Below are 57,671 nucleotides of genomic sequence, written 5' to 3' on the forward strand. Positions count from 1 at the left end.
AGGTTACTTTACTAAGTATGGCGATGGGGGAATTGATATAGCTCCCTTAGGGAATCTAGTTAAATCAGAAGTTAGAGAGGTAGCTAGAGAATTAGGGATCTCGGAAGAAATTATTACTAAGGCACCATCAGCTGGTTTATGGGCCGGACAGACTGATGAAGAGGAGCTAGGTATTACTTACGAAGAGATAGATCGCTACATACTAACTGGTGAAGCTAGGGCAGAAGTTAAAGAGACGGTAGATAAGGTAGCTGCTCAAAATGAACATAAGTTGCAGTTGCCCCCAATTCCTGAATTGTAATTTAGTTATAAGTTGTGTGCTATGAGCTATGAGCCAATTCAAAATCTCTAGCACCTATTTGGAAGCGGTAATTGAGATTGATAATTTTGAATTAGATGTAGCTCACAGCACATAGCTAGTAACTGACGACTAATAACTAAGGAGGATTGAGCTAGTGGTTGAACAGGAGATATTAACTTTTACTCATCCTAAAGGTTTACACGCTAGAGTAGCAGCTACGATTGTCCAGGAGGCTAACCGACTGAAGAATAAATACGGGGATAAGTTATTTATAGGAGCTAAAGAAGATGACCTCTTACCTGCTACCAGTCTGATTTCAGTTACTTCCTCTAATATTGCCTACCAGGATGATATTATAGCCGTTAGTAAGGGGGAGAATGCGCCAGATTCTCTGCAGGAGTTTATTTCTTTTTTAGAAGGAGAATTCAATTTAGAGGATAGTCAGACTAAAGCAGAAGTTGATGAATTGTTACAACAGACTACGACTGCTATGGATAAAGTTTTTACCAGTATAGCTAATGGAGTTATTATTGTGGATCAGAAGGGGATTATTACCAGTTTCAATCCAGCGGCAGAGCGGATTACAGGACTAGAGGCTAATCGAGTAATCGGGGAACAAGTAACTTCTGTTATCCCTAACTCGCGGTTAAAAAAAGTGCTAGCAAATGGTAGTTCTGAACTTGGCCAGCGACAGATGATTAACCAGGCTACAATAATTACTAATCGGACTCCTATCCTGTCTGCTGGTCAAGTAGTAGGGGCAATAGCAGTCTTTCAGGATATATCTACTTTAGAGAGGTTATCTGGTGAGTTAAAAGAGGTTAAAGCTTTACAGGAACGACTGCATTTGATTTTAGAATCAGTTCAGGATGGTATCTGTGTAGTTGATGAAGCAGGAGAGATAGATTATGTAAATTCTACTTATGGTCAGATGTTAGATATTGATCCTTCAGAAGTAATTGGGAGGTCAATAGAAGAGATTAGTGGGAATCAGACCTATCAGGAGGTTTTAGAGACTGGAGTAAGTAAGACAGGAGTAGTAACTAATAAGAGTGAAGAGTTAGTTATTATTTCTAATATCTACCCCATTGAAGTAGAAGGTCAGGTAGAAGGAGCAGTTGTGGTTTCGAAAAAGAAGACAGAAGTGGAAAAGTTGGCCCAGAGATTAAAGGAGTTATCTGCTAAAGCAGAGTATTTAGAACAGGAATTAAAACGAGAGAAAAAATTAGATCAACCTTTCCAAAGAATTATAGGCAAGAGTAGTGAATTGAGAGAAGCACTAGTTAAAGCATCTAAAGCAGCTGAGACTAGTTCTACAGTTTTAATCAGAGGAGAAAGTGGAACAGGTAAAGAGTTAGTAGCTGAGGCTATTCATTACTCTAGCAGTCGGCAAAATGGACCTTTCATCCGGATTAATTGTGCTGCTATTCCAGCTAATTTAATTGAGAGTGAATTATTTGGCTACGAACAGGGTGCTTTTACTGGAGCACAGCAGAGAAAGATCGGTAAATTTGAGTTGGCTGATAGTGGAACTATCTTTTTAGATGAAATCGGTGAATTGCCAATAGAATTACAGGTTAAACTATTAAGAGTACTCCAGCAAAGGTCTTTTGTTAGAGTAGGTGGCACAGAAAGGATCGAAGTTGATATTAGAGTCATCACTGCTACTAACCGCGATTTAGAGGAGATGATTAGCGAAGGATCTTTCAGAGAAGACTTATACTATAGATTGAATGTGATTCCAATTATTTTACCTCCTCTAAGAGAGCGCAAAGAGGATATTCCTTTGCTAGTTAATTACTTTGTGGATCAGTTAGCTACTAAATTGGACAAGCCAGTTGACAGTATTTCTCAAGAGGCTTTAGAGGTATTAGCTGATTATTCCTGGCCTGGTAATGTGCGAGAGTTACAGAATATAATTGAAAGAGCTATTAATTTTATTGATAATCAACGGATATCTTTAGCTAATCTACCTAATTATATTACAGATAAATATAGTAGTAATCAATCATTAGTTAATTTAACTGCTGAGGAAGAAGTAGCTTCTTTAGAAGAGTATGAACAGGAGATTATTAAGTTAGCTTTAGATAAATACGGTAGTTTCAATGCTGCTGGGAAAGTATTAGGGGTGACCCATAAAACAGTAGCTAATAAAGCCCGCAAGTATGGCCTAGTAGATTAGTTGGTAAAAAAGAACAAGAGGCTTGGTAAAAAATATCAAGCAAGTTTATGATTATTGGTAGTTTGTTAAGTTAATAAATTAAATAATTCCCTATATAGTTGATAATGATAATTTATGATGGTTATAATTAATTAGCTACTAATTACAGTTTGTAATTAAGTTAAAGTTCTTGTTATAGGTTAATTAAGTTATATAATAAACTATGGCATTTAATTTGCATTAAATATAACTGAGCCAATAATAAATTAAGTTATGGGGGGAATATAAATGGTAGAAGAACAGGTAACAGTAGAAAATGAGACGGGAATTCATGCTAGACCAGCATCTATGATTGTTAAAGAAGCAGAGGGATTTGATGCTGATATTAAGATTGTTAAAGATGATCAGGAAGTCAATGCTAAAAGTATTATGGGGATTATGAGCCTAGGAATCAACCAGAGTACAGAGCTAATTATTAAGGCTGAAGGAGACGATGCTCAAGTAGCTGTTACAGCAATTGTAGACTTAATTGCAGATGGATTTGGTGAATAAAGCTAATAATTTATTTTGGAGGAGGTAGTATTAAATGAGCCAGGAATTGACAGGAGTAGCTGCTTCGCCCGGGATTGTAATTAGTGAAGTAATGGTGTTAGAAGAAGAAGATCTATCCTACGAAGAGAAGAGTATTACAGATGTTGAGGCAGAACAAGAGAGATTTGCTGTGGCTATTGAAGAATCTAAAGAACAATTACGAGCTATTAAAGAACAAGTAAAAGAGGATATGGGATCAGATAAAGCAGAGATCTTCCAAGCCCACTTAATGGTGGTAGAAGATCCAGAATTAATTTCTGCTGTTGACAATAAAATTGAGACAGAAGAAATTAATGCTGAAGCTGCTTTAGAAGAAACAGTAGAACAGTTTGCTACTATGTTTGCTAATATGGAAGATGAATATATGAGAGAACGAGCTAGTGATGTTAGGGATGTAGGAACCCGAATTTTAAGAAATTTATTAGGAGTAGAACAAGCATCTTTAGCCCAGCTGGATAAAGAAGTTGTTCTAGTTGCTGAAGATTTAACTCCATCTGATACAGCTCAAGTTGATACTGATCAAGTGTTAGGTTTTGCTACTCAGGTAGGAGGAAGAACTTCTCATACTGCTATTATGGCTCGATCCTTAGAACTACCAGCTGTAGTAGGAGCGAATGATATTTTAGACAAGGCAGAAGATGAAATGGAGATTATTGTTGATGGAATAGAAGGTACAGTAATTTTAGAACCTACAGCAGAAGAAGTAGCAGAATATGAGCAAAAAGCAGAAGAATATGCAGAGCGCAAGAAGAAGTTGGCCCAATTAAAGGAGGAGCCAGCAGAGACTAAAGATGGCCATCAGGTAGAATTAGCAGCTAATATTGGTACTCCTAATGATGTAGCAGGTGTTCTTGATAAAGGTGCTGAGGGAATTGGCCTTTATCGTAGTGAATTCCTATATATGGATCGTGATTCTCTACCAACAGAAGAAGAACAGTTTAAGGCTTATAAAGAGGTAGCAGAACAGATAGATGGGCCAATAGTAATTAGAACTTTAGATATTGGTGGCGACAAAGAGCTACCTTACTTAGATTTACCAGAGGAAATGAATCCGTTCTTAGGTTATCGAGCTATTAGAATCTGTTTAGATAAGACAGATATCTTTAAGACCCAATTGCGGGCTATCTTACGAGCTAGTGCCTATGGTGAAATTAAAATCATGTATCCTATGATTTCTGCTGTTGAACAACTACGAGCAGCTAATGAAATTTTAGAGGAAGTCAAGTCCGAGTTAAGAGAAGAAGGAGTTGACTTTGCTGAGGACTTAGAAGTAGGAATGATGATTGAGGTACCAGCTGCAGCAATGACAGCTGATATTTTAGCTAAGGAGACAGACTTCTTTAGTATTGGAACTAATGACTTAATCCAGTACACAACTGCTACTGATAGAATGAATGAAAATATTTCTCATCTCTATCAGCCCTTCCACCCTGCTTTATTACGCTTGATTAAGCGAGTTGTAGAAGCTGCTCACAAGGAAGGTAACTGGGCAGGTATGTGTGGAGAAATGGCAGGCGATAAACGATTAGCTGCTTATCTGTTAGGAATTGGATTGGACGAATTTAGTATGAGTGCTGTAACTATTCCAGAAGTAAAGAATACCATCCGGAACTTAACTTTAGATCAAGCAGAAGAAATTGCTGAAGAGGCTTTAACTTATTCTACTGCTGAAGAGATTGAAGAATTTTTAAGTCAACAGTTATAAGCGAGATTAAGCAATAATTTTTCTAAATAATAATTTAAAGGCCAATTACTCTTTTTGAGTAGTTGGTCTTTTTGTATTGGTATATTGTGTCACCAAAGGTGACACAGTCGTCAGTCGTGTGCTGTCAGCCAATTCAAAACCTTCAAATTCAAAATCTAACCCTTTAAGATTACTATGTTTTAAGGAATTGAACTGGATCTGTGGTTTTGAATTTGAATTAGCACACGGCACATAGCAGATAGCTGATAGCTGTGGCACGAAAGTGCCACGATATATCAATAATCTTTCAGTAATCAAAATTATAATTTAATTATTCACCAAAATGTTATAAACTAAAGATAAAAGGACTAAAAAAGGTGGGGTAGTTATGAAGTTAGATTATCGGACTGGTTTACGCCAGAAACAACAACAAAAGCAAGAGCTGACTATGACCCCTAAATTAAGACAGGCTATAAATTTATTACAGTTATCTTCATTAGAACTCAAGGATCATCTAGCCGAGGAGATGTTGGATAATCCTTTATTGGAGTTAGAAGAAGAATACAAGGCACCAGGAGATAGTTATGTAGCTAATAATGAAGAAAAGGTTGATTATGAAAATTTTGTAGCTGCAGAGTTGACTTTAGAGGAATATTTAGAAAAGCAGTTACATTTGGTAGTGGCTAATAAGCAAGAAAAAGAGATTGGCGAAGAAATTATAGGTAGTTTAGATCAGGCTGGCTTTTTTACTGAGTTGATTGAAGTTGCTAACAGGTTAAATGTAAGTCAGGAGCAAGTCCAGGAAGTTGTAGTTAAAGTACAACAACTTGATCCAGCTGGGATTGCTGCCTCAGATGTCCAAGAATCATTACTATTACAGTTAGATAGATTAGAGGATCCTACTAATCAAGAACAGATTAAGTTGGCCCGGCAGATTATTATTGATTACCAAGAGGAATTAGATAAGAATCAGATTAGCAAGATTGCTCGAGGACTGAAGATAGAAGCTAGTTCAGTCCAGCAACTAGTGGATTTAATTAAGTCTTTGACTCCTTTGCCCGCCGAGAAGTTTAAGCAACAAGAAGGCAATAATTATCTCGAACCAGATGTGGTGATTAAAGAAACAACAGATGATTATCTGATCTTCTTGAATCAGACTAGCTTTCCTACTCTGCATATTAATAGCTACTATCGTAAGTTATTAAAACAAGGAGCCGACAAACAAAGCCAAGATTATCTAGCAGATAAGTTAGATTCTGCCTTATGGTTAATTAAAAGTATTGAACAGCGCAGACAGACTGTTTATAATATAGTAGAGGAGATTATATCTTTACAGCAGGAGTTTTTAGCTAAAGGAGTCAAGCATCTTCAGCCGATGACAATGGCTCAAATTGCTGAGCGGATTGAGATGCACGAGTCAACAGTTAGTCGAGCTACTAGTAATAAATATATCCAGACACCGCAGGGGTTATTTCCGTTTAAGTTCTTATTTACTGCTGGGATTGATACTAGTCAGGGAAAAGTATCAGTAGTTAGTATTAAGGAACACCTGAAGGAAGTAGTAGCTAATGAGGATAAGCACCAACCACTAAGTGATAGACAACTAAGTGAAGAATTAGAGACAGCAGGAATAGATATTTCCCGAAGAACTGTAGCTAAGTACCGCCAAGAGCTAAAGATTCCTTCTTCACGCCAACGGAAGAGATATGATTAAAGTAGATAAGCTAGGTTTTTCCGCAGGAGAGTTGGCCCAGGAACTTGACTTACATCGCTCTAATGTTAGTGGCTATTTAAATTAGTTAGCTAGACAAGATAATTGGCAAGCAAGGTAGTCTTAAGACGCTTATCGAATGAGCTAAAGCAGCTATTTTATATCCTCTGAATGGGTGCATACTTTATTATTAGGGGCTACTGGAGTAGGTAAGACTATGTTTGCTGAATTAATGCATCAGTTTACTATTGAATCAGGGGCTTTAGATTTTACAGCCCCTTTTATTACCTGTTATTAAGCTCCCTCCGCTAAAGACCGACTGGCTAACCAAGAAGACTACTATAACTTACCAGGTAATTTTTATTCTTCTCTTTCGGAAGATGATTTAGATTTTATCATTACTGATGACGACTTCTATTATGTTTACGAGTATCAAGGATCAATTGGCAACATTAATTGTGCAAAAGTCTTATTATGTTGGGAAATTACCTTTTCTACCGATGAAACTCCAAAATGTATTTTAACTACTGATTTAGAGTTAGATAACTTAACTATTATAGAATACCATTCTACACGTTGGGAAATTGTTTATTTAGCCTATAATTATTTAGAAATTCTAAATAATTTTAATACCGAAAGAAGAAAGCTTAAGCTATTTTATTTCTTTAGCTAAAAAACATATAACAAAGAATCTAATAGATTATATTCATGAAGTTGGTAAAAAAGGTATTCCTATTTTATAAAAATGGTTTTCTTTTAGTACATTAGCTGGTATAATCATGTTAAGTCGTCCTTTCTGGTTATTGTTTTGTGTGATTACTTAACATGTTACTAGAAATGGGTAACTTTTTCATATTCATTTGGAAAATTTAGTTATTCAACAACCTATAAAATTAAATAATTTAGTTTAGGAACTAAAAATTAATTTTTGTGATTTAGTTACAATATAATATAGTGGATAGTTGTTATAGAGCAAAGTTTCCCCTGCTTTATTAATTAAATTTTCGTAAACTTAATAATATCATATTAAAATAAATTTATAGAACTATTGACATTTATATCATAGTTAGTTATAATTTTTATTGAAGATGTTGTTAAGTAAATTTGCAATTAAAAGTTATTACCCTTTGTAAACGTTTAATATTTAATTAAGTACAAATTTAAAAATATTAAGTTTATAATGTATTATTTTATAATTTAATTTCATAGATAAGGATATAATCTTCTATAAAATGATAGTTTTGTTTTTCAATTTTTGTAAACGTTTAATGTAAACTTAAGTTAGGGAGGAAGATAAAAATGTATGAATTTTTAACACCACCAAATATTTTTTATGGTGAAGGTGTTTTAGAAGAATCTAGAAATAAGTTATCTACTATTGGAAATAAGGCATTAGTGGTTACTGATAAAGTTATGAAAGATATAGGTCATATAGAAAAAATTACTACTATCTTAGAAAACCAAGGAATAGATTATTCAATTTATAGTAAGGTTAATTCAGAACCTAAAGATTGGCATATAGAAGAAGGAGTAGAAATCTATCAAAATCAAAAGTGTGATTTTGTAATTGCTGTTGGTGGTGGAAGTCCTATTGATGCTGCTAAAGGAATTGGAGCTATGATTACTAATCCTGGTCATATAACTGATTACATGGGATTAGGAAAAATAAAGCAACCATCTCCTCCTGTGATAGCAGTACCGACTACAGCTGGAACTGGTTCTGAAGTTACTCAATTTACAATAATAGCAGATACCAAAAACGATGTAAAAATGTTAATAGGGAGTAAAGAGATAGTTCCTGATGTAGCGATTGTAGACGCTAAATTTACGAAATCAGTACCACCTAAAGTTACAGCTGCAACAGGGATAGATGCTTTAACTCATGCTATTGAAGCTTATACTTCTGTTGATCACCAACCTTTAGCAGATACTTTAGCGTTATCTGCTATTAGAAAAATATCTAAATACTTACGACGAGCTTGGAAAGATGGATCTGATATGGAAGCTCGAGAAAAAATGATGTTAGCAGCTATGGAAGCAGGGATGTCTTTTAATAATTCTTCTGTAACTGTAGTGCATGGAATGTCTAGACCAATAGGTGCTTTATTTCATATTGCTCATGGTGTTTCAAATGCTATTTTATTACCTGTGTGTATGAATAAAGCACTTAAAGGGGCAACTGCTAGATTTGCAGATGTAGCAGAAGCTATGGGTGTTGATAGATCAGGACTTTCTGATTTAGAAGCAGCTAAAGAAGGAGTAAAGGAAGTTAGTGAATTATGTAGTGATATTGAAATTCCTTCTAAAGCAGTAGACTTAGGTATAAATGAGGATGAGTTTTTAGCTAATGTTGATAAAATGGCTAAAGATGCTCTTGAAAGTGGAAGTCCAGATAATGCAATATATGAATTTTCTAAACAAGAGATAATTGAATTATATAAAGAACTTTTATAGAAAGTAATTATTATTTAATAATAATTGGAGATAATTCTTTTAAATTATTGACATTTATAGAATAATTTCATATAATATAATTAGAGATAATAAGTGAATAATTTACAAGCAAAAGTTTATTTTTTAGAATTTTTGTAAACGTTTAATAAAATTGTATTTTATTAGGGAAATAACCTTATTAGTCTATAACCCCTTACTATATTTATCAAGAGAATTAATTATTTCTCTTGGTATATTAGTGAGGGGTTTTTTGATTAATATAGAAAAATTTAATTTTGATCTTATAAGAGGGGGATAACCTATGAATAATTTACAGTTTGATGAAACTAAACCATTAGATTTAATAGCTTTAGGTAGAGCAGGTGTAGATTTAAATGCTAATGAAATTCATCGTCCTTTAGAAGAGACGGAAACCTTTACAAAATATGTTGGGGGATCACCTGCCAATATTTCTATTGGAATGGCAAGGTTAGGTAAAAAGGTAGGTTTTTTAGGTAGGGTAGCTAATGATCAATTTGGTAGATATATAACAAATTACTTTGAAAATGAAGGAATAGATATTTCTAATGTTCCTGTTGATAAATCAGGAGCTAAGACGGGGCTAGCTTTTACAGAGATTAAAAGTCCAACGGAAAGTAGTATCTTAATGTATCGCAATAAAGCAGTTGACTTACAACTTTGTACAGATGATATTGATGAGGAATATATTAAACAAGCAAAGATTTTATTGATTTCTGGAACTGCTTTATCTAAGAATCCATCTCGTAAAGCTGCTTTATTAGCAATTGAGTATGCTAGAAAGAATAATGTTAAGGTTATCTTTGATATTGATTATCGACCTTATTCTTGGGTGGATGAAACTGAAACAGGAATCTATTATACAATAGCAGCTGAGAAAAGTGATATAATTATTGGTTCCCGAGAAGAATTTGATTATATGGAAAAATTAACAGGGACAGAAGATAGAACTGATGAAGAAGTGGCTAATAGATGGTTTGAACATAACAGTAAATTAGTAGTTATTAAGCATGGTGCAGATGGATCAACTGCTTATACCAAAGATGGTCAAAGCTTTGATATTAAGATATTCCCAGTAGAATTATTGAAATCATTTGGTGGAGGAGATGCTTATGCATCAGCCTTTATCTATGGATTATTAGAAGATTGGGATGTGATTGATGCTTTAGAATTTGGTAGTGCGTCAGCATCTATGTTAGTTTCAGCTCATAGTTGTTCAGAGGCTATGCCAACAGTTGAAGAAATTAAAAAGTTTATTAAGGAGAAAAAGGAAGAATATGGAGAAAGAGTAGCTAGAGTATAAGGAGGTAAGCTATGTTAGTAAATTTAGTAGAGATGGTTAATCAGGCAGCTAACAATGATTATGCTATTGCTGGGTTTAATGTGTATGGTTATGAAGATGCTACTGCAGTAATTAAAGCTGCTGAAGAAATGGATGCTCCAGTAATCTTAATGGCTAATAAAGATGCTGTTGAGCATATGCCAGTAGAAGTTTTGGCAGATATCTTATGTAATTTAGCTAAGGAAGCTAAAGTACCAGTATGTGTTAAATTAGATCATGCTAAAGATTATTCTTTAGTTGTAAGAGCTATTAAAAGTGGATTTACTTCAGTAATGTATGATGGTTCTCAGTTACCTTTAGAAGAAAATATAGCTAAAACTCAAGAAGTTGTAAAGTTAGCTCATTCTGTTGGAGTAGCAGTAGAGGCAGAAATTGGATCTGTAGGATATAATGATTCTTCAATTGAAGCTAAGGAAATTTATACTGATCCAGAAGAGGCCCAGTTATTTGCAGAAAAAACCAATGTTGATGCGTTAGCAGTAGCAGTAGGAACTTTACACCGAATGAAAAAACAAGGGGCTAAAATCCAATATGATAGATTAGAAAAAATAGAAAAAATGGTTGATATTCCATTAGTGATTCATGGATCATCGGGGGTAACTGATCAAGATTTAAGTAAGCTTGCTACTACTCAAGTAGGAAAAGTAAATATTGGTACTGCTTTACGAATGGCTTTTGGTAAAACTTTAAAAGAAGAAATAGAAGAGAATCCGGAAGAGTTTGATCGAATTAAATTATTTAAAAAGCCAATGCAAGCAGTAACTGAAGTTACAAAAGAAAAATTAGACATCTTAATTTCTTAAAGGAGGGGTATGATGTTAATTAAGCAAGATGAAGAGTTTGAATTGGGGTACAATAGTATTACTGAATTAGATGGTCAATATAGTACTATGTTAATGGATATTGGGATTTTAAAATTTGCAGCAGGTCAGGAAGAGACAACTGTAGAACAGGAGAAAGAAAGTGCTTATTTACTCATTAATGGAGCAGTTACTTTTGAGTGGGATGGAAATAAGGAAAAAGCTGTTAGAAGTTCTTGTTTCGATGAAAAACCTTGGGTGTTACATGTTTCTAAAGATACTGAAGTTAAAATTACAGCTCAAGCTGAATCTGAAGTTTTAGTGCAAAAAACTAGAAATGACCAAGAATTTGATTCGGTTTTTTATACTCCAGAAGATTGTACAGTAGATGTATTTGGTGAAGGTCTAATGAATGATACAGCTACTAGAACTGTAAGAACAGTATTTGATTACGATAATGCTCCCTATTCTAATATGGTAATGGGAGAGTCTATAACTCACCCAGGTAAATGGTCAAGTTATCCACCACATAGTCATGCACAACCAGAAGCTTATTACTATCGATTCAATAAATCACAAGGTTTTGGTTGTTCAGTTGTTGGAGATGATGTACTAAAGGTTGAACATAATGATGTAGTAACAATTCCTGGTGGTTTAATTCATCCTCAAACATCTGCTCCTGGATATGCTATGTATATTTGTTGGATGATTAGACACTTAGAGGCTAATCCTTGGACGGATAGAGTTGATGATCCAGATCATGAGTGGTTATATGATCAAGATGCTAAAATTTGGTCTGAAGATTAAAGGATAAAATATATTTATATTAAATGTGTTAGAATATAAACTAGAGGTGGTGCTAGATTATGAAAAAAATCAAACTTGGCATGGTAGGTTTAGGAAGATTAGGATTACAGCATGCAAAAAATATTGCTTTTAAAGTACCACAAGCAGAGTTAACAGCATTATGTGCCTTAGAAGAAGATGAATTAAATGAATTACAGGAGAAATGGGATGTGCCATATATATATACTGATTATGATGAAATGATTCAAAATGAAGAGTTAGAGGGAGTAGTTCTTGCTTCTCCTTCTTCTTTACACTGTGAACAGCTTTCTAAAGCTTTTGATGTTGGATTACATGTATTTTCTGAGAAGCCATTAGGTACTACTGTAGAAGAATGTAAAGTTGCTGAAAAAGCAGTTGAAGATCATCCGGATTTAGTCTTTATGTTAGCGTTTATGAGAAGATATGATCCTTCTTATGTGTATGCTAAACAGAAGATTAAGGAAGGAAAAATCGGTAAGCCATATTTGTATAGAGGTTATAGCCAGGACCCTGAACACTCTATTGATGGAGTATTAGAATTTCTAGAACATAGTGGGGGAGAATTTATTGATATGGCAGTTCATGATATTGATGCAGCTAGGTGGTTTTTAGAGTCTGAACCTAAGCAAGCGTGGGCAATTGGTGGTTGCTATTCTTATCCTCAGTTTGCTGAATATGATGATGGAGATAATGTATCTGCATTAATGAAATTTGAAAATGATGCAATGGCCTTCTTGTTTGCAGGGCGAACTGCCCCACATGGCTATAATGTAGAGACTGAAATTATAGGGACAGATGGGATTTTAAGGATTGGCAGTGTTCCACAAAAGAATTTAGTTGAGATATTAGATCAAGATGGAGTCAGAAAGGAATGTTCGCAAGGTTTTATAGAAAGATTTGGTGAAGCTTACTTAAATGAGTTACAAGAATTTGTAGATTGTATCATTGAGGATAGAAAACCTAATATTACAGTTTATGATGGAACTAAAAATACAGAAGTAGCTTATGCTTTAACGGATTCTTTCCAAGAAAATAAACTTGTTGATATAGAATATACTGAATAGTTAATTTAATAATTTAGGTTAAGGGGGGGGAAGCTGTGGGAACAATTAGATTAACAGTTGCGCAAGCATTAGTTAAATTTTTAGATAATCAGTATCTAGAAGTTGATGGAGAAGAAAAGAAGTTTGTTGAAGGGATTTTTGCCATTTTTGGTCATGGTAATGTAGTAGGTTTAGGTCAAGCTTTAGAACAGGATCCGGGTGATTTAGTAGTACGCCAAGGACGTAATGAACAAGGAATGGCTCATGCTGCTACTGCTTTTGCTAAGCAAAATAACAGACAGAGAATTTATGCTTGTACTTCTTCAGTTGGCCCAGGAGCAGCTAATATGGTAACAGCAGCAGCTACAGCTACAGCAAATAGAATTCCGTTGTTATTATTACCAGGGGATACTTTTGCTTGTAGGCAACCAGATCCAGTTTTACAGCAAATTGAACGCCCAACTAACTTTACAACAACTACTAATGATGCTTTTAGGTCAGTAAGTAAGTATTGGGATAGGGTAAATAGACCGGAACAGTTAATGACGGCTGCTATTAATGCTATGCGAGTATTAACAGATCCAGCTAAAACAGGAGCGGTTACAATTTGTCTACCACAAGATGTGCAAGCTGAAGCATATAATTATCCAGAAGAATTTTTTGAAAAAAGAGTTCATCGTTTAGACAGACGTCCATTAACTAAACCTTTCTTAGAAGAAGCGGTAGAATTAATTACTACAAAAGAGAAACCACTACTTATTTGTGGTGGAGGAGTTAAATATTCAGAAGCAGCGAATGAACTTAAAGAATTTGCAGAGAAGTTTAATATCCCATTTGCTGAAACTCAAGCTGGTAAAAGTGCTATTGTATGGGATCATGAGTTAAATCTAGGTGGGATTGGAGTTACAGGTAATTTAGCAGCTAATAAGATTGCCAAGGAAGCTGATTTAGTAATTGGAGTAGGAACTAGATTTACGGACTTTACGACTTCTTCTAAACAATTATTTCAGAATCCAGATGTTGATTTTATGGGAATTAATATTTGTGAGTTTGATGCTTATAAATTAGATGCATTGCCATTGGTAGCTGATGCTAAAGCTGGTTTAAAAGATTTAACTAAAGCTTTAGAAAGTAGAGGGTATCAATCTGTTTATACAGATGAAATTGAAACTGTTAAGGAAGAATGGGAACAAGAGTTAGATAGGTTATTTAATTTAGAATATACTGGAGAAGACTTTACTCCAGAAGTAGCTGGTCATTTAGATGAAGTATTAGAAGAATTTAATGAAGATACAGGAAGTATATTAACTCAAACTAGAGCTTTGGGAGAATTAGATGAATTATTAGCTAGTGATGCTATTGTTATGGGAGCTTCTGGAAGTCTGCCTGGAGATTTGCAACGAGTTTGGAGACCTAAAGAACCTAATACTTATCATTTAGAGTATGGATATTCTTGTATGGGATATGAAGTAGCAGGAGCATTAGGGATTAAATTTGCTGCTCCAGACCAAGAAGTATATGCTATGGTTGGAGATGGAAGTTATATGATGTTACATTCTGAGTTGATAACAAGTATTCAAGAGAATAAGAAAATAAATGTGCTTTTGTTTGATAATATGAGCTTTGGTTGTATTAATAATTTGCAAATGTCTCAAGGAATGGATAGCTTTGGAACTGAGTTTAGATTTAGAAATGAAAAGACAGGGCAGTTAGATGATGAACTAGTACCAATTGATTTTGCTGCTAGTGCAGCTGGTTATGGAGTGAAAACTTATACAGTTACCAATGTAGATGAATTAAGAGAAGCAGTTAAAGATGCTCAAAAATCAGAGGTTTCTACTTTGATTGATATTAAAGTATTACCAAAAACTATGACTCATGGTTATGAGTCTTGGTGGAGAGTAGGTGTACCAGAAGTATCTAACAAAGAAAGTGTACAACAGGCTCATAAAGATTTAAAAGCTGAAATTGAAAAAGCTAGAAAATATTAAGGAGGAATTGAGATGAAAATGGATCCTAAGAAAGTAAAGCTAGGAATAGCTCCGATTGCTTGGACAAATGATGACCTGCCAGAATTAGGAGCAGAAAATACTTTTGAACAATGTGTTAGCGAAATGGCTTTAGCAGGATTTACAGGAAGTGAAGTAGGGAATAAATATCCAGATGACCCGGAAGAATTAAAATCAAAGTTAGATATTAGAGGAATTCAAATTTGTAATGCTTGGTTTAGTACGTTTTTTGCAACTAAGCCACAGGAAGAAACTATTGAGAACTTTATTGAGCATAGAGACTTTTTATATGAAATGGGTGCTGAAGTAATTGGTTGTTCAGAACAAAGTTATAGTATTCAAGGTTTAGATAAGCCTATTTTTGAAGAAAAACCAGAGTTCACAGAAGAAGAATGGGAAAAAGTAGCAGCAGGATATAATAAATTAGCTGAATTAGCAGCAGAGAAAGATATGAAGGTTTGTTTACACCATCATATGGGGACTGGAATTCAAACTCCTGATGAAGTAGATAAATTTATGGAACTAACAAACGATAATGTATATTTATTATTTGATTCAGGTCACATTTATTATTCAGAAGGAACTCAAGAGGCAGTAGAAGAGTTATTAACTAAATATGTAGATCAGATTGTTCATGTACATCTAAAAGATGTTAGAGAAAAGGTCTTAGAAGAAGTAAGAGAAAATAAATTAAGCTTTTTAGAAGGAGTAAAGAAAGGAACATTTACAATCCCAGGGGATGGAGTAATTGATTTTGATCCACTCTTTAAAACCTTAAAAGAAGCAGATTATGAAGGATGGATGGTAGTAGAAGCTGAACAAGATCCAGCTGAGGCTAATCCATTTGAGTATGCAGTTCAGGCTAGAAAGTTTATTAAACAAAAAACTAATTTATAAAACTAAAAGAGGTGAGATAATGATTAAATTAGGTATTATTGGAGCAGGAAGAATTGGGAAGGTGCATGCTAAGAGTATAACTAAGTATGTGTCTGATGCTAAGTTAAAGGCAATTGCAGATCCGTATATGGATAATGAAACTGAGGAATGGGCTAATTCTTTAGGCATCGAAAACGTTTACAAAAACTATAAAGAGATCTTAAATGATTCTGAAATTGAGGCAGTATTAGTTTGTTCTTCAACAGATACTCATTCACAAATTTCTATTGAAGCAGCTAAAGCTGGTAAAGATATCTTTTGTGAAAAACCTATAGACCATAGCTTAGATAAAATTCATGATGTATTAGATGTAATTGAAGAAGAAGGAGTCAAACTCCAAGTTGGTTTTAATCGTAGATTTGATCATAATTTTAAAGCAGTTAAGGAAGCTGTAGAAGAAGGGAAAGTAGGAGATCCACATATTATAAAGATAACTTCGAGAGACCCTGAAGCTCCTCCAATAGATTATGTAAAGGTATCAGGTGGTATCTTTTTAGATATGACTATTCATGATTTTGATATGGTTCGTTACTTATCAGGTAGTGAAGTAGAGGAAGTATATGCAGCAGGTGAAGTATTAGTTGATCCCGCTATTGGAGAAGCAGGAGATGTTGATACAGCAGTAATTACATTAAGATTAAAAAATGGAGCTATTGCTGTTATTGATAATAGTAGAGAAGCTGCCTATGGTTATGACCAGAGAGCAGAAGTATTTGGTTCTAAAGGTTCAGTTAAGGTAACTAATGATACAGAGTCAACAGCTGTAATTAGTACTAAAGATGGGGTTGCTAAAGAAAAGCCTTTATACTTCTTCTTAGAAAGATATATGGAGTCTTTTGCTGAGGAGATTAGGCAATTTGTTGAAGCAGTAGATAATGATAAAGAAGTTCCTGTTAATGGAACTGATGGATTAAAGCCTATACTAATAGGTTTAGCGGCTCAGAAGTCTTTAGAAGAAGAAAGACCAGTTAAAATAGAGGAATTAAAAGAAAATAGATAAAAATTAGTTTATTATTCTCTAATGAAAGATTAACTAATATCTTTCATTAGAGAATAACAATTTTCTTATTTCTGAATGTATAATAGTATGATAATTTTTAATTTTCATAATTTTAAATCATTTTTTTAGGATTATTTTTAAATTGGATATAAGATATAAGATATAAGGTATAAGGTAATAATTAATATAATTTCCTAGTTAGATTATTAAATTAACTACTAATATTTATAAGTAAATAAGCAATAGAAACAGTAATTATTTTAAAAGGGAGGAAATAGTATGGGGTTTGTTATTCCAGGTTCATTTTTAGGATTTACAGGTTTAGTTGCTTATTTGACTTGGCGAATGACTAGGAAGGAAGAGTTAGATAGTGAAGAGGGGTATTATTTAGGAGGTCGAAGTTTAACTGGGATAATGATTGCTGGTTCACTAATGCTTACTAATCTGTCTACTGAACAGATGGTAGGTTTAAATGGACAAGGCTTTAATTTCTCGATGGTAGTAATGTCCTGGGAAGTAGGATCAGCAGTAGCTTTAATTATCATGGCTTTAGTTTTTTTACCTAGATATTTAAAAGGTGGAATTGCAACAATACCGGAGTTTTTAGAAGATCGTTATGATGATACTACAAGAAAAATAACTGCTTTAATGTTTTTGACTGGTTATGTGGTAACTTATCTTCCTACGGTATTATATTCCGGAGGTTTAGCTTTAAATGAAATTTTTGGTGTTCCAGAACTTCTTGACTTAAGTCCTTTTAAAGCGTTATGGATAACGGTTTGGGGAATAGGAATTATTGGTTCAATTTATGCTGTATTTGGTGGATTAAAAGCAGTAGCAGTTTCAGATACATTAAATGGAGTTGGATTAATAATTGGAGGAATGTTAGTTCCAATATTCGGATTTATGGCATTAGGTGATGGAAGTATTAGTGCTGGAGTGGATCAAGTATTATCACATCATACTCATAAGTTAAATTCAATTGGAGGATTAGATTCTCCAGTTCCTTGGACAGCATTATTTACAGGGATGTTGTTTAATAACTTGTTTTATTGGGGTACAAATCAGTCAATTATTCAAAGAACATTAGGTGCTAAAAGCTTAAAAGAAGGTCAAAAAGGTGTTTTATTTGCTGGATTGTTAAAGTGTATAACTCCTCTTTTCTTAATAGTTCCAGGGATTATTGCTTTTCATATGTATGGAGACTCATTAGCAAAGGCGGATATGGCATATCCTACTTTGGTTAGAGATGTATTACCTACTCCGATAACAGGATTTTTTGCTGCAGTATTATTTGGAGCTATTTTAAGTTCATTTAATAGTGCTTTAAATAGTGCCGTAACATTATTCTCACTAAATATTTATAAGCCAATATTTGCTCCAGATGCTTCTGATCAAGAAATAGTAGAGTCAGGAAAGAAGTTTGGAATGATTTTAGCAGTTGTTTCAATGATTATTGCTCCGTTCATTTATTTTGCTCCATCTGGATTATATGGTTATTTACAGTCTACATTTGGTTTCTATAATGTACCTATTTTAGCTATAATTGTAGTAGGAATGTTTTCTAAAAAGGTACCGGCTTTTGCAGCTAAAACAGCGATGGGTATTCATGTTGTGATATACTCTATTTATATGTTTGGAGGTTTTGACTTTAATTTCTTAAATGTATTAGGAGTATTATTCCCATTAGAAGTAATTATTATGGCAATTATTGGTAAGCATAAGCCAAGAGATGTAGATTATGTACAGGAATATACAGAAGATGTGGATATAACTCCTTGGAAATATGCTAAACCAGTTGCCCTTGGGTTGTTCTTATTTATGCTTTCACTTTATGTAATATTTTCACCATTGGTATTAGCAAACTAAAATTAATCATTTGTTTAGCAGAGATGTAATTGATTTATATACAGAAAAGAAAATAGTTATTGAAAGATATCTTTAATTAAGATAGCTAATTATGAAAAAGTAGTAAGTTGCTTAAGCAACTTACTACTTTTTTAATTAATCTCTATAATTGATTTTGATTAAAAATGTTGTTATAATTGTGTTAAACGTTTACAAAAGATATAAATGAGGTGAAAATAATGGGATTAACGATTAAAGATGTGGCTAGAGAAGCTGGTGTATCTTATGCTACTGTTTCTAGAGCTTTAAATGACCATCCAGATGTTAATGAAGATACTAAAAAAAGAATATTAAAAGTAGCTAACGAGATTGGGTATCAGCCGAATGATATTGCACGAGGATTAGTGAATCAAGAAACTAAAACGATTGGTTTATTAATACCTGATATAACTAATCCATTTTTCCCTGAGGTAGCACGAGGAGTTGAAGAAGCAGCTATTGAAGCTGGATATAATGTGTTTTTATGTAATACTAACTGGAACAAAGAGAGAGAAAAACATTATATAGATGCATTGTTACAAAAGCAGATAGATGGATTAATTATGGTTCCTAGTTCAGAAGAATTAGATCATTTAGAGAAATTATTAAATTCAGGAGTAAAAACTATTTTTATCAGTTCTTTTATTAGACATCTTGATTTCACCTCAGTTATTGTTGATAATATATCTGGGGCTCAAAGAGCGGTAGAACATTTAATAGAAAGAGGGCATGAAAATATTGGGTTTATTGGTGCTGAAGAAGATAGATTTGACAACCAAGAACGATTAAAAGGCTATAAAAAAGCCTTAAGAGCTAATAATATTGAAATTGAGCAAAAATATATAAAAGATCAAGAAGGATCTTATAAAAGAAAAAGTGGATATTATTTAATGAAAGAGTTATTAGACCTTGATCTATGTCCAACAGCAGTCTTTAATTATAATGACTTATTAGCTTTAGGAGCGATTCAGGCTATAAGAGAAGAGGGTTTATCTGTTCCAGAAGATATAGCAATAATTGGATTTGATGATATATCCTTTGCTTCTTTACCAGAGATTCAATTAACTACTGTTGCTCAACCTAAATATAATATGGGCCAAATAGCTTTAGAAAATTTAGTTGAGCAAATAAAAGACAAAGAAGAAAAGAATATTAGTCGAAGAATTTTATTAGATCCTGAATTAATAATTAGAAGGACAAGTTAAATATTCTGCTAAAAAGGTGGGCTGAAATATGGAGAACATTTTTAGTGTATTTCCTAATATTATTCCTATATTATGTTTAATAATTTTAGGATATATATTTAAAAAAAGAAGATTAATTTCAGAATATACAATAAATGGATTTAAAAAGTTTGTATTAAATATTTCTTTACCAGCATTATTGTTCCGGTCTTTCTTAGAAATAAATCTTAAGTTTAAATACATTTTTATATTATTAATTGTTTTTTTAGCTAATTTATTGATGTTACAGATTGGTAAGTTATTCAAACAATTTTTAAAAGTTGAAAGTCCCTATTTTGCATTATTGTTTACAGGTTTTGCAGCAGGAGTAATGGGGATACCTTTGTTTAGTGTCGCTTATGGGCCCCAAAATGTTGATGTTTTTGGAATTGTTCAATTAGGACAAGAATTTTATGTTTGGTTTATATTATTTCCAATTTTATTAAGCTTAGATGGAAGCCCTGATAGTTTAAAAGATAGAGTGTTATCTTTTTTAGAATCACCAATTATTATTTCGATTTTATTAGGGCTTTTTCTAAACTTAGCTGGATATAAAACATTTAATAATAATTTTTTAGTAGGAATATTAAATACAGTTGATTTAATTAGTCAAGTTACTCTTCCCTTAATCTTAATTACAATAGGTTATCAAATTAGATTTAAATTTAATGAATTTTGCTTACCACTAAAAACTATAGGATTAAGATTAATAATTTTTGTTTTTTTAGCTTTAGTAATTAATCAGTTAATATTTCAGAAGTTATTAAATTTAGATAATATTTTTGGTATTGCTTTATTAGTAATGTTTATTTTACCACCCCCATTTTCCATGTCTTTATTGGTAAAAGACGGTGATGAAAAAAATCAAATTTATGTTGATAACACAATTTCATTAGGAATTCTTATTTCTTTATTGAGTTTTATTGTAATAGTTTTTGTGTTATGAATATTTTAAATTAGAGGTTGAATTATTAAAAAGTAGGTAATTTTCAGACAGAGTTTTCTTGGTAGTTAGAGGTGAATTTTGTGATTTAGTTACAGTAGAATATAGTGAATAGATGGTATCTGGTGTGAGTGGGAGGAATGAGTGGGGAAACTTACGCCCACTCACTCTTTTTAATATTCACTGATTAATTTATTCTGCTGTTTATCAAGCAGATAGCTAAACTGATACTTAGGACTATCTGTTGCTGTTTCATACCGTTGGTATCCTTTATTTCTACACTCACTACAACAGTCATAAGGTAAGATGATTATTTGACTAGCTTTATAGCTGGTAGGGTTGGCTTGAGAAGTAATAGCAATCATTCCTGAACAGGAAGAACAGACTTTGATTTTCACCTCTTGTTCTTCTCTAATCTGATCAGTATCATAGATTATCTGCTGACTAGTAGTGTAATAGTCTGTTCCAAATTTCTTTGCTTTATCTACTTCCTCTTTTGCCTCCCATTTTTCCCTTAGATAATTAACTTTCCTTTTTATTTCTTCTGTAATATTGGCTGGTTGGTCTTTAATTTGGGGATTATAATCTGGTTCTTGAATTTCACTATAATCTATTCCTGCCATAGCTAAAATGATCCCTAAGTTAGTGTAAGGTAAAGCTCCTTCAATATCATAGCCCCCCTGTAAAATAGCTAAGTCAGGATCAAGCTTGTCATTTAAACGAGCGTAGCCTTGAGCGGTAATCTTCATATTGGTTAAGGGGTCGCTATAGTGATTGTCTTGACCAGCAGAGTTAATAATTAAGTCGGGATTAAAGTCATCTAAGATAGGCAAAACTAAATTATCTAGAGCATAATGGAGTCCTTGATCAGTCGTTCCAGTAGGTAGTGGCAGATTAATAGTATAGCCATAACCTCCCGGCCAACCTAATTCATCTGTAAAACCAGTTCCCGGAAATAAAGTTCTTCCATCTTGATGCAGATCAATATGTAATACGTTAGGATCATTATAGAAGATATTCTGGGTTCCATCTGCATGATGAGCATCTGTATCAATGATAGCTATCTTTAATTCAGGATCATAGTTTTGTCTTAAATAGTCCACCATAATTGCTTCATTATTGATAGTGCAAAAACCTCGAGTACCATGGCTGATTGTAAAGGCATGATGGCCTGGTGGTCTAATGATGGCAAATGCTTTATCTACTTTTTCTTCCATCACTAATTCTCCAGCTTTAATAGCCCCCCCAACGGAGATAAGATGGGGCTTAGTTACTATTTCTTCAGTCTTGGGAATACAAATCTGGGTTCTTTCTATGTCAGATATAGTAGCTAGTTGAGGATTATACTCTTCAATTCCAGTAATATCGAAAATTCCTTCTTCGCTAAGCAAGTCTTTAGTATAGAGTAATCTTTCTTCTCGCTCTGGATGAGTAGGAGAAATCGACCAGTCAAAAGCTGGAAAAAAGATTAATCCTACAGAATTTTGGGCAGTTAAATTCATTCTATCACCTCATTTTTACTTTTAATTAATTTGTTATTCCTGGTTTGATCTGAGCTGTTACTTCAATAATCTGGCCTACTGTTCTAAATTGACGGACTATATTAAAGGATTGTTGGTTAGTGATTTCTATTTTTTCTTTTTGAGCTAAGGAGTTATTTAGTTCCTTAGCTAGTAATTGACTTGCAGTAGCTAGATCAAACTCCGCCTTAATTTCTTCTCTAATACCTAATTCAGGAATAGTATAGTAACCTTTAGCTGTATCAGCGTAGAGAGTCGCTTTAGCAGTGACTCTAGCTTGGGCAGCTCCAATAGCATTAGCTATCTTTGCTTGAGCAGGCACTTGGTATGGTAACCTAAACTCTTCTGCTAATTGAGGCGCTAAAGCTTGGGCAGGTCCGCCGACTACCACTAAGTGGGTAGGATTTAATTGTTGGTCAGTTAATAGTTGATTAATAGTATAGACTGGTTGCTGTTTTAATTCAGTCAGTAGCTGATTAACTTTAGTATGTAGTTGACTACAAAAATTAGTGATTATTTTAGTTGCTGTCTGTTGGACAGTTAGATTGAGTTTATCTGCTAGTGGTTGGAGAGCCTGTCTAGCTTTCTTGTGGTCTCCAATTGTGATTTCTTTTAAGATGATTAGAGCATCAGTAGGAGTAGGGTCTTTTCCGCCTAGAGCAGCTGCTGGTCCTTTTCTTTGCGGGCCAACTTTTAATTCTCCCTTTTTTACTTGCACTAGACTATCTCCACCATAAGGAAGTGACTGATTATATAAGCCTCGGATTGTGGTAGGATAGTTATCTATTTCAATCCCGGCTGGTTTAAATAATGGTTCGCCAGTAGTAAATAAGGAAATATCAGTAGTGGTTCCTCCGATATCTAAAGCTAAAGTCTTGGTAGTAGGTTGTGTCAAAGCTAAGCTTCCTATAATGCTAGCAGCGGGACCGGAATTAATACTCTGGACTGGTTTATTTTTTGCTTTAGTAAGCGGCATAGTTCCTCCATCAGCTTTTAGTAAGTAGAGTGGTGCTTTGATCTCCAGTTGGGCTAATCCTTGCTTAACAGCAGAGATGAATTGTTTGTGTTTGCGGGCAACAATATTATTTAGATAAGTAGTAGCTACTCGGCGCGGATAATTTAATTTACCAGCTAATTTATGACTTAGGGTAACTTGCTTGAGTTCAGGAAAGTGATTGATGATTAATTCCTTAAGTTCTAATTCTTGCTGGGGATTGCGAGTTGAGAACTTACCACAGATAGCAAGATTATCGATTCCTTGCTCTACTAGTTCTGAAATTGCTGTGAGTGCTTCTTGGTGGTTAATTTTGGTTACTTGTTGGCCCCGGTGATCAATTGAACCTGAAATAACTTTAGTATCCGGACTATAACTATAGTTATTAGGATCCAAACCAGCACCGGGAATCAATATCAGCCCAACTGAGGGATGATTGTGTTGAGTAATTAGATTAGTTGCTAGGGTAGTACTTAATGTTATGTGGTCGATAGTGGTAGGATCTAGCCCTGTAATCAGTTGCTGACAAGTAGTTAAAATAGTTTTAGCTAAGTTATTATCAGCAGTAGGAATTTTGTTGTGGGCAATAACTTCTCCTTGGTTAAGTAAGACTCCATCAGTATGTGTTCCTCCTATATCAATACCTAATCTCATTTTACTCCCTCCTAATTTAAGGATTCCAGTTGATCTTGATTATTCCTGCTGTAATACATATTTTATATAGAATTGATTAACACTATACTTGAGATTATTGCTATAAAGGATGATTCAAATGTTAATAGTCATTATTCGGACAATCATTTTGTATATTACTGTACTAGCAGTACTGAGGTTAATGGGTAAAAGGCAGATTGGTGAGTTACAGCCCTTTGATTTAGCAGTTACAATTATAGTTTCTGAGTTGGCTGCTATGCCGATGCAGAATACTGATATTCCCTTAATCAATACGTTACTTCCCATCTTTTTAATCTTAATTCTCCAAATTTATACCTCTGTAATTAATACTAAAAGTATTACAGCTCGCAAGATAATCTGTGGTAAACCAGATATGTTAATTGAAAATGGGCAATTGAATGAACAGGTATTAAAGAGAAACCGGATTAATATTCATGAATTGCTAGAAGAATTAAGGGCCAAAGGTTATCATAACCTAGCGGATATAGAATTTGCTTTTATTGAGACTAATGGGCAAGTAAGTGTGATTCCTAAATCCCAAAAGAGGCCTGTTAATCCCGAAGATCTACAACTAGATACAGATTACGAAGGAGTTCCTTATCCGTTGATTGTTGATGGTAGGGTTTATGAGGATAATTTAGCTAAAGTTAATTTATCACGACAATGGTTAAAAGATGAATTAGCTAACTTAGGGGTTGATGATTTCTCAGATATATTACTTGCTAATATTGATTCTAATGGTAATTTATTTTATCAGTTATTTGAGCAAAAGGAAGGGAATTAATTATGAAAAAGGTAGTAATCGGAAATACTCTATTCTTAATAGTAGTAATCAGCTTGACATTCTATGGCTATAAAGCAGTAATTCAGTCAGCTGAGCCACTATTGAATAGATTAGATAAATTGGAGACTAATATAGAGAATAATAATTGGGAGCGGGCAAGTGAAACTAGTCAAGCTTTACAAGAGCAGTGGCGAGAAACACAGAATTTATGGACGCCGTTATTGGATCATAGTCGAGTGGATAGTTTAGAGAATTCTTTGACCAGAATCAAAAAAGCAGTTCAGAAAGAAGAAAAGACAGAAGCTTTCTTGGAGATAGCAATCAGTAAAAGATTGGTCCAAAATGTACCCAACACAGAAGAGGTTAGTTTTAAGAATATATTTTAAAGTAGACAGGAGCTGATCTCTAGTGGCAGATGATAACCATAAAGTAGATCATCCTTTGATTAGAGAACAGGCCAAACCTAAAACTGAAGACCAAGTAGAGGAAAATTTGAATTTAGGGGAATTAGTAATGGTCGGTTTAGGGGCTACTATTGGAGCTGGATTCTTTCTGGCGAGCAGTATTGCTATTAGGTTAAGTGGGCCAGCTATTATACTTAATTTTTTGGTAAGTGCTTTTATAATGTGGCAGGTCTTTTCTGCTCTAGCAGAGATGTCAGTTGCTGTACCTGATACTGGTTCTTTCCAAAGTTATGCTAATCAGGCTTTGGGAGAGATGTATGGTTTTGTTAGTGGCTGGATGTACTGGATAGCTGGAGTATTAGTTATGTCCAGTGAGGTTACAGCTTCAGCTATTTTTACTCAATGGTGGTTTGCAGATATTCCTTTATGGGTGTTTGCTTTCATTTATTCTTTAATGATTATAGGGGTTAATTCTCTAGGGGTTAAGAACTTTGGTCAGATAGAGTCTGTTTTTTCAATAGTTAAAATAGGTGCTTTAATTAGCTTTATACTACTGGGGTTATCTATTTTAACTGGAGTATTTTCTGTTTCAGATAAATTAGGGATTGAGAATTATTTTATCCATGGGGGCTTTTTTGCTAATGGTCTCCAAGGGTTTTTAGCTGCTTCTTTAATGTCTTTAGTATCTTTTGGCGGGGTAGTAGTTACTGGAATGGCGACTAGTGAAACAGTGAATTCAGATCGGACAGTACCATCAGCTATTAAAATTATTGTGTTAACGTTAGTTACTTTATATGTTTTCTCTTTACTTATTTTATTGGCTATTGTACCTTGGAACCAGATTAGTCAGGAGGCTAGTCCTTTTGTTGAGTTATTTCGGTTAGTCGATATTTCTTATGCTGGTTCAATTATTAATTTTGTTATCTTGACTGCTGCTTTATCAACAATGAATGCTGCTATGTATGCTGTAACTAGAGTATTGTTTTCCATTGCCCAAAATGATCAAGCCCCTGAATATCTAACAGTTAAAAACAAACGAGGGGTACCTATCTATGCTCTGTTAGTTAGTAGTTTAGGACTAGGATTAGCCGTATTATTAAGTTATTTGTTGCCCGAAAAAGTTTATGAGTATGTAACTAGTGCTGCTGCTTTTATTCTCTTTTTTAACTGGATTATTATTTTAATTAGTCAACTTAGGTATCGGCCTCGATTACAAGAAACAGGACAATTAAAATTCAAGATGAAGGGCTATCCTTATACATCCTGGCTGACTATTGGTTTGTTAATTATGATTCTAGGTTCTTCTGTCTTGGTTTTTCATCAGCTGGTAGGGTTAATTGTAGGATTGGTAGTGATTAGTGGTTTGTTTGTTATTTATAATTTGCTGGATAATTAAATCATAAAAAACTTAACATAAACTTGACATATAGTAACAAGTCTGTTAAGATAAAAGCAAGTTAGTTACTAATGAAGTTGATAAATTTATTATAAATCAGTTGAGGAGGAGAGAATATATGAGTTTAACTAAAGAAGACGTGTTGAGAAAGGCAGAAGAGTTAGATGTTAAGTTTATTAGACTGCAGTTTACAGATATTTTAGGGGTAATTAAGAATGTAGCAATTACTGTTGACCAACTAGAAGAGGCTTTAGAAGGCGAGATTATGTTTGATGGTTCTTCTATTGATGGCTTTACTAGAATTCAGGAGTCTGATATGAAATTAAAACCAGACTTTGATACCTTTACTGTTTTTCCTTGGCGACCAGAAGAAGGTGGCACAGTAGCTAGATTAATTTGTGATGTTTATAAGCCAAATGATGAACCATTTAATGGTGGACCGCGTAATGTATTACAGAATGTACTAGAAGAAGCACAGGAAATGGGTTATGAAATGTATCTAGGTCCTGAGCCAGAATTTTTCTTATTTGAAAATGATGATGAAGGAGAGCCGACTACAATTACTCACGACAAAGGTGGTTACTTTGACTTAGGGCCAATTGATGAAGGACAGGATGCAAGACGGGATATTGTATTGGCTTTAGAAAAAATGGGCTTTGATATGGAAGCTTCTCACCACGAAGTTGCTCCTGGCCAGCATGAAATTGACTTTAAGTATGAAGATGCTCTCAATACAGCTGATAATATTGCTACCTTTAGATTTGTAGTTAAAGCTATTGCTGATCAATATGATTTACATGCTACGTTTATGCCGAAACCTATCTTTGGGGAAAATGGTTCTGGAATGCATATGAATCAGTCCTTATTCAAAGATGGAGAAAATGCTTTCTATGATGCAGATGATGATTTAGGCTTAAGTCAGACGGCTTACTACTATATTGGTGGTCTCTTAAAGCATGCTAATGCAATTGCAGCAATTACTAATCCAACAGTTAATTCTTATAAGCGGTTAGTACCTGGCTATGAAGCTCCAGTTTATAAAGCTTGGTCTGCTTCTAATCGAAGTGCTTTAATTAGAATTCCAGCTTCTCGAGGGGCAGGTACCAGAGTAGAAATGAGAAATCCTGATCCAACAGCGAATCCATACTTAGCAACTGCTGTAATGTTGAAGGCTGGCTTAGATGGTATTAAGAATGAAATTGAACCACCAACAGAAGTAGTAGACAATATCTTTGCTATGAGTGCTAAACAAAAAGAAAAATCAGGTATTGATAGTTTACCAGGTAATATCAATCAAGCAGTTAAGGAGTTACTAAAAGATGAGGTTATTCAGGATGCATTAGGAGATCATGTTTTAGAACATTTTGTTGAAGCTAAGAGACTAGAATGGGATGTATATCGAACTCAAGTACATCAGTGGGAATTAGATCAATATTTAAAGACATTTTAACAATTAAGATAATTAGAGAATTACTTACCAGGGCCAACGTTGGCCCTGGTTTCTTTATGTGTGCTCTGTAGATTATGAAAATAGTAGATGAGAATTCTATCCATGCTGTTTTCGTCGTATCGGTGTGTGAAACCAATAGTAACAGGGTGTCTATCGTGAGATAGAATCTGAAGAGTTTGAGGTGAATAGTCAGCCTAAAACAATATGTGAACCGTCGGTGGCATTTAGTAGTGGCGATTCACCATAAAAATGAAGAAGTCCAATGTCGACTTGGGGGATGCAGGTGGCTCTGGATAAAAAGCGAGATAACGAGAGTGTCCATGTCGAATTACTAGGTGTGATTATGGTTGGGATGGCTATAATAGTTTTCGTAATTGACCAGAGGAGTCTCTAATATAGTTCTGTATAGAAATCTATAGAGATAAATGATGGTATAACCTAAAATGGGAAAGCCAGAGTGAGGATATATTAGAGTTCAGAAGCTATCATAGTAGCGAAAAAAATCAATGAAAGTTGATTACAGTGAAGGATAGTCAGGTTATTGAAGTTAAGAATAGACTGTCAATGATATCTTAATAAGAATGGTTTAGACGCTATTAAAGATAGTGAGCTCTAAAAGAAATATAGACAGGAAATAATAACTGAAAATATGATGAATTTAGGAAATACCATGACTTAAGTAGTAGTGAACTAAGAGGTGCGATTGGTGAGAGCCTAAAGACGTGCTTAGGAGTACTATGAAGATAAGGGTTAAGATATCGAGACAGGAAAGAAAGAACTGGTAAGTAGTGAAATTAGGATAGGTGAAAAAAAATTTTTCGAACCTTATACAGTCTGAAAGATTTAATCACAGATAAATGGCGAATGCATAAGGCAGGACAAAAAGTGCTGGCTAATGGTGGTTGTGGTGGAATTGATAATGTAAGTATCAATGAATATAGAAATAACTATAAACTGAATATGCAAGAATTATATAGGCAGTTAAGAGAGGATAGATATGAGCCACGACCAGTACTAAGAACGTATATCTCAAAAGAAAATGGAGAAAAGAGACCACTAGGGATTCCAGTAATTAAAGATAGGATTGCCCAACAAGCAGTCAAACAAATCTTAGAAATATACTTTGAGAGATTGTTTTGTGAATGTTCTTTTGGATTCAGACCTAACAGATCAACCCATGATGCAATAGAGAAAATAGAAGAATATAAACAGCAAGGTTACGATTGGGTAGTAGATGCAGATATAAAATCTTATTTTGATACTATAAACCATGATTTATTAATGGATTTTATAGTAGAATATATAAGTGATGGATGGGTATTAGACTTAATTAGATCGTGGCTAACTGCAGGAGTCATGACCGAAGAAGGAAGAAAAGAGACTAAAGAAGGAACACCTCAAGGAGGTGTGATCTCTCCTTTATTAGCTAATATCTATTTACATTACTTTGATAAGAAGATGACTCGAAGGGGATATAAACTAGTTCGCTTCGCTGATGATTTTGTAGTATTGACCAAAAGTAAAGATAAAGCCAAAAGAGCATTACAAGTAACTCGTCAGATAATAGAAAATGAATTAAAATTAAAACTCCATCCTGAGAAGACAGTGATAACAAACTTTTATGATGGGTTTAAATTTCTAGGATTTAGATTTCATCATTGGTATTATAAAAGTCCAAGAGATAGAGCAATAAATAACTTTAAAGATAGAATAAGAGATATAACTAGAAGAAATAGACCTCAGAAATTGGAAATAATAATTGATGAGTTAAATTTAGTACTAAAAGGCTGGGGACATTACTTTAAAATAGGCAATATCAAAACATTATATAGGAAATTAGATAAATGGATAAGAATGAGAATACGTTCTTTCATAGAAGGAAAGAAAGCGATAATTCATCAGAATTATCGCTTATCGAATAAGTTTTTAAGAGAAGAAGGACTAGATTCACTGCTTACTGATGTGCTGTAATCGAGAGTGAAATATACATCTATGGTAACATAGAGTCGCTGACTTACTCTCTGATATGGAGCACCAATAACCGAAAGCTGTATACGGGAAAACCGTTCGTGCAGTTTGATAAGGGGTCCCAGCTGTGAAGCTGGTCCTACTTTATTGGGGGGGAGCTTTAAACAGTTTACTTGTTTTTAATTAAACTTTATCATTCCTACTTGGTAATAAGCAATTTTTACAGCGTTATATAAACAAATAGAGGTGATAAAGTAATGGAATTATCCATTAGGGAAGCAGCAGAATTTTTAGGTGTAGCTCAATCCACATTAAGACGTTGGGATAATGAAGGAAAATTAGTAGCTTATCGTACCCAAGGAGGTCATAGGAGATACGATAAAGAAAAGCTAATTGCTTTTCAAGATAAAGAGGAGAATAAAAGCAAGTTAACTATTGGTTATTGCAGAGTTTCTAGTAATAGTCAAAAAGAAAATTTGAAATGTTAAGTAGAGAATGTAAGCAATTATTGTATTAGTAATGGATACCAATCAAGAGGAATTGGTTGAAGATGTACTATCTATAATTACTGTATTTTCTGCCAAATTATATGGTAGTAGAAGTAATAAATCTAAAGAAATTAAAGATACTAATAAAGAAATGTTTACTATTAACTAAAATAATTTAAATCTGCTAGTAAAGGAGGTGATATAGATGCTACGAACCAGTAAAATATTAATTAAAGACCAGGAATTTAAGGAGTTTGCAATTGAAAAGGTATTTTTAACAAGGCATTTTGAGAATATGCTACTTATTTTATTAGAACAAGATTTTAAACAAGATATAGGTGATAGGAAATTAATTGCTAATCCTTATGTAATGAGAGCAGTTATTCGAGATACAAAAGGCGGTAGTTATTCTGATAGAGTATCTTATATTAAAGAAAAATATAAAAATCATGATTTAATGCAAGATTTAATTAAAGCAGGGAAACAACTTAAAAAGGATAATTTAGTTATGACCATGCGAAAAGTACGGAGCAATTTTAAATCTTTTTATACTAAAAAGAAAAAGGGAGATAAAAGGGCAAGACCACCAAAACCTAAAAGTTTATCTTCTTTAAATCATTATACTCTTTTAATTGATAGTGATAAAGGAATGAGCCTTGCTTATCTTAAAAAAGGTCAGAATAAACTAGGAATTACTTTAGATCATGATAAAGGTCGGCAATATTTTTATATAAATCATAAAGCAGTAAGAAATATAGTAGGTGATTTAGATAATATTCAAAGTATAAACTTGCAATACTCAAATGGGGAGCTTTATTTGCTAATCACCTACGATAAAGAGATTAATGTAAATAAGGAAAGACCTCATAAAATTGCCGGATTAGATATTGGTGTTAATAACCTTGCAAGTATTTATATAGAGGACGAAGATAGTCCAAGTCTTATAGTAGATGGTAAGAAGTATAAAACTTATAATAGCCAATTTAATCGCCAAATAGCGAAAATTTCTAACACTATTGATACTACAGAATCTAAATCTAGACAAGAATATCTTCAAGACTTTAAAAACTATCTATTTGAAAAAAGAAGTCGTTTTTTCTATGACCAATTCCATAAAGTAAGTAAGCGAATATTACAATATTTAGATCAGCATAAGGTTACTGAACTAGTTATCTCGGATAATCTTAACAAACTTAAAAACAATGGTAATTGCAACCTTCGTAAAAACACTAAACAGAATTTTATCCAAATTCCTTTTGTAAAATTACTAGATTATTTAGAGTATAAAGCTAAAGAGTATGGAATTAAAATTACTATCGTGAATGAATCTTACACTTCTAAATCAAACTCTTTCACTCCAGAGATTTATAAAGTTAAGTCTTTGCAACGAAAAGTAGAAAAACTGCAAGATCAACAAAATAAGACCGAGTCTGATATTGAGTACCAACAATATCAGCGTTTAATTGCTGCTTACAAGGAGTTGTTAGATAAATACAACTACCGAGGTAAGCGAGTTAAACGAGGTTTATAGTGCGACCTGTTGCGATATGAAAAGTATCGCCTAGTATTGTGGATCTAATCTACAATAATTAGAACTGAAAGACTTGAATAGTCAAATGATAGGGTAACGCCTTGAAGGGCTATCATTAATACTCCGAACTGCATTAAATAAGGTTAAGTTATTTGATGTAGTAAGCTCGGTAAAGTCGAGGGAAGGTTATCGTAATGATACGAAAACTGCTCTAGTCGAGTGGTATAACTGACACCACGGATGCCTATAAAATACCTACTGATTAGAATGTACCACAAGGTACCGACGAATCCTTGAATGTACGGGTCTAAACCTCGAATAATCAGAAATGATTATCTCAACAAAGTTTGAGGTATGAGGGATGAGTAAGATTTATAGATATGAAAGTCCTTATACACTTGTAGGGTATATAGTTAGAAAATTCCAACTCATACAGGCTCAAAGGGGAAATCTAAGGGTATATGTAGAGGTAAAGTCTTTCGGAACAGGGAAAGCTAACACATGGAGGTACTTAACACCTATGAAATGTTGGTATGGAATATTGATAACATACCTTAATGTTAGTTGATAGTGTTGGCACGAACCGATAATACCTTAGTAAAATAAGGTTAGGGATAGCCAATAATCAATAGTTTAAGTTATAAGATATATCATTCTTGACATAAGGTTATCGGGTAAGACTAAGAAAGGTGAAGTCTCCATAAAGGAGGTTTTAGCCGACTTATGACTGCATTAGCAGAAAGTTATGTTGAGAATCCTAAGAAACAAAAACTAAGGAACAACGAATATTATGATACCCAAGAAATACAAGATAGATTGTATAAGTATAGCCAAAAAGGTTATGATTTCAAGAATCTAATGAAACACATTACCTCTAGAAAAAATATTTTACTTGCTTTTCGTAATATCAGGAGAAATAAAGGTAGTAGGACTAGAGGAACTAATAATACTACTATTGAGGACTTAGAGCAATGGACTACTCAAGAATTAGTTGACTATGTAAGAAACAGGTTAGAATATTACAAACCTCAATCAGTTAGAAGGGTATATATTCCTAAACCTGATGGTAGAAAAAGACCTCTAGGTATTCCTACAATGGAAGATAGATTAATCCAACAATGTATAAAACAGGTTTTAGAGCCTATTTGCGAAGCTAAGTTTCATAATCATAGTTATGGTTTTAGACCTAATAGATCAACTAAACACGCCATAGCTAGGACATCGTTTCTGATAAATAGAAGTAAACTTCAATATTCAGTAGATATTGATATTAAAGGCTTCTTTGATAATGTTGACCATGCTAAACTCAAGAAACAAATATGGTCGATGGGAATCAAAGATAAGAAGCTAATATCAATACTAGGAGCAATGCTAGAAGCTGAAATTGAAGGAGAGGGTGTTCCTGATAAAGGAACTCCTCAAGGTGGAATAATATCACCTTTACTATCGAATATAGTACTAAATGAAATGGATTGGTGGATTTCTAACCAATGGGAAACATTTGAAAGCGACCATAAATATAGTAGGATAGATAACAAATATAGAGCATTGAGAAAAACAAACTTAAAGGAAATATACATTGTTAGGTATGCAGATGATTTCAAAATCATGTGCAGAGATTATAAAACAGCAAGTAAAATTAAGATAGCAACTATTCAATGGTTAAAAGAAAGACTAAATCTTGAAGTCAGTAAAAAGAAAACAAAAATCACTAACCTTAAAAGGACTTATACCGAATTTTTGGGTATTAAGCTCAAAGTTAGAAAGAAAGGTAATAAATATGTAGGTAGGTCTAGGGTAGCCGATGGTGTTAAGAAGAAGTTAGTTGATAAACTCAAACACCAGATTAAGAGGATAAATGAAGAAACTACTCCTCAACAAGTATCAAAACTAAACTCAATGATACTTGGTATGCAAAATTACTACTCTATGGCTACTATGGTTAATCATGATTTTTCAGATATCGCCTTTCAAGTCAACCGAACCTTAGAAAATAGACTTAGCTCGGATTTAAGTGAAAAAGGTACTGAATCAAAAACTTTCCAGAAATTTTATGGAGGGTATAACTATAAACCTTATTATGTAGCAGGGATTAGAATATTTCCAATTGCTGGTGTAACTTTTGATGCTCCTATGAACTTCTCACAGGAGATATGTGATTACACCAGGACAGGAAGGGAAAAAATACACAAGAAGCTTAAAAGTGTATCGCCAGTAGTGTTAAAGTATTTAGTTGAAAATCCTGTCCAGGGTGAAACAATTGAGTATAATGATAACCGAATAGCCAGATATTCTGGTCAAAATGGTTGTTGCTTTATTACTGGTATGCCTTTAGAAATTGGAGATATAGAGTGTCATCATAAGAAACCACGAGATGATGGTGGTAAAGACACTTATAGGAACTTGTGTTTAGTTAAATATGATATACACAAGTTAATCCATGCTATAAAAGAAGAAACAATTAATCGCTACTATAATGAGGTGAAAGGGATTCTTGATGAAGATGCCTTGAGTAAACTCAACAAACTTTGAGCTAAGGCAGGAAATGATTGTATCGAACCAACTTAGACTATGATGGAACGCCTAGTGAGTTTGAAAATCTCACGCTAGGTGTGAAGAGGGGGAAAGGCTGAAAATGGGTAACACTACTATTGAAGGCTTACCTATCTCTATTGTTGATCAAGAGCAAGAACTAGCTATTAATAGTGATATCAATGGGGCTAGAAATATTGCGAAATTAAGTTCTAATTACCAAAAGAAAAAATGTAACAACCTAAAGAAACTATGTAATCCAATTAAAGTAGAAAATGACTATAAATTTATCAGACTACTAAAAGATAGATGGAATTATAACTTTAAAAAAGAAACTGCCTAAAAAGCACACCCGAATCTTAACCGATAGGGTTAGTGGATAAGGACATCGAAACTTTGGTGTCAACGCTGTAGTGGACTTAAACTTACTTATTGAATAATTTTAGATAAGTTTAAGTAAACATAAATCAGCGGTATAAAAAAAGTATATTTTTAAATAATACAATCAGGATCTTGATTTATTAGATTTTGGTTTTACTCACACTCACACTCATTACTCACACTCAATATCAATGATTCTCCAATAAGCAATTTCATATTTACAGTTTGTTAACTATTAACAGTAAAAATAAAACTAATAGGAGGAGATTATGCTAAAATTACTTAAAAACGGAGAAGTTTATACCCCACAATATGTAGGGCAGAAGGATTTGCTGCTTGCTGGTGCTAAGATTATTAAATTAGCCGATAAGATTTCCTTGCCTCAATCAGATTTCTATCCAGTTGAAGTGATTGATCTCGAAGGTCTAAAAGTAGTACCGGGCTTTATTGACCCTCATGTCCACTTAATTGGCGGTGGTGGAGAGGATGGATTTAAGAGCCGTACTCCAGAGATACAGCTGACTGACTTAACTACTGCTGGGATAACTACTGTTATTGGTTGTCTAGGGACTGATGGAACTAGCAGGCATATGACTTCTTTATTAGCTAAAGCTAGAGGATTAGAGGAAGAAGGAATCAGCAGTTATATCTATACTGGATCTTATCAGTTTCCGTTACAGACGATAACTGGTAACTGTCGTGCTGATCTAGTCTTAATTGATAAAGTAATTGGGATTGGAGAGATTGCTTTAGCAGACCATAGGTCTTCGCAACCAACTTTAGATGATTTCAAGCGAGTAACTGCTTTAGCTAGAACCGGTGGCTTGTTGGCAGGCAAAGCAGGAATTGTCCATGTTCATATGGGGAATGGGAGACAGGGCTTGACTTATTTATTAGAAATAGCTGAGGCTACAGAATTGCCGATTACACAGTTTTTACCAACCCATATTAATCGCAACCAAAGGCTATTGGATTCTGCTAGTGATTATACTAGTCAGGGTGGTAAGGTGGATCTAACTACTAGCTCCACTAATGATCCTGCTGATCCCCAAATCCCAGCTAGTAAAGCAGCTAAAGAATTATTAGAGCAAGGAGTTAGTTCCCAGGCAATTACTTTTAGTTCTGATGGGCAGGGAAGTCTACCGCAATTTGATCAAGCTGGTAATTTTGTAGGTTTAGGAATTGGTAATGTTAATTCATTACATAAAGAATTTCGCCAGGCTGTACTTGTTGAAGATATTCCGTTAGCCGTCGCTTTAAGATTTGTAACTGCTAATGTGGCAGATATCTTAAATCTAGCGGGGAAAGGTAGGATTAGAGAAGGGACTGTAGCTGATTTAACAGTACTAGATGATGAATTAGAGATAGATTCAGTTTTGGCCCAGGGCCAAATGATGGTTCAGGCAGGAGAAACTTGTGTGACAGGAACTTTTGAGTAAAATTACTTCAAGAATCTAAGATTAATTGTTATAATGAAATAAGTGGCTTAGCAGAATAATTAACTAATATAGAGGGGAATAATGTATGCAAGTTAATCTAGCTTTAATAATAATTACTATTTTAGGTTTATTAATTAGAAATAATTCTTTGATCATTTCCGGGATTATTTTATTAGTTGTTAGAAATCTTAAGTTACAAGGTGCTATGGATTTAATTGATGGTTACAGTGTTAAAATAGGAATTATATTAATTATGTTAGGTGTATTAGCTCCTTTAGCTACAGGAGAGATGGAATTAAATAAGTTAGTAAATGATTTATTAGATCCACTATCTTTATTAGCTATAGTGATGGGGATTGCTGTAACCCAGTTTACTCGCGAGGGGATTTCACTGTTAGAAAGTGACCCTGCTATTACAGTTAATCTAGTAGTAGGGGTTATTTTAGGGGTTTCCTTCTTTAATGGGGTACCTAGTGGACCGTTAATTGCTAGTGGGATTACTGCAGTTATATATCAGTTTTGTTCCGCAATTTTTTAAGGAGGGATGACTATTAAACAGATATTGATTATTCATTCGACTACAGATGATGTAGTGGAGTTGGCCAAGGACTTCAGTAAGGATTCCAGGTTGATTTGGCAGACTAACTGATCGGATATAAGAGGATCTCTGGGCAAGTCAGTTAAAAAGTTAATGAGTAAATTAGAACAAGAAGGATCTTTTGGCAAAGATTTTAGAGTATTTAAGAATTACAGGCAAGCTAAAAATTATGCTTTGGACTTATATTTGTAGATTGCTAGTTTCTTTGCTTGCAAAAGTCAAGTTGAGATTATATAATTACTTATTGTTGTATTAAAAATAATAATTTAAGAAATGATAGACAGAGAAGTGGGGCTGATATTGTGGCGCAGGAAGTAGCAATTAAAGTTAATGGTAGGCAGAAGAATGACGGTACAGAAACTGAAATCAAACGAGAAGCCCAAGGTAAATTTTATAATAAACAAGGAACTTATTATCTCAGATATGAAGGCGAAGGCGATTTAGCTGGCGTAACAACAACTCTTAAAATCAAAGATAGAAGAGTAACTTTAATTAGACAGGGAGCAGTTAGGACTAAGCAGGAGTTTATTCCCCAGGCTAGGACAAGCTTTGACTATCAGACTCCTTATGGTACTTTACAATTGGAGGTTGAAGTAGAGGAGTTAGAAGTAGATATTGGAGCTAAGACAGGAGAAGTTGATCTCAAGTATCTATTATATGACCCCGAGGGGTTAGTAGGAACTAACTGGTTGAATATTTCTTATAAGGAGGAATAGTATGGCATTGGTTCTGGAGTTACAGGAAAAGTTACAGGCTAATTTAGAGCAGGCAGTCACAGAGGCTGATTTTGAGCTAGAAAAGATGCCGGAGATTGAATTAGAAGAACCCCGGGAAGAAGCTCATGGTGACTATGCTACTAATTTAGCTTTAGTTTTATCTGGTCAAGTAGGTCAGGCACCGCGAAAAATTGCTGAGGAGATTATTGCCTGTCTGCCTAATTTGGATTTTATTGCTGACATAGAGGTAGCTGGCCCAGGTTTTATCAATTTTTATTTTAGTGATGATTGGTTGTATGATGTTTTGTTTGAAATTGAAGAAGCAGGAGAGGATTATGGTCAGGTTAATCTAGGAGATGAACAGATCCAAGTTGAGTTTGTAAGTGCTAATCCGACTGGTCCTTTACATGTAGGTCATAGTCGGGGCGCAGTAGTTGGTGATGTGCTGGCTAATATTTTAGATTCAGCTGGCTTTTCTGTTAGTAAAGAGTACTATATTAATGATGCTGGAAATCAAATGGATTTATTAGGTAAGTCAGTAGCTGTTAGGTATCAGAAGTTATTAGGTTATGAGGTTGAGTTACCTGCTGATGCTTACCAGGGAGAATACATTAAGGAGATTGCTCAAGAAATCATCGACCAAGATGGTGATCAATACTTAACGGAAGCTCAACAGGGAAATGTTGAGTATTTTAGAGAGTATGCCTACGAACAGTTATTAGTTAATATAGAGACAGATTTAAAGGAATTTGGAGTTGAATTTGATAACTGGTTTAGCGAACGAACTTTACATCCTGAGGCAATTGAAGAAGTGCTAGCTAAATTACAAGATAAAGATTTGGTTTATCAGTCTGAAGGAGCCCTGTGGTTTAAATCAACTGAGTTTGGAGATGATAAAGATAGAGTAGTAATTAAAGATAATGGAACTCCTACTTATTTAGCGGCTGATATTGCTTATCATCATAATAAGTATCAACGTGGATTCGATGAAGTAATTGATATTTTAGGAGCTGATCATCATGGTTATGTTAAACGGATGGAAGCAGTAGTTGAAGCCTTAGGTCATGGGGCTGATGCTTTAGAGATTATTTTGGTGCAGATGGTCAGTCTGCTTAGAGATGGTGAGCAGGTTCAAATGTCTAAACGAGCTGGTAATTTTGTTACTTTACAGGATGTAGTTAAGGAAGTAGGTACCGATGCTGCTCGCTATTTTTATGTAATGCGGAGTACTGATACTCATCTTGATTTTGACTTAGAGTTGGCTAAGAAAGAATCTACTGATAATCCAGTCTATTATATCCAGTATGCTCATGCTAGAATCTGTAGTATTTTAGAACAGATAGAAGAAGAAGGGGTTGCTTTGCCTGATCTTCAAGAGGTTGAGTTATCTAATTTAGAGGCAGAAGCAGAGTTGGATTTGATTAAGCAACTAGCTAATTATCCATTAGAGATAGCCGAGAGTGCTCAAAGTAGAGAAGCACATCACGTAGCTTTATTTGCCTATGATCTAGCTTCTGCTTTCCATAAGTTCTATAATAAATGTCATGTTTTAGTTGATAATCAGGAGTTAATGACAGCTAGATTGGCACTAGTGATAGCTGCTAAACAGGTGTTAGTTAATGTACTTGATTTATTAGGTATTTCTGCTCTGGAAAGTATGTAGCAAGCAATTTATAATTTAGAATTGACAATTGACAATTAAACCCAATGAAAAATCAAAGCTGAATAAATATATTATAAAATGAAGTAATTGATATATTGTGTCACCATAGGTGACACAGTCGTGTGTCGTGTGCTGTGTGCTGTCAGCCAATTCAAAACCTTTAAATTCAAAATTTACCCCCTTAAGATTACTATGTTTTAAGGGATCGAAGCAGATCTATGGTTTTGAATTTGATTTGGCTCACGACAGATATCTGATAGCTGTGGCACGAAAGTGCCACACCATTTTTAATTTGTTTAAATGTTGGCCCGTTCTTCGGGTGGGGGAGAGTGATTCACTAGATTAAGGAGGCGTGAATATGAACCAAGTTTTGCTGTCTACCTTGTCTGGTTTACTTGTAGGTGGACTCTTTTCCTTGTTGAATTTACCTATCCCAGCTCCGCCTAGTATTTCAGGTGTTATGGGGATTGTTGGTATTTATCTTGGTTTTGTAATGGCTAACGCGTTAGTTTAAGATAGTTAGACTAGAAAGTTTAGATCATCCTAAACTTTCTAGTCTTTTTCTTATAGTGCGGTTTCGATAGACGTCTAACAGTTATTAAAATTATAAGGGAGGATTTATTAATGACTAAGTATATCTTTGTAACTGGTGGTGTTGTTTCTTCTTTAGGTAAGGGAATTACTGCTGCTTCTTTAGGTAGGTTGTTAAAAGAAAGAGGGTTAAGTGTTACTGTTCAGAAGTTAGATCCTTATATTAATGTAGACCCTGGAACAATGAATCCTTATCAACATGGAGAAGTATTTGTAACAGCTGATGGAGCAGAAACAGATCTGGATTTAGGTCATTATGAACGATTTATAGATATTAAGTTAAACGAAAATTCCAATGTAACTACAGGACAGATCTATTCTACTGTCTTAACTAAAGAACGTCGTGGAGATTATCTCGGAGGAACAGTCCAAGTTATTCCTCATATTACAGATGAAATCAAATCTCGGATTGAACGCTTAGGGAGTGATGAAGAAGTTGATGTAGCTTTAATTGAGATTGGAGGTACAGTAGGGGATATTGAAGGACTGCCGTTTTTAGAGACAATTAGACAGTGCAAACATGATTTTGGTCCGGAGAATGTAATGTATATTCACTGTACTTTGATTCCTTATCTCAAGGCTGCTAATGAGTTAAAGACTAAACCAACTCAGCATAGTGTTAAAGAATTACGTCGGTTAGGAATCCAACCTGATGTGATTGTCTGTCGTAGTGATCGAGATTTAACTCAAGCAACTGAGGATAAGATTGCTCTATTCTGTGACATTGATAAAGAAGCAGTAATTCCAGTTAAAGATGCTGAGTGTATTTATGATGTCCCATTAATTGTGGAAGAAGAAGGGTTAGCAGATATTACTCTTGAAAAGTTAAGTTTAAAATCTGAAGTAGAACAGCCAGATTTATCGGACTGGAGAGAAATGGTAGATAAAATGAAGAATCTTTCTGATGAGACAAGCATTGCTATTGTAGGCAAGTATGTTGAACTACCAGATGCCTATATTAGTATTGTTGAGTCTTTACAGCATGCAGGAGTCAGTAATGATACTGCTATAGATATTAAATGGGTTCACTCTGAAGATATTGAAGAAGATAGTGCCCAAGAGCATTTATCCGATGTGGATGGTGTTTTAGTACCTGGTGGTTTTGGAGACCGAGGGATTCCGGGTAAGATTGCAGCTATTCGTTATGTCCGGGAGAATAATATACCTTACTTTGGGATTTGTCTTGGGATGCAGTGTGCTGTGATTGAATTTGCTCGTAATGTCTGTGATTTAGATGCTGCGCATAGTGCTGAGTTTGCTGATGATACTCCTGATCCAGTGATTGATTTAATGCCGGAACAAAAAGATATAGAAGATAAAGGGGGCACAATGAGATTAGGAGTTTATCCGTGCAAGATTAAAGAGGATACAGTATGTCGTGATTTATATCAATCAGAGGTGATTTATGAAAGACACCGCCATCGTTATGAGTTTAGTAATCATTATCGTAATCAGTTGACGGAAGCTGGTTTGATTTTATCTGGTGTATCACCTGATGATAGATTGGTAGAGATGGTTGAGATAGCAGAGCATCCTTGGTTTGTAGCTAGTCAGTTCCATCCTGAGTTTAAATCTCGGCCTAATTGTCCTCATCCTTTATTTACAGGTTTTGTAGAAGCAGCATTGAATAATTAAGTGGGATATAGCTATCAGTCGTCTGCTATCTGTAAATTTAAAATCTAAACCTTTAAAATTACTAGATTCTAAAGGATTAAATATTGTTTCGAATTTGATCTGCTGATGACTAATAGCACACGACACACAACTAATATACTGAAGTAGGGGAGAAATCTCCTACTTTTTTTATTTTTTTGGTATATCCCTCCCATAAAATGTAAATAATAATACTAAGAATTTAATCAGGAGGGATAGTTATGAAAAAATATATAACTTTTGTTATGATAATTTTATTATCTTTATCTCCAATCAGTTGGGCCCAGGCAGATGATAAATTGGCTAAGACAGGACAGATAGTAGCTGTTAATGCTCAGCAAAATACTATTTTACTCCAAGCTAATGACGAAGTAAAGGAGTATAAAGTTGCCTTAGACGCTACAATTAAGGTCAACCAGCAACAGGCATCCTTAACTGCTTTACGGCCTATCCAAGATAACTATTTTCAGCAAGCTAAGATTAAGTTAAATCAGCAGGGAAAAATAACTACCATCAATTCCTTTTATCAAACAGTTCCTATTGTGGTTAGAGAGGTACATGATAATGTAATCATAGTCGAAAATTTAAATACAAAGCAGACAGCAGTCTATAACTTAGATTCTGATTTACAGATCAGACGTAATAATTATCAAGCCTCTAGCTCAGACCTTAAGCCAGGGGATCAAGGTAGAGCCATATTAGGGATTAATAGGCAGTTATCAATATTAGTTGTTCACCATTATCAAGCTACAGGGCTGATTACAGAGATTGATAGAGAGGAAAAGAAGGTTACTGTGAATCTAGGTAGTGATCTTAATCCTAGAGAGAAGACCTTCAAGATTAGAGAAGAAACTAAACTTTTAGCGGAGGACAAAGAAGTTGGACTAAGTAATATAAATGTTGACCAGTGGATTAAATTAGAGGTTGATAATCAAGTACAGTCGGCTGTAGTCCGGGATATTTAATAAAATGTGAGGAATCAAATAAAGGATTTCTAATCTGGATAAAGAATATCTTAATTGGCCAAAGGAGGTACAAGCAGAATGTTAATTGAATACCAAACTACTTTAGCCTGGAGATGTCCTAGGTGTAGTAAGCTAGAGTTAGAACAAGTTAATATATTTGATTTTTCTGGTACAGATAAATTGAAGTTAGATTGTGATTGTGGAGAAACTAAGTTACTGATTATTAAAGAAGGTTCTAATTTCAGATTGAAGTATCCTTGTATTTTCTGCGATACTCAACATAGTCAATTTTATAACGCAACTGAATTTTGGTTTGGTGATGTAGAGAGTATTAGTTGTTCTACTAATCAAACAGCTCTAGGATACTTTGGCCCAGAGGATCGACTAGAAGAATTAGTTAGAGAGGAAGAAGAGTATCTAGAGCAGATGATGGATAAACTAGAGTTTGAAGATTGCTTTGATAGTCCCCAAATTATGTTAGCAGCAGTTAATGAATTGCATGATATAGCTATGGAGAGTGGATTAGTCTGCCAGTGTGGTAGTCAGGAGATAGATATTGAAATGTTAGCAGGAGAGATAGAGTTAATCTGTCAGGAATGCGAAGGAGTTACTAAGATCCAGGCTCAAACTGAGGAGGATTTAGCTTCTTTACGAAAATTAAAGAAGATTAAGATTCTAGAAGGTGTAGTTAGTGCTCTAGAAAAAACAAATGGTTAATAAGGATGAAATTTAAAATAAAATAGGATTAAAATGAAGGATTTTTTTCTTAAGTCTTGTATAATAAGTAATGGACTACAATAAGGAGGTTATGTTAATATGCCATTAGTATCAATGACAGAAATGTTAATTGAGGCTAAAGAGAATCAATATGCAGTCGGACAATTTAACATCAATAACTTAGAGTGGACACAAGCTATCTTGGAGGCTTGTGAAGGTAAGAATTCTCCAGTAATTTTAGGTGTGTCTGAAGGTGCTACTAGTTACATGGGTGGTTTTACAACAGTAGTTAATATTGTAACTGGATTATTAGAAGACATGGAGATTACTATTCCTGTTGCTATCCATCTAGATCATGGTTCTAGTATTGAAAGTTGTAAAAAAGCAGTTGATGCTGGATACACTTCCGTTATGATTGATGCTTCTCATCATTCTTTTGAGAAGAATGTAGAGATTACTAAAGAAGTAGTTGAATATGCTCACGCTAAAGGTGTTTCTGTTGAAGCTGAGTTAGGTATTGTAGGTGGCCAAGAAGATGGTGTAGAAGGTCAAGTTAAGTATGCTGATCCAGAGGAATGTAAGAAGTTAGTTGAACAGACAGGAATTGATGCTTTAGCACCAGCTTTAGGTTCTGTTCATGGCCCTTATCAAGGTGAGCCTGATTTAGGATTTGAAGAGATGTTAGAGATTAAAGAAACAACAGGTCTGCCATTAGTATTACACGGCGGAACTGGGATTCCAAATAAAGATATTAAAGAAGCAATCAATCGAGGTACTTCTAAGATTAATGTTAATACTGACTTCCAGCAAGCTTGGACAAAAGTTGTTCGTGAATTATTGGCTGAAGATAAAGAAGTCTATGATCCGCGAAAGATTATTGGGCCAGGTAAAGAAGGTATTATCGAGACTGCTAAGAAGAAAATTGATGTTTTCGGTAGTGCTGACCAAGCCTAACTATAATTCAATAAATTGGAGTCAGAAAAAGGTGCAGAAGTAATTTCTGCTCCTTTTTTCTGTTTTTAAAGGGGTTAGTCATACGTCTAACATATTCAATCTAAAACTTATATTAATTTTTATAGTATACTAGGCAAGAGTTTTTTTACTCCCAGAATTTTTTCAAACTCATCTACAGCTCACTGCTTAAAAATAAGGCTAATCTAATTTAATATCCTGCAAATTAGATAATTTAAGCCTTATTTTTACTCCAGTTCGCTAAGATGCGTTACTAAAAAATTCAAATGTCGTTGTGAAACTCTTACCTAGTAATTAAAAAAGGGTTGTATTGGTTTAATTTAAGTAGAACAATCCGCGACTTGTGGTTAAAATAAAAGAGTAATATATGTTCTAGTATTTTTTAATATCTCTAGTAACTCTTTAACCGCAGGAAGCATTGATTGTTCTATCCTTGAAATCTTTTGGTAACTTTTATAGTTCAATAAAAGTTACTCGGAAAAAAGCTATTTTGTAGCTTTTCCGAAACTGCTTTTAAAATTAGATATTTATAGTAAACTATAAACTAATACTAGGAGGAATAGTAAATGGAACGAGAATTAGCAATTGAATTTGTTAGAGTATCTGAAGCAGCTGCAATTGCTTCGGCTAGATGGATGGGCCGAGGCGATAAGGAAGCAGCTGATCAAGCAGCTGTTGATGCTATGCGTGGTATGTTTGATACAGTAGATATTGATGGAGAAGTAGTAATTGGAGAAGGAGAAATTGATGAAGCTCCTATGTTATATATTGGGGAGAAGATTGGTACTAGAGAAGGAGCAGTGCCTGAAGTTGATATTGCAGTTGATCCTTTGGAAGGAACGACAATTATTGCTGAGGGACGACCTAATGCTTTATCTATCCTAGCTGTAGCCCAGCGAGATTGTTTTCTTCATGCGCCAGATATGTATATGGATAAGATAGCAGTTGGCCCGGAAGCCAAAGGAAGTATCGATATTACTGCTTCAGTGGAGGATAATATTAAATCAGTTGCTACTGCCCTAGAGAAAGGCGTTAAAGATGTTACTGTAGTTATTTTAGATAAACCCCGCCATAGAAAAGAAGGTGGCTTAATAGATCAGGTAAGAGCAGTAGGTGCTAAGATGAAATTGATTGGTGATGGAGACGTAGCAGCAGCTTTAGCTACTGGTTTGCCTACTACTGGTGTTGATTTATTAATGGGGATTGGTGGTGCTCCCGAAGGTGTTTTAGCTGCAGCTGGTTTGCGGTGTTTGGATGGAGATATGCAAGCTCAACTAAAGCCTGCTAATGAGCAAGATATTAAACGAGCCCAAGAAATGGGGATCAAGGAGGTAACAGCTCCTTTGTTAATGGAGGATTTAGCAGCTGGAGATAATATTATTTTTTCTGCTACTGGTGTAACTGATGGTGAAATGTTAGATGGTGTTAGATTTAGTGCTAATCAAGCTACAACGCACTCTTTAGTAATGAGATCTAAAACAGGGACCTTAAGGTTTGTAGAAGCGGTACATAAGTTAGACCAGAAGCCATTACCGAAAAATAATCACTGGAGATAATTGACTTAAAAATTAACGGAGTATATAATAAATAATATAAGGATATAGTATAGTGTAAGAGAAACAGGAGGCAAGTAGATGATAACTTTGTGGTTGTTATTTTTGTTATCAGCGGTAGCTATTATTATTTCTGGGACTAAATTATCCGATTACGGAGATATAATTGCTACTAAAACAGGTCTCGGTCAAGCACTAGTAGGGAGCATCTTAGTAGCGGGAGCTACGTCATTGCCGGAAGTAGTAACTAGTGGAACTGCTTCGGCAATTGGTTCTCCTGATATTGCTATTGGAAATGTGTTTGGGAGTAATACTTTTAATTTAGTAATTTTAGCTATTGCTGATTTACTGCATGGATCAGGTCCTTTTATGTTGCGAGTCCACTCTAAACATATCTTATCTGCTTTATTAGGTATTCTCCTCTCTGGTTTTGCCACTTTATTCATTCTGGTTAATTATCTTAATGATCTACAATTTAATTTGTTTGGTGTCGGGTTAGGAGCAATTGTTATTGTAGTTACTTATTTAATCGGGGCCCGATTGATTTTTCGTTATGAGCGTAAAAATCAATTAGAAGAGGAACAAGAAGAGGAATTATTGGATTTAGAGATTCCTTTAAATAAAGCTATTTTAGGTTTTAGTATCTCGGCTGTAATAATTGTAATTGCTGGTATTCAGTTATCTTCTTATGCTGACCAGATAGCTACTGTAACTGGTTTAGAGAAGAGTTTTATGGGAACTATTTTAGTTGCTGCTGCAACTTCTTTACCAGAGATGGTAGCTGTTGTGTCTGCTATCCGGATTAATGCCTATGATATAGCAGTAGGAAATGTGTTTGGGAGTAATATTTTTAATATGGTAATTATTTTAGTAGCTGATATTTTTTATAAAGGAGGAGCGGTGCTAGCAGCTGTTTCTTTATCGCATACTGTAACAGCTTTATTAGGCTTGATTTTAAGTAGTATTGCTGTAGTAGGACTTTTTTATCGTTCGGAGAAGACTTTTTTAACTATTGGTTGGGATTCAATTGCTATTACTAGCATTTATTTATTTGGAGCCTATCTGTTATTCAGAATAGGTATTCATTTTTAGGGAGGAATTGTAGTTGATGAATATTAGTGAGTTGGAAGAGAAGACTATTAGTGAATTATATGAGATAGCAAAAGATTTAGAAATATCCGGGTACAGTACTTTTAAGAAAAGAGAGTTGATTTTTGAAATCCTACAAGCTGAGACAGAAAAAGGAGGCTTGATCTTTGCTGAAGGTGTATTAGAAATCCTTCCTGATGGCTATGGTTTTTTACGTCCTACTGAGTATGTGCCTAGCAAAGATGATATTTATATTTCGGCTTCGCAAATTAGGCGTTTTGATTTAAGGACTGGAGATGTAGTATCAGGCCAGGTGCGCCAGCCTAAGGATAATGAAAGTTATTTTGCTTTACTAAGAATTGAGGCAGTTAATTATCAGGATCCGGAGTTGGCCCAAGAAAGACCTCATTTTGAAGACTTAACCCCTCTTTATCCGCAGGAAAGGATTACTTTAGAACATGATCCTAATGAAGTTTCCAGTCGATTAGTTGATTTAGTAGCTCCTATTGGTAAAGGACAGCGAGGATTAATTGTAGCTCCTCCGAAAGCAGGAAAGACGATTTTACTTAAGAAGATAGCCAATAGTATTTCGGCTAATTTTCCTGAGGCTAAGTTGATGATTTTATTAATTGATGAACGTCCGGAAGAAGTAACAGATATGGAGCGCTCAGTTGATGCGGAAGTAATCAGTTCTACCTTTGATGAACCTCCTAAAAATCACATTAATGTTTCTGAGTTAGTTCTCAAAGAAGCTAAGAGGTTAGTAGAGCAACAGCAAGATGTGGTAGTTTTATTGGATAGTATTACTAGACTGGCTAGAGCTTATAATGTGAATATTCCTTCTAGTGGTAGAACTTTATCTGGGGGATTAGATCCTACTGCTCTGCATAAACCAAAACGTTTCTTTGGTTCAGCAAGAAATATTGAAGAAGGTGGCAGTTTAACTGTTTTAGGTACTGCTTTAGTGGAGACAGGAAGTAGAATGGATGATGTAATTTACGAAGAATTTAAAGGAACTGGTAATATGGAGTTACATCTTAGTCGCCAATTAGCAGAGAAAAGATTATTCCCTGCTATTGATGTTAATAAGTCTGGCACCCGAAAAGAGGAGTTGTTATTGTCAGATGATGAGTTAGAAACAATGTGGAAGTTAAGACGAGATATAAATGACTCTTATGCGGACCAGATTATTAAATCATTTATTAAGCAGATTAAGGCTAGTGCCAATAATCAAGAGATGTTAACTTCACTACAAAAAATTATTGATTAGAGTTTAGCCTGTTGCAATTTGATCAGGCCTATGTTATAATATGGCAGTCAGAAGATCACGTAATAAAGTGAGGTGATTTAAGATGAAGGAAGAGATTCATCCAGAATACAAAGAGGCTACAATTACTTGTGCTTGCGGTAATACTTTTGAAACGAAGACAACTAAGGGTGATATGAGAGTAGAAGTTTGTTCTAATTGTCATCCTTTCTATACTGGCAAGAAGAATCGTGCTACTCGTGGTGGACGTGTTGAGAGATTCAAAGAAAAATATGGTATTGAATAAGATGATGATGGCAGAGCTTTTGCTCTGCTATTTTTTTGCTATTATAAGTGTTGACTTTTAATTTAGGAGGAAAAAGTATGTCACAAGAACAGTATGGAGGGCAAGCGGTAATTGAAGGTGTTATGATGCGTGGTGAAAAAAGTATAGCAGTAGCTGTTCGCAAAGACAATGGAGAGATTATTTTAGATGAACAACCTTTTACTTCTATAACTGATAAGTTTAAAATTTTAGGCCTTCCTTTGTTACGTGGGGTAATTGCTTTATTTCAGTCTTTGATTTTAGGGCTACAGGCATTAACTTTTTCTGCTAATCAATTTAGTGAGGAAGAAGAAGAGCTATCCTGGTCAGAGTTAATAATCAGCATTGGTACAGCCTTAGGATTGGCTATTTTATTATTTGTTGTTTTACCAGCTGGAGTTATAGGCTTTATCCAATCATATATAAATTCTAATTTAGTCTTAAATTTACTAGAAGGTATCATTAAGGTCAGTGTTTTATTAGCTTATATTACAATTATTTCTCACCTAGAGGATATTGAACGAGTTTTTGAGTACCATGGTGCTGAGCATAAGGTGATTCATAATTATGAGTCAGATTTGTCATTAACTGTTGAGAATGCAAGGCAATTTTCTACTTTACATCCTAGATGTGGGACTAATTTCTTGTTGCTAGTAATGGTTGTTAGTATTCTGTTATTTTCCTTTTTCGGTCGACCGGATTTAGTGAGTCGAATTCTGATTCATATTGCTTTATTACCTGTAGTTGCTGGGATATCTTATGAATTGATTAAATTAGCAGGTAAAGAAGCAGCTCCCCAGCCTATTAAGTGGATTGCTATCCCTGGTCTTTATTTGCAGAAGTTGACTACAGCTGAACCATCATCAGAGCAACTAGAGGTAGCAATTAAGTCTTTAGAAGCAGTATTAGAAGAGGAAGAAGAATTGACAATTGACAATGGATAATTTAGAATTAAAGATCAAAACAATATAATCTCTTGATTTATAAGAAGTTTAATGGTTTTTAATTGTCAATTATAAATTGAATTCTAAGGAGGTTTAGTATGTCATTAGATTTTGATATTGAAAACTGGATTGATAAATTGGATAGTGTAGTAGACCGTTACAAAGAAATTGAGGGGTTATTAAGTGACCCAGAAGTGATTAATGACCAGGAAAGATTTCAGAAATTATCTAAAGAATATGCTAGGTTAGAGGATATTGTAGACAAGTATGAAGAGTATCAGGAGTTAAAGTCTAATGTAGAAGAGGCAGAAGAAATTTTAGAGCTGTCTGATGACGGAGAAATGGTTGAATTAGCTGAGATGCAGTTAGCGGAAGCAAAGCCTAAGTTGGAGGAATTAGAAGAGGAATTACCATTGATGTTAATTCCTAAAGACCCTAATGATGAAAAGAATGTTGTAATAGAAATTCGTGGTAGTGCTGGTGGAGATGAAGCAAATATTTTTGCCGGCGATTTATATAGAATGTATACCCGGTATGCAGAAAGTAAAGGTTGGGGAATAGATGTTTTATCTTCTACTCCTTCTAATATGGGAGGATATAAAGAAATTATATTTGTTATTGAAGGTAAAGGAGCTTATAGTAACTTAAAGTACGAAAGTGGAGTTCATCGAGTCCAACGGATTCCTAGTACTGAATCTGGTGGTCGGATCCATACTTCCACTTCTACAGTAGCTGTCTTACCTGAGGCAGAGGAAGTAGATATTGATATTAATCCTAATGATTTAGAGATAGATACCTATCGGGCTAGTGGGCCAGGGGGCCAAAGTGTGAATACAACTGATTCTGCTGTCCGAATTACCCACGAACCAACGGGGTTAGTAGTTTCCTGTCAGGATGAAAAGTCCCAGCATAAGAATCGCGAAAAGGCAATGCGGGTATTAAGAGCTAGATTACAGGAAAAAATAGAACAGGAAAAACAAGAAGAAATGGCTGAAGAACGTAAGAGTCAGATTGGTAGTGGGGGTAGAAGTGAACGAATTAGAACTTATAACTTTCCGCAAGGCCGGATTACTGACCACCGGATTAATCTGACAACGCACCAATTAGAAGCAGTTTTAGATGGTGAGCTAGATGAAATTATTGAGTCCTTGATTACTGCTGATCAAATAGAAAGATTAAAGCAGGTAGAGTAGGATGGCTCCCTTAACAGTTAAAGAAATTTTGGGTAAGACAGTCGACTTTTTTAGTCAACATGAAATTTCTAGTCCTCGGTTAGATGCTGAAGTTTTATTAGCTGCTGTCTTGGATCTGGAGCGGATTAAGTTATATGTTAATTTTAATCGGCCCTTGACTACAGAAGAGATTAACCGGTATCGTGAGTTAGTAGTGGAGCGCAGCCAGGGCCAACCCGTTGCTTATCTGTTAGGCAGACAGGAATTTATGTCTCTGGAGTTTAAAGTAACCTCTGATGTTTTAGTACCTCGCCCCGAGACTGAACATCTAGTGGAGAGTGCTCTAGAAGAGATAGAACAATCTAACCACCAGGAATTTAGAGTAGCTGATATTGGAACTGGTAGTGGAGCAATTATTATAAGTTTAGTTAAGTTAGCTGCTAAGACAGTTACAGGAGTTGGAGTTGACATTTCGGAAGCTGCTCTTAAAGTAGCTTATGAGAATGCTCTACAGCATAATATAGCAGGCAGAATAGACTTTAAAGCAGGAGACTTATTACAGCCTATTGAAGAGTCGGTTGATCTAATTGTTTCCAATCCGCCTTATATTCCAGCTGCTGATTTAGCTGATCTACCACTTGCTGTCCAACAGGAGCCAGAATTGGCTTTAGCAGGTGGTGAGGATGGCTTGGATTATTATCGACAGATAATTAATCAAGCTCCAGCTAAGCTGGCAGAAGAAGGATTAATTGCCCTTGAGGTAGGGGCCAACCAAGCTTCAGCAGTAGCTGAGTTGTTAACTAAGGCAGGAAGTAAGGAAGTGGAGATTCAAGAGGATTATGCTGGAATTGAACGAGTTGTACTTGGTAGGCTGTAAAACAGCCTACTTTTTTTCTAGTTGATTAAGGCAGTGATGAGTTGTGAGCTATCAGCCACTGCAAAACCTTAGTATTCACAATCTAAATCTTATAATTTTTAATAGGCAGTGCTTGTAGTTTTAGCTATGAGAAAGGAGAGAAAGTGTGGAAGTAATTAAGGGAACTAAACTATTTAATCCTTCTGAATTAGAAGCAGCAGCTGAATTATTACAGCAGGGGAAGTTAGTAGCTTTTCCGACTGAGACAGTATATGGTTTAGGAGCCAATGCTTTAGACAGTCAAGCAGTAGCAGAGATCTTTGCTGCTAAAGGGAGACCAGCTGATAATCCATTGATTGTACATATTGCTAATCAAGATAAGTTAAGCGCTTTAACCTCTAGTGAGTTATCCGATCAAGCTAGGCAATTGATAGAGGAGTTTTGGCCTGGCCCTTTGACTTTAGTTCTTCCTAAATCTCAAGCTGTGCCGGGGATAACTACTGGCGAGTTAGCTACAGTAGCTATTAGAATGCCTGACCATCCCTTGGCCCAGGATTTAATTAATCAAGCTGGAGTGCCTGTAGCAGCTCCTAGTGCCAACTTATCAGGTCGCCCGAGCCCTACTTTAGCTAGTCATGTGTTAAATGATCTCCAAGGTAGAATTAGTGGAGTGGTAGATGGGGGCAAGACAGGGCTGGGAGTGGAGTCAACTGTAATTGATCTTTCTTCAGAAGTACCAACCCTGTTGCGACCTGGAGGAGTTACCTATGAAGAACTGCAGACAGTATTAGACAAAGTAGAGATTGATTCAGCAGTAGAAGCAACAGTAGGAGAGCAATCTAAGCAAGCTTTGGCCCCAGGAATGAAGTATCAACATTATTCCCCTGAGGCTGATGTTGTAGTTGTAGAAGGAAGTCCAGATAAAATTTCAGCTCAGATTAAAGAATTAATTAAGGCCCATGAGGGTACAATAGGTGTGATGGCAACTACAGAATTAAAACATAACTACCAAGCAGCGGCTGTAGTTAAAGAAATGGGTAGTAGAGATGATATAGGACAGATCAGTCGTAATATCTTTAGTTTATTACGCGAACTTGATGAATTAGAGGTGGATAAAATTTTAGTAGAAGGATTGCCTGCTAGAGGTTTAGGCCTAGCAATTATGAATCGCTTAAGAAAGGCAGCTGGTTATAATATTATTCAAGTTTAAATAATAAATAGCCCCCTGCTAAAATATAAATAAGGTTAGAGCTTAGGAGGGATATTGTGGGGGCTATTGAGGTACTAGTGTTAGGGATTGCTTTAGGGACAGATGCTTTTTCAGTCTCAGTAGCTATTGGAACTAAGGATTTAAATTGGTTTTTAAGAATGAAATTAAGTCTGATAATTGGTATTTTTCATATAGTAATGCCCTTAATGGGGATTCAATTAGGTTATTTTTTACAAAATTTTATTGGTCGTTATTATTTTGAACAGACTATAAACCAGATTACTACTTTTATTGGAGCAGGTCTGCTTTTGATTTTAGGAATGTTAATGATTTATGATAGTCTGACAGTTGAATCTGAATCTGATTATTATTTTGAATTATATGGTGTTTCTTTATTTGTTTTAGCTTTGAGTGTGAGTATTGATGCTTTATCAGTAGGGTTTAGCCTAGGAATGTTGAATGCAGGACTAGTATTTAGTTGTTTTGTGTTAGGAGTAATTGCTGCTCTAATGGTTTTTTGTGGTACCTTATTAGGGGCCAAATTAGGTTTAGTAGTGGAAAAAGCTGAGGTGTTAGGTGGTTTGGCTTTAATCTTATTAGGTATCCATCTAATCTTATCAATTAGTTAAGGAGTTGAACTAATGGGCAGTTATGAAGTAGTTTTAGTAGCCTTAGCAATTGGTATGGATTCTTTCTCGTTATCTATTGGTCTAGGAGTTTCTGGAATTAAAAATAATAAAAAAATACTTAAGTTTAGTCTTGTGGTAGCTGTTCTCCATTTTTTATTACCAGTTATTGGACTCTATTTAGGTAGCCAATTGAGTCATTATTTAGGACAAGTTGCTAATTATTTAGGGGCAGGAGTATTACTCTTTTTAGGATTTAATATGATGAAAGAAGATGATCAAATTACAAGAGATTTCTCTTTAACGGGTACTGGATTGATTTTGCTGTCTTTAAGTGTCAGTTTGGATGCGTTAACTGTCGGTTTAGGTTTAGGAGCTTTAGGTGCTAGAATGATTCAAGTGGCTATCTTTTTTGGGGCAGTAGCTTTTTTGTTGACTATTGTGGGGATAACTATAGGCGATGCTGTAGGTAGAGTGGTTGCTAAATTACAATTTGTAGGTGGGCTGATTTTATTAGGATTAGGAGTTAAATTGTTAGCTTTTTAGTAGTGAGGTGAGACGATGACTAAGTTGTTATTTGTCTGTACTGGTAACACTTGTAGAAGTAGTATGGCAGAAGCATTGTGTAAGGATTTATTGTTGAAGAAGGAAAAAGAAGATTATGAGGTGCTATCAGCTGGTCTAGCAGCTGATAGTGGCCACAGGGCAGCTAGACAAGCCATTGCAGTGCTTAAAAAGGAAGGAATCGATCTAACGGAGCATACAACAACTCTTTTAACGGCAGAATTAGTTACCCAAGCTGACCTAATTTTAACTATGACCTACCGTCATAAATTAACTATTTTAAATAACTACGCGCAGATTACAGATAAGGTTTATACCCTTAAAGGATATGCTAGGAAGTTAGATAGTAGTTCAGAAGAAGAAACTAAAATTGATTTAGATATCAGTGACCCCTTTGGCCAACCGATTGAAATTTATCAGGAATGTGCTCAGGAGATTAAAGGATACTTAAAAAAAGTTATTGAAAATTTGGACTGAAAGCAGGATAATTATTGTAGGTACAGAAGTCTGTAGTTAAGTTTAATATATAGGAGGGAAGGAAGATGAAGATAGCACTTGGTAGTGATCATGGTGGTTACAATTTAAAACAAAAAATAAAGGATTTACTAGAAGATAAAGGTCTAGACTATAAAGATTTTGGTACAGATTCTACTACATCAGTTGATTATCCAGATTTCGGTAAGCAAGTTGCTCAGGCAGTAGCTGATAATGAATTTGAGTTAGGAATTTTAGTCTGTGGGACAGGTATTGGGATGTCTATTACTGCTAATAAAGTACCTGGAGTTAGAGCAGCACTGTGCCATGATGTCTTTTCTGCTAGAGCTACTCGTCAACATAATAATTCTAATGTTTTAACTTTAGGAGAGAGAGTGATTGGGACCGAAGTGGCCTTAGAAATTGTAAAGACTTGGTTAGAAACTGATTTTGAAGGTGGTAGACACCAGCGAAGAGTTGATAAGATTACGCAATTAGAGGAGTGATAGAATGAGTAAGTTAGATCAGATAGACCCTGAAATAGCTAAAGCTATAGGGCAGGAAAAAGATAGGCAGACAGGTAATTTAGAGTTAATTGCTTCGGAGAATTTTGTTAGTGATGCTGTTTTAGCAGCAATGGGGAGTGAATTGACTAATAAATACGCTGAAGGTTACCCAGGCCAACGTTATTATGGTGGTTGCCAGTGGGTTGATGAGGTAGAGAATTTGGCCATTCAGCGGGCTCAAGAATTATTTGGAGCCGATCATGTTAATGTCCAACCTCATTCTGGCTCTCAGGCTAATGCAGCTGTTTATTTTGCTCTTTTAGAACCTGGAGATAAGGTCTTAGGAATGGACTTGACTCATGGAGGACATTTAAGTCATGGGAGTCCTGTTAATCTATCAGGTAGTTACTATGATTTTGCTTCCTATGGAGTTAGCCAAGCTGATGAACGAATTGATTATAAGCAAGTAGAACAGATTGCGCAAGAAGAAGAACCGGAATTAATTGTTGCGGGGGCAAGTGCCTATCCTAGAGAGATAGATTTTAAGCGTTTTCGAGAGATAGCAGATAAAGTAGGGGCCTATTTAATGGTTGATATGGCTCATATTGCTGGTTTGGTAGCAGCAGGTTTACATCAGAATCCAGTTCAGTATGCTCATGTAGTAACTACTACCACTCACAAGACTTTACGTGGACCACGAGGTGGTTTGATTTTATGTCAGGAGCAATTAGCTGATGAAATAGATAAAGCTATTTTTCCTGGAATTCAAGGTGGACCTTTAATGCATATTATTGCTGCTAAAGCTGTCTGCTTTAAAGAAGCTTTAACTGAAGAATTTAATGACTATCAAGAACAGATTATAAAAAATGCTAGTGCTTTAGCTGAGAAATTAAATGAGGAGTTTAGACTAGTAGCCGAAGGTACAGATAATCATCTGTTATTAGTTGATTTAACTGATCATGACTTAACTGGTAAACAAGCAGAACAGGCACTAGATGAAGTAGGTATTACTGCTAACAAGAATACAATTCCTTTTGAGACTAAAAGTCCTTTTGTGACTAGTGGGATTCGATTAGGTACTCCTGCTTTAACTACAAGAGGAATGAAGGAAGCAGATATGGAATACGTTGGAGAACTGATTACAAAAGTATTATTAAATCTAGATGATGACCAAGTTAAAGAGGAAGTTGAATCTCAAGTAGCAGATTTAGTAACTGATTTTCCTTTGTATGATTATTAATTTGTCACCGCAGGTGACAGTCGTGAGCTGTGTGTAGATTTATCATGAAGTGGTCGTAAGACCCGAAAGCTGCTATCAGCCAATTCAAAAACTAACCCTATTGTGTTTATGGTTTTGAATTAGCACACAGCACACAGCACATAGCACATAGCACATAGCACATAGCACATAACACACTAATAGGAGGTAGAACAATGAGTCAAGCACAGGTAATTGATCATCCATTAATTCAACATAAGTTAACTCACTTAAGAAAGGAAGAGACAGGAACGAAAGAATTTAGGGAATTAACTAATGAGATTGCAGCTTTAATGGGCTATGAAGTAACAAGAAGTCTATCTTTACAGGAAATAGAGATTGAGACGCCAATTACTAAAACTACTTCGCAAGTGATTTCTGGTAAGAAGTTAGCAGTAGTACCTATCCTGCGAGCTGGTTTAGGTATGGTAGATGGGATTGTAGATTTAGTACCAGCAGCTAAGGTAGGCCATGTTGGTTTGTATCGTGATCCAGAAACGCTAGAACCAGTGGAGTACTATTGTAAGATGCCACCTGATATTGAATCACGAGAATTAATCATGGTTGACCCTATGTTAGCAACTGGTGGTACAGCTATAGCAGCTTTAGATTTTGTTAAGCAGCGGGGTGCTGAAAATATCAAGTTTATGTGTTTAGTAGCTGCTCCAGAAGGGGTAGAAGAACTTCAAGAAGCACATCCTGATGTGGATATCTATACTGCAGCTATTGATGAAAAGCTTAATGATCATGCCTATATTATACCAGGTTTAGGTGATGCTGGTGACAGATTATTCGGAACCAAATAATAGTCGTCCTTCCTGGGATGAATACTTTATGGAGCTGACAGAAGTAGTAGCTAAGCGATCGACTTGTCTACGTAGACAAGTAGGAGCATTAATTGTTAAAGAAAAACGGGTTTTGGCTACAGGATATAATGGAGCTCCTAGTAATTTGCCTCACTGTAGTGAAGTAGGATGTATCAGAGAAAAAGAAAATGTTCCTTCAGGAGAACGCCATGAACTCTGTCGAGGCTTACATGCTGAACAAAACGGGATTGTCCAAGCAGCGTTACATGGTACTTCCATCCAAGGAGCTACTTTGTATTGCACTCATCAGCCTTGTATCTTGTGTACTAAGATGGTGATTAATGCTGGTATTAAACGGATAGTTTTTCAAGGGGCTTACCCAGATGAGTTGGCCCAACAGATGTTATCAGAGGCTGATATATTATTAGAACAAATTAGCTAGGATACCATTATTTGATGATTGCAAAACCAGGGCACCTGCTTTACAATAGAGATAGATCTAAGTTTACTGACCACGAGAGTGGTCAGTTTTTGTTGTAAGAAATAAATTAGAGAATGTAATTAGAAAGCAGGTGCCAACAATGTTATTACTTCCTATTTTAATTAGTTTTTGTGTATCTTATTTATTAGTTCCAGTAATCAAGAAGTTAGCTTTTGCTATAGGAGCACTGGAC

Annotated in this window: 51 protein-coding genes and 2 pseudogenes (2 of these 53 running past the window's edge); 51 read left to right on the forward strand and 2 right to left on the reverse strand. The window is 34.9% G+C overall.

Annotated elements, in window-relative coordinates:
- From ACYQ3D_RS02170 to ACYQ3D_RS02250, 17 genes and pseudogenes are all read left to right on the forward strand, one after another.
- On the forward strand, nt 1-301 hold the end of the coding sequence (locus ACYQ3D_RS02170; RefSeq protein WP_459835712.1) for an NAD+ synthase. The gene continues 425 nt to the left of window position 1, outside the view; only the last 301 of its 726 coding nucleotides appear in the window; its start codon lies beyond the left edge, outside the window; its stop codon occupies nt 299-301.
- Between the two features lie 154 nt (nt 302-455).
- Nucleotides 456-2,483, forward strand: a complete 2,028-nt coding sequence (locus ACYQ3D_RS02175) for a sigma 54-interacting transcriptional regulator (RefSeq protein ID WP_459835714.1) — start codon at nt 456-458, stop codon at nt 2,481-2,483.
- Between the two features lie 267 nt (nt 2,484-2,750).
- Nucleotides 2,751-3,014: an HPr family phosphocarrier protein gene (locus tag ACYQ3D_RS02180; RefSeq protein ID WP_459835717.1), complete on the forward strand. Its 264-nt coding sequence runs from the start codon at nt 2,751-2,753 to the stop codon at nt 3,012-3,014.
- A gap of 34 nt (nt 3,015-3,048) precedes the next feature.
- Entirely contained in the window at nt 3,049-4,758 is a 1,710-nt protein-coding gene (gene ptsP / locus ACYQ3D_RS02185; RefSeq protein WP_459835719.1) for a phosphoenolpyruvate--protein phosphotransferase, read from the forward strand.
- Nucleotides 4,759-5,125: 367 nt separating this feature from the next.
- On the forward strand, nt 5,126-6,451 hold the full coding sequence (gene rpoN / locus ACYQ3D_RS02190) for an RNA polymerase factor sigma-54 (RefSeq protein ID WP_459835721.1): 1,326 nt from the start codon (nt 5,126-5,128) through the stop codon (nt 6,449-6,451).
- A gap of 89 nt (nt 6,452-6,540) precedes the next feature.
- A pseudogene (locus ACYQ3D_RS02195) lies at nt 6,541-6,734 on the forward strand (sigma 54-interacting transcriptional regulator); the annotation flags it as partial.
- A 1,013-nt stretch (nt 6,735-7,747) separates the two neighbouring features.
- On the forward strand, nt 7,748-8,902 hold the full coding sequence (locus ACYQ3D_RS02200; protein WP_459835723.1) for an iron-containing alcohol dehydrogenase: 1,155 nt from the start codon (nt 7,748-7,750) through the stop codon (nt 8,900-8,902).
- A gap of 301 nt (nt 8,903-9,203) precedes the next feature.
- On the forward strand, nt 9,204-10,223 hold the full coding sequence (gene iolC, locus ACYQ3D_RS02205) for a 5-dehydro-2-deoxygluconokinase (protein ID WP_459835725.1): 1,020 nt from the start codon (nt 9,204-9,206) through the stop codon (nt 10,221-10,223).
- Nucleotides 10,224-10,234: 11 nt separating this feature from the next.
- On the forward strand, nt 10,235-11,065 hold the full coding sequence (locus ACYQ3D_RS02210; RefSeq protein ID WP_459835727.1) for a class II fructose-bisphosphate aldolase: 831 nt from the start codon (nt 10,235-10,237) through the stop codon (nt 11,063-11,065).
- Between the two features lie 12 nt (nt 11,066-11,077).
- A complete protein-coding gene (locus ACYQ3D_RS02215; RefSeq protein ID WP_459835729.1) occupies nt 11,078-11,869 on the forward strand; it encodes a 5-deoxy-glucuronate isomerase in 792 nt (263 codons plus the stop codon).
- Nucleotides 11,870-11,928: 59 nt separating this feature from the next.
- Complete coding sequence (locus ACYQ3D_RS02220; protein ID WP_459835731.1) at nt 11,929-12,954, forward strand: Gfo/Idh/MocA family protein; 1,026 nt, start codon at nt 11,929-11,931, stop codon at nt 12,952-12,954.
- Nucleotides 12,955-12,989: 35 nt separating this feature from the next.
- Nucleotides 12,990-14,924 (forward strand): 3D-(3,5/4)-trihydroxycyclohexane-1,2-dione acylhydrolase (decyclizing), encoded by a 1,935-nt coding sequence (gene iolD, locus ACYQ3D_RS02225; RefSeq protein WP_459835733.1) that lies wholly within the window; start codon nt 12,990-12,992, stop codon nt 14,922-14,924.
- Nucleotides 14,925-14,942: 18 nt separating this feature from the next.
- Nucleotides 14,943-15,839, forward strand: a complete 897-nt coding sequence (gene iolE / locus ACYQ3D_RS02230; RefSeq protein WP_459836083.1) for a myo-inosose-2 dehydratase — start codon at nt 14,943-14,945, stop codon at nt 15,837-15,839.
- A gap of 19 nt (nt 15,840-15,858) precedes the next feature.
- Nucleotides 15,859-16,878, forward strand: a complete 1,020-nt coding sequence (gene iolG, locus ACYQ3D_RS02235; RefSeq protein ID WP_459835735.1) for an inositol 2-dehydrogenase — start codon at nt 15,859-15,861, stop codon at nt 16,876-16,878.
- A gap of 279 nt (nt 16,879-17,157) precedes the next feature.
- The gene (locus ACYQ3D_RS02240) at nt 17,158-18,747 is read left to right on the forward strand and encodes a solute:sodium symporter family transporter (protein WP_459835737.1); all 1,590 of its coding nucleotides are present in this window, start codon (nt 17,158-17,160) and stop codon (nt 18,745-18,747) included.
- Between the two features lie 218 nt (nt 18,748-18,965).
- Nucleotides 18,966-19,970 (forward strand): LacI family DNA-binding transcriptional regulator, encoded by a 1,005-nt coding sequence (locus tag ACYQ3D_RS02245; protein WP_459835739.1) that lies wholly within the window; start codon nt 18,966-18,968, stop codon nt 19,968-19,970.
- Between the two features lie 28 nt (nt 19,971-19,998).
- A complete protein-coding gene (locus tag ACYQ3D_RS02250) occupies nt 19,999-20,934 on the forward strand; it encodes an AEC family transporter (protein ID WP_459835742.1) in 936 nt (311 codons plus the stop codon).
- A gap of 170 nt (nt 20,935-21,104) precedes the next feature.
- On the opposite strand, the gene ACYQ3D_RS02255 is transcribed toward ACYQ3D_RS02250, so the two are convergent.
- Both ACYQ3D_RS02255 and ACYQ3D_RS02260 read right to left on the reverse strand, forming a co-directional pair.
- The gene (locus tag ACYQ3D_RS02255; protein WP_459835744.1) at nt 21,105-22,433 is read right to left on the reverse strand and encodes a histone deacetylase family protein; all 1,329 of its coding nucleotides are present in this window, start codon (nt 22,431-22,433) and stop codon (nt 21,105-21,107) included.
- Nucleotides 22,434-22,458: 25 nt separating this feature from the next.
- Entirely contained in the window at nt 22,459-24,099 is a 1,641-nt protein-coding gene (locus ACYQ3D_RS02260; RefSeq protein ID WP_459835746.1) for a hydantoinase/oxoprolinase family protein, read from the reverse strand.
- A gap of 118 nt (nt 24,100-24,217) precedes the next feature.
- Between ACYQ3D_RS02260 and ACYQ3D_RS02265 the strand changes: the two genes are divergently transcribed.
- From ACYQ3D_RS02265 to ACYQ3D_RS02430, 34 genes and pseudogenes are all read left to right on the forward strand, one after another.
- Nucleotides 24,218-24,904: a DUF421 domain-containing protein gene (locus ACYQ3D_RS02265; protein WP_459835749.1), complete on the forward strand. Its 687-nt coding sequence runs from the start codon at nt 24,218-24,220 to the stop codon at nt 24,902-24,904.
- Nucleotides 24,905-24,906: 2 nt separating this feature from the next.
- Nucleotides 24,907-25,290, forward strand: coding sequence for a DUF4363 family protein (locus ACYQ3D_RS02270; RefSeq protein WP_459835752.1), 384 nt, complete (start codon nt 24,907-24,909; stop codon nt 25,288-25,290).
- Nucleotides 25,291-25,312: 22 nt separating this feature from the next.
- Nucleotides 25,313-26,704: an amino acid permease gene (locus tag ACYQ3D_RS02275; RefSeq protein WP_459835756.1), complete on the forward strand. Its 1,392-nt coding sequence runs from the start codon at nt 25,313-25,315 to the stop codon at nt 26,702-26,704.
- Nucleotides 26,705-26,822: 118 nt separating this feature from the next.
- Complete coding sequence (gene glnA / locus ACYQ3D_RS02280; protein ID WP_459835759.1) at nt 26,823-28,154, forward strand: type I glutamate--ammonia ligase; 1,332 nt, start codon at nt 26,823-26,825, stop codon at nt 28,152-28,154.
- A gap of 864 nt (nt 28,155-29,018) precedes the next feature.
- Entirely contained in the window at nt 29,019-30,125 is a 1,107-nt protein-coding gene (ltrA, locus tag ACYQ3D_RS02285) for a group II intron reverse transcriptase/maturase (protein ID WP_459835761.1), read from the forward strand.
- Between the two features lie 254 nt (nt 30,126-30,379).
- Nucleotides 30,380-30,779, forward strand: a pseudogene (locus ACYQ3D_RS02290) (IS607 family transposase).
- Nucleotides 30,780-30,815: 36 nt separating this feature from the next.
- Nucleotides 30,816-32,141, forward strand: coding sequence for a transposase (locus ACYQ3D_RS02295; RefSeq protein WP_459835764.1), 1,326 nt, complete (start codon nt 30,816-30,818; stop codon nt 32,139-32,141).
- 723 nt (nt 32,142-32,864) lie between these two features.
- Nucleotides 32,865-34,673 (forward strand): group II intron reverse transcriptase/maturase, encoded by a 1,809-nt coding sequence (gene ltrA / locus ACYQ3D_RS02300; RefSeq protein ID WP_459835767.1) that lies wholly within the window; start codon nt 32,865-32,867, stop codon nt 34,671-34,673.
- 103 nt (nt 34,674-34,776) lie between these two features.
- A complete protein-coding gene (locus ACYQ3D_RS02305; protein ID WP_459835769.1) occupies nt 34,777-35,016 on the forward strand; it encodes a hypothetical protein in 240 nt (79 codons plus the stop codon).
- A gap of 307 nt (nt 35,017-35,323) precedes the next feature.
- The gene (iadA, locus tag ACYQ3D_RS02310) at nt 35,324-36,493 is read left to right on the forward strand and encodes a beta-aspartyl-peptidase (protein ID WP_459835771.1); all 1,170 of its coding nucleotides are present in this window, start codon (nt 35,324-35,326) and stop codon (nt 36,491-36,493) included.
- A gap of 85 nt (nt 36,494-36,578) precedes the next feature.
- A complete protein-coding gene (locus ACYQ3D_RS02315) occupies nt 36,579-37,031 on the forward strand; it encodes a DUF441 domain-containing protein (RefSeq protein ID WP_459835773.1) in 453 nt (150 codons plus the stop codon).
- A 362-nt stretch (nt 37,032-37,393) separates the two neighbouring features.
- Entirely contained in the window at nt 37,394-37,807 is a 414-nt protein-coding gene (locus ACYQ3D_RS02320; protein WP_459835775.1) for a YwiB family protein, read from the forward strand.
- A gap of 1 nt (nt 37,808) precedes the next feature.
- A complete protein-coding gene (gene argS / locus ACYQ3D_RS02325) occupies nt 37,809-39,470 on the forward strand; it encodes an arginine--tRNA ligase (RefSeq protein ID WP_459835777.1) in 1,662 nt (553 codons plus the stop codon).
- A 358-nt stretch (nt 39,471-39,828) separates the two neighbouring features.
- Nucleotides 39,829-39,984, forward strand: coding sequence for a XapX domain-containing protein (locus ACYQ3D_RS02330; RefSeq protein ID WP_459835780.1), 156 nt, complete (start codon nt 39,829-39,831; stop codon nt 39,982-39,984).
- Between the two features lie 110 nt (nt 39,985-40,094).
- Complete coding sequence (pyrG, locus tag ACYQ3D_RS02335; protein WP_459835783.1) at nt 40,095-41,696, forward strand: CTP synthase; 1,602 nt, start codon at nt 40,095-40,097, stop codon at nt 41,694-41,696.
- Nucleotides 41,697-41,935: 239 nt separating this feature from the next.
- A complete protein-coding gene (locus ACYQ3D_RS02340) occupies nt 41,936-42,679 on the forward strand; it encodes a hypothetical protein (RefSeq protein WP_459835785.1) in 744 nt (247 codons plus the stop codon).
- Nucleotides 42,680-42,757: 78 nt separating this feature from the next.
- Complete coding sequence (locus ACYQ3D_RS02345; RefSeq protein WP_459835787.1) at nt 42,758-43,396, forward strand: hypothetical protein; 639 nt, start codon at nt 42,758-42,760, stop codon at nt 43,394-43,396.
- 99 nt (nt 43,397-43,495) lie between these two features.
- Entirely contained in the window at nt 43,496-44,350 is an 855-nt protein-coding gene (fba, locus tag ACYQ3D_RS02350) for a class II fructose-1,6-bisphosphate aldolase (RefSeq protein WP_459835789.1), read from the forward strand.
- Between the two features lie 584 nt (nt 44,351-44,934).
- The gene (gene glpX / locus ACYQ3D_RS02355; protein WP_459835792.1) at nt 44,935-45,924 is read left to right on the forward strand and encodes a class II fructose-bisphosphatase; all 990 of its coding nucleotides are present in this window, start codon (nt 44,935-44,937) and stop codon (nt 45,922-45,924) included.
- A 78-nt stretch (nt 45,925-46,002) separates the two neighbouring features.
- On the forward strand, nt 46,003-47,013 hold the full coding sequence (locus ACYQ3D_RS02360; protein ID WP_459835794.1) for a sodium:calcium antiporter: 1,011 nt from the start codon (nt 46,003-46,005) through the stop codon (nt 47,011-47,013).
- A gap of 16 nt (nt 47,014-47,029) precedes the next feature.
- The gene (gene rho / locus ACYQ3D_RS02365; RefSeq protein WP_459836085.1) at nt 47,030-48,280 is read left to right on the forward strand and encodes a transcription termination factor Rho; all 1,251 of its coding nucleotides are present in this window, start codon (nt 47,030-47,032) and stop codon (nt 48,278-48,280) included.
- 82 nt (nt 48,281-48,362) lie between these two features.
- Nucleotides 48,363-48,563, forward strand: a complete 201-nt coding sequence (gene rpmE / locus ACYQ3D_RS02370; protein WP_459835796.1) for a 50S ribosomal protein L31 — start codon at nt 48,363-48,365, stop codon at nt 48,561-48,563.
- Nucleotides 48,564-48,640: 77 nt separating this feature from the next.
- Nucleotides 48,641-49,525 (forward strand): DUF1385 domain-containing protein, encoded by an 885-nt coding sequence (locus ACYQ3D_RS02375; RefSeq protein ID WP_459835798.1) that lies wholly within the window; start codon nt 48,641-48,643, stop codon nt 49,523-49,525.
- Nucleotides 49,526-49,623: 98 nt separating this feature from the next.
- Nucleotides 49,624-50,718, forward strand: a complete 1,095-nt coding sequence (gene prfA / locus ACYQ3D_RS02380; RefSeq protein ID WP_459835800.1) for a peptide chain release factor 1 — start codon at nt 49,624-49,626, stop codon at nt 50,716-50,718.
- Between the two features lies 1 nt (nt 50,719).
- The gene (prmC, locus tag ACYQ3D_RS02385) at nt 50,720-51,574 is read left to right on the forward strand and encodes a peptide chain release factor N(5)-glutamine methyltransferase (protein WP_459835802.1); all 855 of its coding nucleotides are present in this window, start codon (nt 50,720-50,722) and stop codon (nt 51,572-51,574) included.
- A gap of 145 nt (nt 51,575-51,719) precedes the next feature.
- On the forward strand, nt 51,720-52,763 hold the full coding sequence (locus tag ACYQ3D_RS02390; protein ID WP_459835804.1) for an L-threonylcarbamoyladenylate synthase: 1,044 nt from the start codon (nt 51,720-51,722) through the stop codon (nt 52,761-52,763).
- A gap of 56 nt (nt 52,764-52,819) precedes the next feature.
- A complete protein-coding gene (locus ACYQ3D_RS02395; RefSeq protein ID WP_459835807.1) occupies nt 52,820-53,392 on the forward strand; it encodes a manganese efflux pump MntP in 573 nt (190 codons plus the stop codon).
- 12 nt (nt 53,393-53,404) lie between these two features.
- Nucleotides 53,405-53,935, forward strand: a complete 531-nt coding sequence (locus ACYQ3D_RS02400; protein ID WP_459835809.1) for a manganese efflux pump MntP — start codon at nt 53,405-53,407, stop codon at nt 53,933-53,935.
- A 15-nt stretch (nt 53,936-53,950) separates the two neighbouring features.
- A complete protein-coding gene (locus ACYQ3D_RS02405) occupies nt 53,951-54,430 on the forward strand; it encodes a low molecular weight protein arginine phosphatase (protein ID WP_459835811.1) in 480 nt (159 codons plus the stop codon).
- Nucleotides 54,431-54,495: 65 nt separating this feature from the next.
- Nucleotides 54,496-54,933 (forward strand): ribose 5-phosphate isomerase B, encoded by a 438-nt coding sequence (gene rpiB, locus ACYQ3D_RS02410; protein WP_459835813.1) that lies wholly within the window; start codon nt 54,496-54,498, stop codon nt 54,931-54,933.
- A gap of 4 nt (nt 54,934-54,937) precedes the next feature.
- A complete protein-coding gene (glyA, locus tag ACYQ3D_RS02415; protein WP_459835816.1) occupies nt 54,938-56,173 on the forward strand; it encodes a serine hydroxymethyltransferase in 1,236 nt (411 codons plus the stop codon).
- A 194-nt stretch (nt 56,174-56,367) separates the two neighbouring features.
- The gene (upp, locus tag ACYQ3D_RS02420; protein WP_459835818.1) at nt 56,368-56,997 is read left to right on the forward strand and encodes a uracil phosphoribosyltransferase; all 630 of its coding nucleotides are present in this window, start codon (nt 56,368-56,370) and stop codon (nt 56,995-56,997) included.
- Nucleotides 56,966-57,439, forward strand: coding sequence for a deoxycytidylate deaminase (locus tag ACYQ3D_RS02425; RefSeq protein WP_459835820.1), 474 nt, complete (start codon nt 56,966-56,968; stop codon nt 57,437-57,439). Before upp ends, ACYQ3D_RS02425 begins: the two co-directional genes overlap by 32 nt.
- Before the next feature lie 139 nt (nt 57,440-57,578).
- Nucleotides 57,579-57,671: the beginning of an MraY family glycosyltransferase gene (locus ACYQ3D_RS02430; protein WP_459835823.1), read on the forward strand. It continues 894 nt past the right edge of the window; only the first 93 of its 987 coding nucleotides appear in the window; its start codon is at nt 57,579-57,581; its stop codon lies beyond the right edge, outside the window.

The sequence above is a fragment of the Halanaerobaculum tunisiense genome, from assembly GCF_054657635.1.

What these genes read in the sequence shown, in the direction of transcription:
- ACYQ3D_RS02180 (WP_459835717.1), top strand. Translation starts at nt 2,751, where the DNA reads ATGGTAGAAGAACAGGTAACAGTAGAAAATGAGACGGGAATTCATGCT.
- ptsP (WP_459835719.1), top strand. Translation starts at nt 3,049, where the DNA reads ATGAGCCAGGAATTGACAGGAGTAGCTGCTTCGCCCGGGATTGTAATT.
- rpoN (WP_459835721.1), top strand. Translation starts at nt 5,126, where the DNA reads ATGAAGTTAGATTATCGGACTGGTTTACGCCAGAAACAACAACAAAAG.
- ACYQ3D_RS02200 (WP_459835723.1), top strand. Translation starts at nt 7,748, where the DNA reads ATGTATGAATTTTTAACACCACCAAATATTTTTTATGGTGAAGGTGTT.
- iolC (WP_459835725.1), top strand. Translation starts at nt 9,204, where the DNA reads ATGAATAATTTACAGTTTGATGAAACTAAACCATTAGATTTAATAGCT.
- ACYQ3D_RS02210 (WP_459835727.1), top strand. Translation starts at nt 10,235, where the DNA reads ATGTTAGTAAATTTAGTAGAGATGGTTAATCAGGCAGCTAACAATGAT.
- ACYQ3D_RS02215 (WP_459835729.1), top strand. Translation starts at nt 11,078, where the DNA reads ATGTTAATTAAGCAAGATGAAGAGTTTGAATTGGGGTACAATAGTATT.
- ACYQ3D_RS02220 (WP_459835731.1), top strand. Translation starts at nt 11,929, where the DNA reads ATGAAAAAAATCAAACTTGGCATGGTAGGTTTAGGAAGATTAGGATTA.
- iolE (WP_459836083.1), top strand. Translation starts at nt 14,943, where the DNA reads ATGGATCCTAAGAAAGTAAAGCTAGGAATAGCTCCGATTGCTTGGACA.
- iolG (WP_459835735.1), top strand. Translation starts at nt 15,859, where the DNA reads ATGATTAAATTAGGTATTATTGGAGCAGGAAGAATTGGGAAGGTGCAT.
- ACYQ3D_RS02240 (WP_459835737.1), top strand. Translation starts at nt 17,158, where the DNA reads ATGGGGTTTGTTATTCCAGGTTCATTTTTAGGATTTACAGGTTTAGTT.
- ACYQ3D_RS02245 (WP_459835739.1), top strand. Translation starts at nt 18,966, where the DNA reads ATGGGATTAACGATTAAAGATGTGGCTAGAGAAGCTGGTGTATCTTAT.
- ACYQ3D_RS02250 (WP_459835742.1), top strand. Translation starts at nt 19,999, where the DNA reads ATGGAGAACATTTTTAGTGTATTTCCTAATATTATTCCTATATTATGT.
- ACYQ3D_RS02255 (WP_459835744.1), bottom strand. Translation starts at nt 22,433, where the DNA reads ATGAATTTAACTGCCCAAAATTCTGTAGGATTAATCTTTTTTCCAGCT.
- ACYQ3D_RS02260 (WP_459835746.1), bottom strand. Translation starts at nt 24,099, where the DNA reads ATGAGATTAGGTATTGATATAGGAGGAACACATACTGATGGAGTCTTA.
- ACYQ3D_RS02265 (WP_459835749.1), top strand. Translation starts at nt 24,218, where the DNA reads ATGTTAATAGTCATTATTCGGACAATCATTTTGTATATTACTGTACTA.
- ACYQ3D_RS02270 (WP_459835752.1), top strand. Translation starts at nt 24,907, where the DNA reads ATGAAAAAGGTAGTAATCGGAAATACTCTATTCTTAATAGTAGTAATC.
- glnA (WP_459835759.1), top strand. Translation starts at nt 26,823, where the DNA reads ATGAGTTTAACTAAAGAAGACGTGTTGAGAAAGGCAGAAGAGTTAGAT.
- ltrA (WP_459835761.1), top strand. Translation starts at nt 29,019, where the DNA reads ATGCATAAGGCAGGACAAAAAGTGCTGGCTAATGGTGGTTGTGGTGGA.
- ACYQ3D_RS02295 (WP_459835764.1), top strand. Translation starts at nt 30,816, where the DNA reads ATGCTACGAACCAGTAAAATATTAATTAAAGACCAGGAATTTAAGGAG.
- ltrA (WP_459835767.1), top strand. Translation starts at nt 32,865, where the DNA reads ATGACTGCATTAGCAGAAAGTTATGTTGAGAATCCTAAGAAACAAAAA.
- ACYQ3D_RS02305 (WP_459835769.1), top strand. Translation starts at nt 34,777, where the DNA reads ATGGGTAACACTACTATTGAAGGCTTACCTATCTCTATTGTTGATCAA.
- iadA (WP_459835771.1), top strand. Translation starts at nt 35,324, where the DNA reads ATGCTAAAATTACTTAAAAACGGAGAAGTTTATACCCCACAATATGTA.
- ACYQ3D_RS02315 (WP_459835773.1), top strand. Translation starts at nt 36,579, where the DNA reads ATGCAAGTTAATCTAGCTTTAATAATAATTACTATTTTAGGTTTATTA.
- argS (WP_459835777.1), top strand. Translation starts at nt 37,809, where the DNA reads ATGGCATTGGTTCTGGAGTTACAGGAAAAGTTACAGGCTAATTTAGAG.
- ACYQ3D_RS02330 (WP_459835780.1), top strand. Translation starts at nt 39,829, where the DNA reads ATGAACCAAGTTTTGCTGTCTACCTTGTCTGGTTTACTTGTAGGTGGA.
- pyrG (WP_459835783.1), top strand. Translation starts at nt 40,095, where the DNA reads ATGACTAAGTATATCTTTGTAACTGGTGGTGTTGTTTCTTCTTTAGGT.
- ACYQ3D_RS02340 (WP_459835785.1), top strand. Translation starts at nt 41,936, where the DNA reads ATGAAAAAATATATAACTTTTGTTATGATAATTTTATTATCTTTATCT.
- ACYQ3D_RS02345 (WP_459835787.1), top strand. Translation starts at nt 42,758, where the DNA reads ATGTTAATTGAATACCAAACTACTTTAGCCTGGAGATGTCCTAGGTGT.
- fba (WP_459835789.1), top strand. Translation starts at nt 43,496, where the DNA reads ATGCCATTAGTATCAATGACAGAAATGTTAATTGAGGCTAAAGAGAAT.
- glpX (WP_459835792.1), top strand. Translation starts at nt 44,935, where the DNA reads ATGGAACGAGAATTAGCAATTGAATTTGTTAGAGTATCTGAAGCAGCT.
- ACYQ3D_RS02360 (WP_459835794.1), top strand. Translation starts at nt 46,003, where the DNA reads ATGATAACTTTGTGGTTGTTATTTTTGTTATCAGCGGTAGCTATTATT.
- rho (WP_459836085.1), top strand. Translation starts at nt 47,030, where the DNA reads ATGAATATTAGTGAGTTGGAAGAGAAGACTATTAGTGAATTATATGAG.
- rpmE (WP_459835796.1), top strand. Translation starts at nt 48,363, where the DNA reads ATGAAGGAAGAGATTCATCCAGAATACAAAGAGGCTACAATTACTTGT.
- ACYQ3D_RS02375 (WP_459835798.1), top strand. Translation starts at nt 48,641, where the DNA reads ATGTCACAAGAACAGTATGGAGGGCAAGCGGTAATTGAAGGTGTTATG.
- prfA (WP_459835800.1), top strand. Translation starts at nt 49,624, where the DNA reads ATGTCATTAGATTTTGATATTGAAAACTGGATTGATAAATTGGATAGT.
- prmC (WP_459835802.1), top strand. Translation starts at nt 50,720, where the DNA reads ATGGCTCCCTTAACAGTTAAAGAAATTTTGGGTAAGACAGTCGACTTT.
- ACYQ3D_RS02400 (WP_459835809.1), top strand. Translation starts at nt 53,405, where the DNA reads ATGGGCAGTTATGAAGTAGTTTTAGTAGCCTTAGCAATTGGTATGGAT.
- ACYQ3D_RS02405 (WP_459835811.1), top strand. Translation starts at nt 53,951, where the DNA reads ATGACTAAGTTGTTATTTGTCTGTACTGGTAACACTTGTAGAAGTAGT.
- rpiB (WP_459835813.1), top strand. Translation starts at nt 54,496, where the DNA reads ATGAAGATAGCACTTGGTAGTGATCATGGTGGTTACAATTTAAAACAA.
- glyA (WP_459835816.1), top strand. Translation starts at nt 54,938, where the DNA reads ATGAGTAAGTTAGATCAGATAGACCCTGAAATAGCTAAAGCTATAGGG.
- upp (WP_459835818.1), top strand. Translation starts at nt 56,368, where the DNA reads ATGAGTCAAGCACAGGTAATTGATCATCCATTAATTCAACATAAGTTA.
- ACYQ3D_RS02425 (WP_459835820.1), top strand. Translation starts at nt 56,966, where the DNA reads ATGCTGGTGACAGATTATTCGGAACCAAATAATAGTCGTCCTTCCTGG.